This window comes from Neisseria flavescens (assembly GCF_005221285.1).
Taxonomy (GTDB): Bacteria; Pseudomonadota; Gammaproteobacteria; order Burkholderiales; family Neisseriaceae; genus Neisseria; species Neisseria flavescens.
In genome coordinates this window covers 399,197-456,235 of record NZ_CP039886.1, presented here as the reverse complement: position 1 = coordinate 456,235, position 57,039 = coordinate 399,197, and the positions used below count along the sequence as shown (strand labels likewise).

Here is a 57,039-nt window from a genome sequence, read left to right as displayed (position 1 = left end):
CCGAGTTTCGCCACGACAACCCCTGCCGCAGTATTGGCAAGGTGCATGGCTTCAGGCATCGTGCAGCCTGCCGCCAGCCCCAAGCCCATTCCGGCAATAACGGTGTCGCCTGCACCGGATACGTCGTAAACTTCTTGGGCGCGGGTGGGCTGGTAAATGGGTTCGCCTTCGCTGAACAAGGTCATGCCTTCTTCGCTTCGGGTCAGTAAAACGGCGGTCAAGTCGAGGTGGCGGCGCAGGTTTTGGGCTTTTTCGGTCAAATCATTTTCGTTTTTCCAACTGCCGACCACTTCTTTCAATTCGGCGCGGTTGGGCGTAATCAGTGTGGCGCCGGCGTATTTTTCGTAATCGTCGCCTTTGGGGTCGATTAATACAGTTTTGCCCGCGTGTTTCGCCCAATCGATCATATCGGAGATGTGCAACAGGCCGCCTTTGCCGTAGTCTGAAAAAATGATTGCGTCGTATTCGGGCAAGATTTCGCGGTATTTCCGCTTGATTTGCTCCAACACTTCGCGGTTGGGATGTTCTTCAAAATCAAGGCGGATAAGCTGCTGGTTGCGGGCGATGACGCGCAGTTTGACGGTGGTGGCGATTTGTTTGTCGCGCATCAGATAGGAGGTAACGCCGTCCTGCACCATCAGCGCGTCGAGCGCGTCGGCGGCTTCGTCGTCGCCGGTTACCGACAACAGCCCTGCCCTGCCGCCCAACGAAGCGATGTTGCGCGCGACGTTCGCCGCTCCGCCCGCCCGTTGGTCGATACGTCCGATTTTCGCCACCGGCACAGGTGCTTCGGGCGAAATTCGGGACACGTCGCCGAACCAATAGCGGTCGAGCATCACGTCGCCGACAACCAGGACTTTGGCTTGCGCGAAACGGGATTTGAGGGTTTCTTGTTGAAACTTGGCGGGCATTTTATGCACTCCAAAATAAGTTATTTTTTGTGTGTGAAAACTTCACTGTATTCTCAGTAATTATCTGACAAATTTACTGATTAATAATAAAATCCGGCTTTTTATTATTCTTCAAAGTCAAAAGGAGACCAATCGGTAACAGGTGAAAAGTAATCCTCTCCTTCTTTTTTCTCAAAAACACTGCCTATATCCGCCCAAAACAGCTCCCCAACATCTGCTTGATAATGAGTAAGCCGCGTCAAACTATGAAAGGAGAAGTTATCAGGGTTATTCGAGTATTCATCATCTTCTGTTCCGGAAAATACCCGCCATCCGCTATCAAATGGTAAATCCCCTTGATGTTCCCGATACATAAATTTAATAGGAAGCCCCTCTTCGACAATTTTATGCGACACAATCGCATACCATCCGACAGGGGTATCCTTTACAAGCAAATCATCTTCCGGAAAGGCATCATAATCAAAAATATTGCTCACATCTGAACCACATTGAGACATTGGATAAATTCCTTTCTAAGCTGAAATTTTCTGGTTATTTATCTACCGTATCAAAGTGAGGCAGTTTCTTTGAACAGCATCAAACTTGTTGATGTTTAAGCATTTGCCACGCGGTTCACTTCGCGCAATACGGCTACCGGATCGGCGGCTTGGGTAACGGGGCGGCCCATCACCAGATAAGTCGAACCTGCCGCCAAGGCTTCGGCCGGTGTCATAATGCGGCGTTGGTCGTCGTTGTTGCCGGCAACGTCCAAGCGGATGCCGGGCGTGACCAAGACAAAATCCTGCCCCAATTCGCGGCGCAGCGGCGCGGCTTCTTGGGCGGAACAGACCACGCCGTCCAAGCCCGAACTTTGCGCCAGTTTCGCCAAACGGATGACTTGTTCTTCAGGGGCGATGTTCAAACCGATTTCCGCCAAATCGCTTTGCTCCATACTGGTCAACACGGTTACGCCGATCAAGAGCGGCTTCGTGCCGTATCCGGCAACGGCTTCGGCGGCGGCTTCCATCATACGGCGGCCGCCTGAGGCATGCATATCGACCATCCACACGCCCATGTCGGCGGCAACTTTGCAGGCTTGCGCGACGGTGTGGGGAATATCGTGGTATTTCAAATCGAGGAAAAGTTTGAAACCTTGATTGATTAAGCTTTCCGCCAAATTGCGCCCGGTTGCGGTAAACAGCTCTTTGCCGATTTTGATTTGACACAATGTCGGGTCAAGATTGCGGACAAATCCGAGCGTGTCTTTTTCGTTGGCAAAATCAAGGGCGACGATGACGGGGGTGCGTTGTTGCGGAGTTTGGAAATCGGAGATCAAGGGATTCATAAGATGCCTGCGGATAAACGGTTATAGCTTCGATTTTAACAGCTTTTGTACACAAAAGGCCGTCTGAAAATATTTTTTCAGACGGCCTCATGATTTTACTTTGGCAAAACTTATTTGCCCAAACCTTTCAATACTTCTGCTTTCACGGCTTCTACTGCTTGGGTACCGTCGACTTTGATGTATTTAGGCGCGTGTTCACCTTCCAGTTTGCTGTAAAAATCGACCAGCACTTCGGTTTGCTCGTGGTAAACGGCAAGGCGTTTTTTCACGGTTTCTTCTTTGTCGTCGTCGCGCTGAATCAAATCTTCGCCGGTTACGTCGTCTTTGCCTTCGACCTTGGGCGGATTGTAGGTAACGTGGTAAGTACGGCCGGAAGCCAAATGCACGCGGCGGCCGCTCATGCGGTCGACAATCACGCTGTCGGGTACGTCGATTTCAACCACGGCATCCAAATCCACACCTGCTTCAACTATGGCTTCGGCTTGTGCCAATGTGCGTGGGAAACCGTCAAACAGGAAACCGTTTTTGCAGTCGTCTTGGGCAATGCGCTCTTTAACCATGCCGATGATGATGTCATCGCGTACCAAACCACCTTCATCAATGATTTTTTTTGCTTCCAAACCCAGCGGAGTGCCTGCTTTGATGGCAGCGCGGAGCATATCGCCGGTAGAGATTTGAGGAATGCCGAATGCAGCAGTGATGAATTGAGCCTGTGTGCCTTTGCCGGCGCCTGGTGCGCCCAACAATAATACTTTCATGATGAGTCCTTTTGGTTGACGGATTTAATGTTCAGATAATTTTACACGGCTTGTGTTTATCGTTCAAAACTTCAGACGGCCTCTTTCGGGCCGAAATGCTTCCATGCATCGTCGCGCATTTCGATAAACCATGAGTCTTCGGGGAATCGCTCTATCGCGTCTTTCAAAGTAGAAAGCAAGTTTTGCGATAAGGCTTTCGCCAAATATTCTTCCTCATTGGCTTCGGCTGCTTTGTCAGGCTGCTGCGCCAGACCGATTGCACGGGTTTGGTGGCCATGAGCCAAATAGTTGAGCGCAATGATTTTTTGTGCCCAAAGCTGCGGAATATCCGGATTGTCTTGCAGCAATACCGACAAAATCGATACGGCAACGGTCAAGCGTCCGCCGTTCATACGCAAGTCCAACGACTGGTTGGGCGGCAAAGTGCTGAGCATTTCTGCCATGCGGAACCAGAACTCGCCGCTGGCCTGCTCCGGCGCTTCTATTTTCAGCATGTCATAGTTGAATTCTTGCTCGTCTTCTCTTACCAGCTTCGCCACGTCGGCAAGCAATTTTTGTTCTTCACGGCTTAAATGAATGAAATCATTCATGTTTTTTCCTTTCAGACGGCCTTAAGATTTAAACGCAACACGTACTCTGTCCAAATCTTCCTGCGTATCCACACCGGCAGCAGGCGCTTCTTGGGTGATTTCAACAGCAATCGGATAACCGTGCCACAGGACGCGCAACTGTTCCAGCGATTCGATGGTTTCCAAAGGAGAAACATCCATTTCCGAATAGCGTTGTAGAAAGCCTGCACGATAGGCATAAATGCCGATATGGCGCAAAACGGCTGTTTCGGAAGGCAATTCGCGTTTTTCGGCACGCATCACATCACGCGGATAAGGAATCGGAGCGCGGCTGAAATAGATGGCGTTGCGGTTTTTATCGAGGATAACTTTGACGACATTGGGATTCATAAACTCGTCAAAATCGTGCAATTCGTGGGCGGCGGTTGCCATTTGTACATTGTTTTCAACCAAAACTTCGGCTGTACGGTTGATAAGCTCGGGATCGATTAAAGGTTCGTCGCCTTGTACGTTCACAACAATCAGATGCTGCGGCAGTTTCAGCGTATTGGCCGCTTCGGCAAGGCGCGTTGTACCGCTTTCATGTTGATTGGAAGTCATGACCACTTCGACACCATGCGCCTGACAGGCCGTCTGAATATCGGGATGGTCGGTGGCAACGACAACACGCACGGCCTTGCTTTTCGCCGCCTGCTCGGCGACGCGTACAACCATCGGTTTACCGTGAATATCGGCCAAAGCCTTTCCCGGCAGACGTGAAGAATCCAACCGCGCCGGAATCAATACGACAAATTCGGTCATGCTTTCAGTTCCTCTTCACTCAACGCTCGTGCTTCGTTTTCCAACATATAAGGGATGCCGTCACGAATCGGATAAGCCAGCTTCGCCTGACGGCTCCACAATTCCTGTTTATCTTGATGGTATTCGAGTTTGCCTTTGGTCACAGGACAAACGAGGATGTCTAAGAATTTTTTTTCCATGGGGGTTACTTTCGGGTTTGATGGTTTTAGCGAAACTCGTTTCGCTCGTTTTCAGACGACCTCAAGCGGCATTATTATTTCCGTGCCGGTTTTTGGGGTTGCGTTGAGCAGGCTGGGGCAGGATTTTTGCCGCTGCACATAATTTGCTGGATTTCTCGGACTAATTTTTCGTTTTGATTTGATTTTTCGTATTTTTCGGCAATGATGTTCATTGTCGGATTCATCGTTGCCTCAAGATAGCGCGGCATTTTATCGAGTATTGATTGACCTACCTCCGTGCCGTAAAAGCCAATCAACGCATCGACTTCTTCCTGAGTAAGAACTGTTTTTATGCCGTCCATAGTTGCTTTATGTAATTGGGCACGCACTTTCGGGGTATTGATTTCGGCAGCTATTTGATTTGCATGATTTTTCAAGGCTGCCTCCAACTGAGGACGCTTGTCCGCCGGCGCATCTTTCAAAAAATTCTGTATCTTCGGATTAGCAAGTATAAGGCCTCCAACCTTTTGGAAAGATTGATCCAACAGAGCGTCCATCCTCTGCACTTCAAACAGACGCTCCAGCGACGCATCGCTGGGTGTAGCGGCAAACGCATTGGCACACAAGGCCAAAGCAGCAAAAGGCAACAATAAAGTTTTCAATTTCATTTTTTCTACCTACTTAATAAATATCAATATTTTCAGACGGCCTGCACACTATTTGGCACATTCCGAAGAATGTTTATTGCCCTTGCACAAAATATCGCGCGTTTACGCCTTGAAAGCAGGCGTATATTTCTTGCTTGCGTTGATATAGTTGTTGCTCATTGTCTTTTCAACAATCTCATCATTCAATTTGTCGAAACGTTCCATCTTTTCAAAGGCAGACTTACCGGCTCCATGCTCAAACAATTTTGCCATGCTGTCCACGTCTGCTTGGCTCAGCACATTGTCAATATCTCCGCCATTCTGTCTGAGATGATTGATTTTTTTTTCAAAATACCCTTACCCCGAGGGGAAGAGAAAAAGCGGTTGAGTACATCGACTTCTTCTTGTGTAAATACTTTCTGTACGGCACGCTTTTCTTCATCTAGCCATTGTTTTTTTCAACTCTGGGCGGCTCAAATCGTCTTGCATGTTTTTTATATAACGACTGATGACTGCCTTCATCTGCGCTTTTTGAGCTTTGGGCGTCATCGTTAACAAGCGTTCATTGTCTTCTTTATTCACCATCTCCAAAGAACATTGCACTTTCTCGCTATAATTATTGCTTATCCCTTGAATCTCCAACCATTTCATTGCAGATTCATCACTTGGTTTAGCAGCCAGGCTTTGAGTAGATACAAATAAAGCTGCACAAGCGACCAACAAATATTTTAAGAACCTGTATTCACAAACAACTATTTGATAAATTTTAATATTTGTGAAATATACCCTAGTTTGACAAAATTTTCAGCAGATAAATTCGTCTGCTCAAAATCTTTTGCCAAACGTCGAGACCAACCTAACCATGCAAACGTTCGTTCTACAATCCAACGTTTGGGCAGAATATGCCAAGAAATATCTTGAATTTTCTTTGAAATCTCAACAGTTAAACCCAATTGCTCCGATACTTCGCGCTCAAATGTATTCCGATAACCTGCGTCTGCACAGAAACCTTTTAAACCAGGATAGGTCTCAAACGCTTTTTTTGCTGCAAAAATACCTGCTTTTGTGTCATGAATATTGGCTGCATGAACCACAACAGACAATAGGTTACCCAACGTATCAACAGCTATATGTCGCTTACGGCCTTTGATTTTTTTACCTCCGTCAAAACCTTTATCATGTGCGCCGGAAGCTGTTTTGACACTTTGCGAATCAATAATGGCATAAGTCGGCATCGCTTGTTTTTGATGGATTAAACGTTTTTTTGAACCAATGCCAAAAGAATCCTATCCCATAAGCCTGATTGGTTGGCTCTGCGATAGAAACTCCATACGGTCGGATAAGGTGGAAAATCATTGGGCAGCATACGCCATTGGCAACCTGTTTTGGTAATGTACAAAACGGCATTCACTCATTTACGTTTATCCCATTTGTAGTGGCGTAGCCGGTTAAAATGTGGCTCAATCGCTTGCCATTGGGCATCTGTTAAGTCTGTTGGGTAGGATTTCCTAGTCATAAAGATATTTTATCATTTTTGTGAATACAGGTTCTAAATTCATGATTTGCTCCTATCGCGTAGTTTGAAGATCATCTTTAAAACATCTGTAAAACATCTATAAGCATTTAGATTGAAACATTCGCGGATACAAACGCCGCTAAGTCCGGCTCAATTATCGCATAAACAGGCAAGACCCACACATGATTCAGGCCGTGGCCGTCTGAAAATTTGACCGCATCCTTTTCCGTGATAATCACCACATCTGCATTCGGTAAATCCGCGGCCGTAATATCTGCATGATCAGGCAAGGCAACGGTTTGTTTTAAAGCAATATTCATGCTTTGCAACGTATTAAAAAAACGCTCCGGCTTGGCGATACCGGCGACGGCGGCGACGGTTTGACTTCCCAAACCCGCCAAATCCAATTTTTCAGACGGCCTGTTCAAACGGTGAATCTGCCCTGTTTCAATATGGCTGGCAAACATATTTTCAGACGGCCTGAATGCCGTATCTGCTTGCCCCCCGCTGACGACGACCGCATCAACGGAAGCCAACCGAGACAAAGGTTCGCGCAAGCTGCCGTTGGGCAGTAAATCCAAATTGGTGCGACCAGTATCTGCCGCCGGGAATACGGCAATTTCCATATCGCGTTGCAAGGCATAATGTTGCAAGCCGTCGTCGGCCACAATCAATTCAAGCTCCGGATGCGCCGCAAGCAATGCCCTGCCTGCTTCTACACGGCTGCTGCCTACCGCCGTCGGCGCACCGGTTTGGCGAAACAGCAATAAAGGCTCGTCGCCTGCATCTGCCGCACTGCTGGCTGTATTCAATACATGAACCGCCTTGCTCTTGCGCCCGTAACCTCGGCTGATGATGCCGACCTTAACGCCCTTTTCCTGCAAACCCGACACCAGCGCGGCGACTATCGGCGTTTTCCCTGTTCCGCCTGCATGGATATTGCCGACCACCACCACAGGCACAGGCAATTTTTCGCTTTTCAGACGGCCTGAAACAAAATCATCACGCCGTTTCGCTGCAACTTTGGCAAACAGCTTGGACAATGGTTTTAACAGCAAAGACAAAAACGGATTGGGGGATTGCCAATGGCGTTCGATAATTTGGTGGAGTTTGGGCATACGCACGGCTTTTGAAGCGAAAATCAAACGATAATATAACACAAGCCCGCCCAGACAAGGCCGTCTGAACATGCGGCTTTGATAATATTAAAACAAAGGGCGCAAGTTTCATGAAAACGAATACAACGAATGGCTCTAAAACCCTTATAATTCAGCTTTCCCAAATTTTTCCTGTTTCGTGATGTCCGAACTTTTCGCGCCCTCCTCCATTTCCGTATCCGAACTCAACGCCATTGCCAAAGCCTTGCTGGAAGACCATCTTGCAGGCTTGTGGATTGCCGGTGAAGTATCCAACCTGACCCGTGCCGCCAGCGGACATTATTATTTCTCGCTCAAAGACAGCCGCGCGCAGGTGCGTTGCGCGATGTTTAAGGGTGCGGCCATGCGCTTGGCGAAGCCTTTGAAAGAAGGCGACCATATCGAAGTATCAGGAAAAATCAGCATTTATGAAGCGCGGGGCGAATTTCAAATTACCGTAAACGAGGTGCGGCTCAAAGGTTTGGGGCAGCTTTACGAAGCCTACGAGCGGTTGAAGGCGCAGTTGCAGGCGGAAGGCGCGTTTGCGTCGGAACGCAAAAAACCGTTGCCTGCCCGTCCGCAATGTATCGGCATCGTCACCAGTCTGGCAGCGGCGGCTTTGCGCGATGTCGTAACCACCTTAAACCGCCGCGCGCCCGAAATCCCCGTTATCGTTTATCCGACACCCGTTCAAGGCACAGGCAGCGAGTTGCAAATTGCCCAAGCGATTAAAACCGCATCGCAACGCGCCGAATGCGATGTACTGATTGTCTGTCGCGGCGGCGGCAGCATCGAAGATTTGTGGGCGTTTAACGAAGAACCGGTCGTGCGTGCCATCGAAGCCTGCGCGATTCCCTTCGTCAGCGGCGTGGGACACGAAACCGATTTCACGCTCGCCGATTTCGTCGCCGACGTGCGTGCGCCCACACCGACCGGCGCGGCAGAATTGGTCAGTCCCAACCGCCAAGAATCGTTACACCGCCTCGCCCAAGCGCAAGGCCGTCTGAAAACCGTTTTGGAACAACGCTATTTCGATGCCAGCCAAAAACTCGACTGGCTGGCGCGGCAAATCCGTCATCCGCGCCAAAAACTTGACGAGCAGCGTGCCTCAATCAGCAAGCTGGCGCAGATACTGTCTTACTCGATGACGCAAAACCTCCGCGCACATACCACCCGTTTTGAACGCCAAACCCAAACCCTGAAACATTGCCGTCCTGATGTTTCCGTTTACAAAAACAATATCACCCACTTTCAGACGGCCTTGTCGCATTCCTTCCGCCAGCTGCTTGCCCACCGCCGTCAAAGCCTGACCGCCCAAGCCGCATTGCTCGAAGCCGTATCGCCGCAGCATATTCTGGAACGCGGCTTCTCGGTCGTCAAAAACACTCGCGGACAAGTCATCCGCAATGCCGATACGTTGAAACAAGGTCAAAAACTGCACATCACTTTTGCCGACGGCGAAACCGACGTACGTGTGACCAAAGAGCAGGCACAAGGCGAGTTGTTTGACTGACAAAATAAAGGCCGTCTGAAACTTTATGCCGATAAAGTGAAACTATGTCTGCCTTTTAAAAATCCTTAACCTGCCAATGCGGTATAATGCCTCATCTGCACACGCAGCATATACGGAAACATTATGGACAACGCACAAAATACAGAAAATCCGATTCCACCACGCAACTCCATCCGCAAAAACAGCATTTACCTGCTGCCCAATTCCTTTACCATCGCCGCACTGTTTTGCGCGTTCTTCGCCATTACCCAGTCCATGCACGGACGTTATGAAACGGCGGCGATTGCAGTTTTCCTTTCCATGCTGCTCGACGGCATGGACGGACGCGTTGCCCGTTTGACCAACAGCCAGAGCGCGTTCGGCGAACAGCTCGACAGCCTTGCCGATATGGTCAGCTTCGGCGTAGCGCCTGCCCTGATTGCCTACAAATGGCAACTTTGGCAGTTTGGCAAAATCGGTTATTCCGTTGCCTTTATCTACTGCGCCTGCGCCGCCCTGCGTTTGGCACTATTCAACACGCTCATCGGCAAAGTCGATAAACGCTGGTTTATCGGCGTTCCAAGCCCGACCGCCGCTGCGTTGATTGTCGGCCTGATTTGGGTTAACCACAGCTTTGAACGCTTCCCCGGCGTACATTGGTGGGCATTGGGCATTACCCTGTTTGCCGGTATTTCCATGATTGTGCAGATTCCGTTTTGGAGCTTTAAAGAAATCAACGTCCGCCGCCAAGTGCCGTTTATGGGCATGGTGTTGGCCGTATTGATTTTGCTTTTGATTAATTGGGAACCTTCGCTCGTCCTCTTCTTGTTCTTCTTCGGTTACAGCCTGTCCGGTTATGTGATGGCAGTCATCCGTTGGTTTAAAAAACGCCACAAAACTCACAAACACGATAAGGCCGTCTGAAATGTGGTCTTGGGACATCATCCTTGCCCTGCTCGCCGTCGGCAGCGCGGCAGGCTTTATTGCCGGACTATTCGGCGTAGGCGGCGGCACGTTGATTGTTCCCGTTGTCTTATGGGCGTTGCAGCTGCAAGGCATAGGCGCTCACCCCTATGCCCAGCATCTCGCCATCGGCACTTCCTTTGCCGTCATGGTGTTTACCACCTTCTCCAGTATGTATGCCCAACATAAAAAGCATGCCATCGATTGGGCGACCGTCCGCCGGATGACGCCGGGCATGATACTCGGCGTACTCCTCGGCGCGGCAACGGCAAAATATATGCCGACGCTGGCTTTGCAGGTTTTCTTTATTGCATTTCTTGCCTTTATCGCACTCAAAACCCTACGCGATTCCAAGCCCAAACCTTCACGCACCCTGCCTGAACTCCCCGGTCTGACAGCCGTCGGCACGCTTTTTGGGGCGGCTTCAAGTTGGGTCGGTATCGGCGGCGGTTCGCTATCCGTTCCATTTCTGCTGTATTGCAACTTTCCGGCACACCGTGCCATCGGCACATCTTCAGGTCTGGCATGGCCGATTGCGATTGCCGGCACCATCGGCTATTTTGCCAACGGTTTGCATATTGCCAACCTGCCTGAAGGCACGGCAGGCTTTATCTATCTTCCGGCCGTAGCCATATTGAGCGTTGCCACCATCCTCTTTGCTCCGCTCGGCGTAAAAACGGCGCACAAGCTGCCCGCCCGAAAACTCAAAATCGCCTTCGGCATCATGTTGCTGCTGATTGCCGCCAAGATGGCTTGGAATTTAATACATTAATCTTTCTTGTGAAAAGGCCGTCTGAAAATCTTTCAGACGGCCTTTTTGATGGCAATAAAAATAAACTAAATAAATCCCCTTTACCTTACCCGATTTGCCCCATCGCAAATACGGCCAAGCGCCATATCGCCCATCCTGCCACCAACAATCCGGCGCACAAACGAACCATACGTTTCTGCAGAAAGGTTTTCAACTGCGCTGCAAATATGCCCATCGCGAGCAGGTTCGGCAAGGTCCCCAATGCAAACGCCAGCATATACAGCCCGCCGTGCAAGGCATTGCCGCTGCCCAAAGCATACAAAGACGCGCTGTACACCAAACCGCAAGGCAGCCAGCCCCAAAGCACGCCCACGCCGAAACAGGCAGGCACCGATTTAATCGGCAGCAATTTGTTTAACAAAGGATTCAGGCGTTTCCATATCGGTTTGCCGATGCCTTCGATTTTGGTTGCGGCAGTGGAAATACCGGCAAGATACAGACCGAGCAAAAGCAGTAAGACATTGGCAGCAATATACAAACCGTTTTGAACTGCGCGCGTATCGTCTAAGGAAATGCCGACCTGCCCGACCAAACCGACCAATAGGCCAATGACGACATAGCTGCTGATGCGCCCCAAGTTCAACAATACAATCAGCCCGATTCGGTTTAAATGGGGCGGCAGCTGCAAAGCAAATGCGCTGCTCAATCCGCCGCACATGCCGACACAATGCGTTCCGCCAAAAAAGCCGAGCAGAAAAAGAGTAAGAAATGTGATTTCTTGATTCATGGTTTTTAATGATTTAAACGAATGGATGAGGCCGTCTGAAACTTTTCAGACGGCCTTAAGAATGCAGGATAAGCTTTTCCGCCCACCCTCTTCAAGCTTTAGAAAAGCAATTAACTGCGTGCGCGTACGTCAAATGCCTGACGCAAACCTTCTCCGATCATGACCAGCAAAAGCAGCATCACCGTCAACGTAGCAACGGCAGACAGGCCGATCCACCACGCGTCCAAGTTGTCTTTGCCTTGCGCCAGCAACTCGCCCAAACTCGCCTGTGAGGCAGGTACGCCCAAGCCCAAGAAGTCCAAACTGGTCAGAGCGAGTACCGCACCGGAAATACGGAAAGGCAGGAAGGCCAATACCGGCGTCAAGCTGTTGGGCAGGATATGGCGCCACATGATTTCACGGTTGCCCACGCCCATCGCGCGCGCCGCCAAAACATAATCGGTCTGGCGGTTTTTCAAAAACTCGGCGCGGACATAGTCGGACAAGCCCATCCAGCCGAAAAGCGACAGCAACACCAGCAAAATCAACAGCCCCGGATTAAAGAACGAAGACAGGATAATCAAGAGGTACAGCTCCGGCATACCGCCCCAAACCTCGATAAAACGCTGCATCAGAAGGTCGGTTTTGCCGCCGAAATAACCCTGCACCGCGCCTGCAACCACGCCGATTACGGTAGTCACCACGGTCAACACCAAGGCAAACAGCATCGAATCACGGAAACCGTAAACCAAGCGCGCCAACAGGTCGCGGCCGCGGTCGTCCGTTCCCAAGATATGCCGTTCGGACGGTTTGGCCGGATCGGGTGCCGTATCAAAATCGTTCAAGGTATCGGCATCGTAAGGATTGGGCAGGTAAAGGGCAAAATTGCCGTCTGAAGTGATGTTGTGGCGGATAAGCGGATCCAGATAATCCGCAGGCGTATCGAAATCGCCGCCAAATGCGGTTTCGTGATATTCGTTTACCAAGGGGAAGAAATACTCGCCCTGATAGCGTATCCACAAAGGTTTGTCGTTGCTCCACAAAGGTGCAAGCAAAGTGACGACAAACAAAACGGCCAAAATCCGCAAAGCCAACCAACCGCGCTTATGCTGCTTAAAGGCTTGCCAAGTAGGGTTTGAAGTAGATTTTTTCTTTTTCATGGTTCGAAACATTCTTTAATAATGGATTGAAGATATTTTCAGACGGCCTTATTTCTGTCCGCCAAAGTGAATGCGCGGATCGACCCATGAATAAGAAATATCCGACACCAATTTAGCCAACAACCCCATCAGCGTGAACACATACAGCGTACCCATTACGACAGGATAATCACGTTTCATCACTGCCTCGTAAGACAGCAAGCCCAACCCGTCCAGCGAGAACAACGTTTCAATCAACAGGCTTCCGGTAAAGAATGCGCCGATAAATGCGGCCGGGAAACCGGTAATCAGAGGAATCATGGCGTTGCGGAAAATATGCTTCCACAGAATCTGCTTCTCAGGCAAGCCCTTGGCTCGCGCGGTATAAACATATTGACGGCGGATTTCTTCAAGGAACACGTTTTTCGTCAATACGGTCATCACCGCCAAGTTGCCTGCCACCGAAGCGGTAATCGGCAAAGCCATATGCCACAAATAATCTTTGACTTTACCTGCCCAAGAGAGCGTATCGAAATCGTCGCCGACCAAGCCGCCCTGCGGGAACCAGGCAAAAAAGCTGCCGCCGCCAAACAATACCAGCAACACCAAACCCAATACAAACGGCGGTACGGTATAGCCGACCAAAATAATCATACCCGTAATCGTATCGAATCGGCTGCCATCCCTGACCGCCTTGGCAATACCCAACGGAATACATATCAAATAAGTTAGGAAGAATGTCCACAAACCCAAACTCATCGATACCGGCATTTTCTCTTTCACCAGATCAAATACAGTTTGGTGATGGAAAAAGCTCTCACCCAAATCGAAACGGGCGAATTTCCATACCATATCCACAAATCGCGTTACAGGCGGCTTGTCGAAACCGTACAAAGCATTCAGCGCGGCCAAATCTTCCGCACTGATGCGGTTGCCGTTTTTAGCCAAAGTTCCGGGCATACTGCGTCCTGCTGTTTCGCCGCCAACCGCACCCTGCGTCAGCTGCTGAACCATCTGTTCCACCGGACCGCCGGGGACAAACTGAATGACGGCGAAGGTAATCGCCAAAATCCCCAACAACGTGGGAATCAAAAGGAGCAAACGATGAAAGATATAACGCCACATGGTAAAGTGTTCCTCTATTTTTTGATTTGAAGGCCGTCTGAAACCGCTGACTTCAGACGGCATATAGTAACGGATTAATAAGCGTTTGGCCGATGATTTACTTCTCCAACGCCTCTTGCAATTTCTTCTCAATCAAATCCGCGTCAAACGATTTGGCAATCAGCTCAAAGCGGGAATCGCGACGCCATGAAACTTGGTTTGCGCCCCATTGACCATCCACCCAGTTCAGCCATACCCATGTACCGAGTACTTGGAACACGCCTTTGGCGCGGACGAGGCCGTCTGTAAATTTAGGCAGGTCGTTAAAGAAATCGGTCAGTTTTTCGCCGTCGAAATCACGTCCGGCAGGGAAAGTGAAGCCTTGAGACTGGAAGCCCATGGTGTTGTCCGGCAGAGCTTTGAGGCGGTAGCGCGATTTTTCGACAACGGGAATATCAAGCCATTGGATGTCAAGTTGCGCATTTTGAACTTCAACCACTTTGGCTTTAGGCGGGAACAGCTTGGCCGCTTTATCGTGAAACTCAGCCAGCTGCTCGGGCGTGCACAAATCGGTTTTGCTGGCGACCAATACGTCGCAAATGCCGATTTGGTCTTTATACAAGGCTTGTTGCGCATAATCGGGATTAATGAATTGGCGCGGATCGACAACGGTAAAGACGGCGCCGATTTCCAGCATACTGTCAAGCGGCTTGGCTTTCAGTTCGTCGATAACGCTGGCGGCGTGCGCCAGACCGCTGGCTTCAATCATCAAGCGGTCGGGTTGGGCATCGCGCAGCATTTTTTGTACGGTTGTACCCATTTGTGCGCCGGCAGTACAACACAAACAACCGCCGGCGATTTCTGCCACGGGAATGCCGTTGTCGCTCAAGACAGCGCCGTCAATGCCGATTTCGCCAAATTCGTTGACGATGATGACCCATTTTTCATTCGGGTCTTTTTGCGCCATCAGACTTTTGAGGGCGGTGGTTTTGCCTGTTCCAAGGAAGCCTGAAATCAGGTGGGCTTTGGTCTTTTTTACTTCTGACATTTTCTACAAATTCCTGTTAAAACAACATGTTCTTCTTTTAATGAGAAACCGGTTTCGGCCACGCCTGCACGCAATGCCGCCCATTCTTGGCTCAAGGTCTGCTCGTCTGCCGTACCGCATTCGGTACAAACCAAAATAAACGCGCTGTGGTGCGCTTCGGCTTCTTCGTGGTCATGGCAATGGTCGTCGCACTCGTGCTGCGCGTGGCTGCATAGAATATAGCCGTTGACCGCCGCCACTTTGTGCAAAACGCCCTGCTCCGCCCAAAAATCAAGGGCGCGGTAGGCCGTCGGCGGCGCAACTGCGCCCTCGCTTTGCTGCTGCATCTGCGACAAGACGTTGTAGGCTTTAATCACACCGCTTTGTTTCAAAACAATATCAAGCACTTGCTCGCGCAATGCGGTTACCTGCACACCATCGCGCTGCGCTTGTTCTAAGATTTTTTGTTTGATTGCGTTCATAACTGAAACAGCCTTTCAGACGGCCTTGTTAATAAAAAATTACATTATAACGTGTTTGTTCAATTTCAGATAACAAAGAGGCCGTCTGAAATGTTCAGACGGCCTGATGCCGATTACTTAAACCAAGATTTAATTTTTCCAAACAAAGACATGCTTTGTTTTTCAAACGTTTCCTCCTTCACCAGAGCAGGCTCATCGCGGTAAACTTTCATACCTGCGAAGGTCTGGGCAACCGGCATGATTTCGATGGAATTGACGTTCATCCGCGCAGGACGCTGATAGAGCCATAAAGCGGTATCGGCAATATCTTGCGGCTGGATAAACTCGACATTCTCATAGACCTCGGCCGCACGCTGATCGTCGCCTTTGAAACGGACGTTGGAAAACTCGGTATCGCCGCACAAACCCGGTTCGATATTGGTAATGCGGATGTTTTTGTCTGCCAATTCGGCGCGCAGGTTCATACTGAATTGGCGCACAAAAGCCTTGGTCGCGCCATAGACATTACTGCCGGAATAAGCATAACTGCCGGCAATCGAACCCAAATTGATGATGTAGCCCTGTTTGCGCGCTACCATCTGCGGCAAAATCTGGCGGGTCAGAAAAGTCAGGCCGATGATATTGGTTTGAATCATGGTTTCCCAATCGCCAAAATCGGCTTTATCGGCGGAATCCAAACCTAAAGCCAAACCGGCGTTGTTGATCAGGCAATCGATTTCAGCTAAATGCTCGGGCAGGCTGTTCAAAGCGTTTTGAATCGACTCCGTACGCGAAACATCCATTTCCAAAGGGTAAAACTGCTCGCCCAATTCCTCTGCCAACTGCTGCAATTTGTCTTCGCGCCGTGCCGCGCCGATGACATGATAGCCTGCCGCAACAAAGGTGCGGCACATCGCCGCACCGAATCCTGCCGATGCTCCAGTAATCAAAATTGCCATATCGTTTCCTTTCTATACTCGTTTCAGACTTGGGTTTAAGGTATGATAACGCCTTATCAGACGGCCTGAGCGTTTGACCGACTGATTCTAAATTTAACGATAATCATATCATCACAATAGGACACACTCCATATGAAAACCCGTTTTATCCCAGTTGCCTTGGCAGCCGTGGTGCTTACCCTTTCCGCCTGCGGCGGCAGCGGTGCGCCTTCCCAGCCTAAAGGCCCTATTTCCGAAGACCGTACGGCCGCGTTCAAATCCATGATGCCTGAGTTTACCCGTATGGGCAAAATGGTCAAAGACGAAGAGCCTTACGACGTTGAAAAATTCAAACAAGCTGCAGCCACTTTTGCTGAAAACAGCAAAAAACCGTTCACCCTGTTTGAATCCGACCCTCAAGGCAACGGCCGCGCCCTGCCTGCCATCTGGACAGACACAGCCACATTCAAAGCCGAAGAAGAAAAATTCGTCGCAGCGGTTGAGAAACTCAACGCCGCCGCCCAAACCGGCAAACTGGAAGAAATCAAAGCTGCTTACGGTGAAACCGGTGCAACCTGCAAATCCTGCCACGACACATTCCGCGGTCCGGAATAAGGCTTAAAACAATAAAGGCCGTCTGAAATATCATTTTCAGACGGCCTTTTCTTCAAATGACTTCAAATCTTTCTATTCTATATTGACTTTATATTTTGCATTTCATGTTTTTTGGACTTCATTTTAAACCGACGGCTCAATTCACATATCGCAATCAAATTTTCTTCTTCCGGCTGTTTAAATCCAATTACTCCCTTCTTCTCGACCAACCAAATTCAAATTCAGGCCTGCTTTATCTTTTCAGCCAGATGAATCATATGCGGGTGGATTATCTCCTGAAACAAGAATCTGCTTTATTTTTTAACAAAAAAAACCATTATCAAAATATTTGTAAAGTTTAATAATATGTTATAAAGTAACGGCTTCGTTTCTGAGGTAACTATCATGAATCCGAATTTCAAATTAAATCTACTGACATTATCTTTACTGGCTATAACAAGTATCGCACACGCAGAAGACGAGGTTTCAACTCAAGAGCTTGATGAAATTCAAGTCAAAGGTAAATACATTGCCAAAGAGAAAAAAGTTTTTACCGAAGGCCAAGCCAAAAGTTCGCGTGAACGCGTTTATCAATCCAGCGAAAACATCGATGCCATCGTGCGGAGCATGCCCGGCGTTTTTACCCAACAAGACAAGGGATCGGGGGTATTGGCGGTCAATATCCGTGGCGATAGCGGTTTGGGACGCGTCAATACGATGGTTGACGGCGTCACCCAAACCTTCTATTCCACTTCTGCCGATGCCGGACGCAGCGGCAGCTCCTCGCAATTCGGTACGGCACTGGATCCCAATTTTATTGCCGGCGTGGATGTAACCAAAGGCAGTTTCACGGGTGCCAACGGCATCAATGCCTTATCCGGTACAGCCAATTTCCGTACTTTACGGGTAGACGATGTGGTACACGGAAACAATACCTTCGGCCTCTTGACCAAAGGATTGACCGGCACAAACAGCACCAAAAGCAATTTTATGGCAACCGGAGCGGTACAAAAATGGTTTGACAGCGGTGCGCGCCTTGGTGCGTTATATGGTTACAGCCACCGTAATGTCGAGCAAAACTATAAAGTAGGCGGCGGCGGTCAGCGTATCGGCAATTTTGGCGAGGAATATCTGGACCATAAAAAACAAGAATATTTTGAACGCAACTTATTAAAATTCGACCAAGGGCAAAATCGTTGGGTTCGCGACTTTTCCAAGCCCAATGCGGCTGGTAAAAGCTATTGGGACTACCCTTTCTCCAAAAAATATAACGATCCTGAAGTTTTGCAAAGAGATTATGTCGATGACTTGGAAAGAGGCTGGAAAGAGAATTTGGCACCGCAATGGGATCTGACACCTATCGACCCGACCAGCCTGCAACAACGCTCAAACAGCCATTTGGTCAAAGTGGAATACGAAAACGACAACAACAAGCTGGACCTTCAGCTTCGTACCATGAACAACCGCATCGGCAGCCGCAAAGTAGAAAACCGCAACTACCAAGCCAATTACAATTTAAACATTGGCGATTATGTCGATTTAAACGTATTGGCCGCCCATAATCTGGGAAAACAAAAATATCCGAAAAACTCACGTTTTTCGGGATGGGGGCTGCTTGATTATTTGGAAACCAAAAACACAGCCAATCTTTTGGATATCAACAACAGCTTTTCTTTCAAACTTCCCCAAAAAACAGATTTAAAAGCCACCGTCGGTTTCAATTTCTTTAAAAACCAATACAGTAAAAACCGCTTTCCGGAAGAGCTGAGCCTGTTTTACAACGGCCCGGATCAAGATGCCGGCCTGTACAGCTTTTTAGGCCGCTTCAAAGGCGACAAAGGATTATTTCCTCAAAAATCAACCATATTGCAACCTTCAGGCCAGCAAAAATTCAATACGTTCTATTTTGATACTTCCTTGAAAAAAGGCATTTATCAATTGAATTACAGCGCCAATATGGTCAACTACCGCTACAAGGGTGAATATACCGACTACTTCAATACCCCAGAAGACTTTAAAAAAGCATTTGGAGAAGATTCTGAAATTTATAAACAGCATTGCACGCCAAGCTGCGACCTTTACGAACCGGTTTATACCAAATCCGGTAAAAAGCATGCGGTAAACCATTCGGTGGCATTAAACATCAATGTTAATGATTACTTTATGCCGTTTATCAGCTATTCGCGTACGCATAGAATGCCGAATATTCAAGAAATGTATTTTTCACAAATCGGCGACTCGGGCGTCAATACCGCCCTTAAGCCGGAACAGGCCAATACTTACCAAATAGGCTTCAATACCTTCAAAAAAGGGATTTTCAAGCCGGACGATGTATTAGGTTTCAAACTGGTCGCCTATCGCAGCAGGATAAACAACTATATCCACAATGTTTATGGCAAATGGTGGGATTTGGATAAAGCACCCAGCTGGGTAACCAGTACCGGCCTGACATACTCTATCCAGCATCGAAACTATGCCAAACCTGTCCATAAAAATGGTTTGGAAGTGGAAATGAACTATGATTTCGGCCGCTTTTTTACAACCCTGTCTTACGCATATCAAAAAACCAACCAACCGACCAATTATAGCGATGCCAGCGAATCGCCCCGCAACTCTTCTAAAGAAGACCAAATCAAACAGGGCTACGGCTTAAGCAAAATTTCACGCCTACCCCGAGATTACGGTCGGTTTGAATTAGGGTCTCGATGGTTGGGCAACAAATTGACCGTCGGTGGTATTATGCGCTATTACGGCAAAAGTACACGGGCGACTACTGAGGAGGAATTTGTTGACGGTACAACCGGTGACAATACCTACTCTTCATGGAAAACGGGCGGAAGGGTGATCAAAAAAACAGAAAGCATCAACAGACAGCCGCTGATTTTTGATTTCTATGCCAATTATGAACCGAAGAAAAACCTGATCCTTCGTTTTGATATTCAAAATGCGTTCAATAAACGCTATGTCGATCCTTTGGATGCCGCAAATGATGCCGCAACCCAGCGCTATTTCAGCGTATTTGAAAGAAAAGGCGGTTTAGATGACGAAGAAGTCGAATGTGACAACGGTTTATGCAATGGCAAATATGGCGGCACAACGCGCTCCGTCTTGAACAACTACGCACGAGGCAGGACTTTGCTGTTTACCATCAGCTATAAGTTCTAAACCTATCTATCAGTATCTTAATACTGCACTGATTAAAAAGCCGGTAAACACAATGTTTGCCGGCTTTTTTCAATATATTCTCAAAATTTTCTTCATCTATACACAATAAAAAAACCTGCCCTTACGGGCAGGTTTTAATAATGACGGATTACAGGCCGCTCAGACGGGCAGTATCGTGTGCAATCATCAATTCTTCGTTGGTAGGAATCACAACAGCAACAGCTTTGCTGTCGGCAGTGGTAATTACACCGGCGTTACCAAAGCGGGCTTTCAGGTTGGCTTCTTGGTCGATGTGCAGACCAAGGAAGCCCAAGTAGCCCAATACGCGTTCGCGGATGATGTCGGAGTTTTCGCCGATGCCGCCGGTGAATACCAATGCGTCCAAACCGCCGGCTGCTACTGCCATGCTGCCGATGTATTTAGCCAAGCGGTAGATGAAAATTTCCAGAGCCAGTTTGGCACCTGCGTGGCCGTTGGCAGCTTCTTCTTCGATGGTACGGCAGTCGTTGGACAGACCGGAAATGCCGAGCAGGCCGGATTTTTTGTTCAGCATTTCGGTAATTTGGGAAATGGTCATATTGGCATTTTCAGCCAAGAAGCTGAAAACTGAAGGGTCGATATCGCCACTGCGGGTACCCATTACCAAGCCTTCCAGCGGAGTCAGGCCCATGCTGGTATCTTTACATTCGCCATTGGCGACTGCTGCGATAGATGCGCCGTTACCCAAGTGGGCAATGACCATGCGCAGGTCTTTTTTGTCTTTGCCGAGGAAGCGTGCAGTTTCGTCAGAAACGAAGCGGTAGCTGGTACCGTGCACCGTAGCGGCGCAAGCCGTATTTTTCATACAATTCATGTGGAACGGCATATTTGTAAGCGTGTTCAGGCATGGTTTGATGGAATGCGGTGTCAAATACAACAACGTTAGGCAGGCCTTTGAAAATGCTTTGTGCGGCACGCAGACCCAAAAGGTGTGCCGGGTTGTGCAGCGGAGCGAGCGGAATACATTTTTCGATGCCGGCGATGACTTCGTCGTCAACGAGGATGGATTCGCTGTACAACTCGCCGCCGCTCACAACGCGGTGGCCGATGGCGCCGATGCGGCTGTCGAGGCCGTGGGCTTTGAGTTCTTCCATCAGGGCTTCAACTGCGCCGGTGTGGTCGGGCTTGGCAGACAGATCGACTTTGTGTTTTTCGCCGTTGAATTTGAAGGTGATGTAGGCATCGGGCAGATTGAGTTTTTCGGCAAGGCAGCTCAGCAACACTTCGCCGCTGTCGTTATCCAATACGGCACCTTTGAGGGAAGAGCTACCGCAGTTCAAAACCAAGATTAATTTTTGTGTCATTTTATGCTCCTTGAGGTTTCAGACGGCATTTTTTGTCGGGACCTTACTGCTGCTCCGGCTATGTTGCACCCCTTGTGGGACGTAGTGGGTAGCGGTCTGAATAGATTAACAAAGTAAACGCCGTATTCTAACAAAAAATGTAATCGGCTGCTTGACTTAATATTTGATGTAAAATGGACGGAATTTTATTTTAGGCCGTCTGAAAAAAATGACGGCGGTTTTGAAGATTTCCCGATATGCATTATTTCAGTATCCACACTCAAGACGGCGAACACGCCGGATTTTTTATTATGTTGGCAGACGATGAATCACAAAATCCGCCGCAAAGCGGACGCTTCGCAATCAAGCTGCAAAGCGAAGATGCAGCCGAAGCGGCGGTATTGTCGCCTTTTGAGCAAACCGATATCCCGCAATACTGGCGCGTGGTTAAAGACCGTATCGAATTGTTTTTTGACGATAAAAATATCGGTGCGTTGCGCAACGAATACCTGACCATCAGCGGTAAAACCTTTATCCTGACCGATTTGACCGGAGCGATGTAATGGAAAGTATGTTTATCCTTGTCCCCATCAGCATTATTTTGGCCTTTATCATCGGCTGGTTTTTCTGGTGGTCGGGTAAAAACGGACAGTTTGACGACCTTGAAGGCCCTGCGCACCGCATTTTGATGGACGACGACTCCACTGAAAAACTGATCGAAAAAGACGAAGACAAAGAATCCAAACAATGAGCCTTAAAAAAAGACAATCTGAATTTCCACACGACCCGCCGTTTTGCGCCGCTCTTTGGGACGCAGTTTTTAGGCGCGTTTAACGATAATGTGTTCAAAACCGCATTATTCGTGATGATCAGTTTTTACGGTTTAGGCAAAAACAACTTTCTGCCGCCCAGCCAAATGCTGAACTTGGGCGCAATGCTGTTTATCCTGCCCTACTTCCTGTTTTCCGCGCTCTCAGGGCAGCTGAGCAACAAATTCGATAAAGCCGTTTTGGCACGCTGGATCAAGCTGTTGGAAATCATCATCATGGCAGTGGCGGCGTATGGCTTCTACATCCAATCCGCGCCTTTACTTTTAATCTGCCTGTTTTGCATGGGCACGCAATCAACCTTGTTCGGCCCGCTGAAATATGCCATTTTGCCCGATTACCTCAACGACAAAGAACTGATTATGGGCAACAGCCTGATTGAATCGGGTACGTTTATCGCCATTTTGCTCGGCCAAATTTTGGGCACCGCAGTCGCAGGTGTTCCGCCGTATATTGTTGGCGGTTTGGTGTTATTGGTCGCTATCGGCGGCACAATAACCAGCCTGTTTATGCCGTCTGTACCCGCTAAAATGCCGGACACAAAAATCGAATGGAACATCATCAAAGGCACAAATTCACTGATTCGTGAAGCGGCAGCCGATCGTCCCGTATTCACTTCCATCATTGGTATTTCATGGTTTTGGTTTGTCGGCTCGGTTTATACCACCCAACTGCCGACGTTCACGCAAATCCATTTGGGCGGCAACGATAATGTGTTCAACCTGATGTTGGCGCTGTTCTCCATCGGCATTGCCATCGGCTCGGTGTTATGCGCCAAACTCAGCCACGAGCGCCTGATTTTGGGCTTGGTTACCATCGGCACTCTGGGTCTAACCGTCTGTGGATTATTGCTGGTGTGGCTGACCCACGGCCAACGCTTTACCGAGTTAAACGGCATTATCTGGTTTTTATCGCAAGCTCAAGCGTATCCGATTATGCTGGTGATGTCGGCCATCGGCTTTTTCGGCGGCTTCTTCTCTGTACCGCTCTACACTTGGCTGCAAACCGCCAGCAGCGAAACCTTCCGCGCCCACGCTGTGGCTGCCAACAACATCATCAATGGTGTGTTTATGGTGTCGGCTGCCATTTTGAGCACGGTTTTGCTGATGTTGTTCGACAGCATTACGCTGCTGTATTTGATTGTTGCCGTGGGTAATCTTCCGTTAATTGTTTACCTCATCAAACGTGAACCGAAATTTATCGGTGATTTGACCGCTTTGTTGAAAACCAGCAAATAAGGCCGTCTAAAATGTATCCCCACCATGCACATTTTCACTGTTCAATCGCGTGGACAGCTTGTGCATAAATCAGATTACTGTCTGATTTAACATTAAAAAACACATCTGCCTAAATTTTAAGCACCACTTTACCATCAAACAAAATGCACATTTTCCCCAAACAAGCGTGTGCAAAGGCTGTGAATAAGTAATCTTAATGATTGATATTTCAAAGTAAAAATATATTTGATTAATTTTTAGGCAGCTTATTAAAGGCCGTCTGAAACCTTTTCAGACGGCCTGAGAGTATAATAACCACCTACCTTATAGTTCCCAAACGATATGATTTATCCATGGCATGAAACCCAATGGCAACAGCTCGCCGCCCATTGGCAAAACCGTCCCAACGCCTGGCTGTTTACCGGCAAAGAAAATACCGGCAAAACCGAGTTTGCCCGCTTTGTCGCGCAGGCATTGCTGTGCGAATCGCCCAAGTCCGGTCATGAACCCTGCGGCGAGTGTGCTTCGTGCCATTTGTTCAACCAAAACACCCATCCCGACTTTTACGAACTCACGCCGGAAATTCCCGAAGGCGAGGCAACGGGACGCAAACTCCTGCAAATCAAAATCGATGCCGTGCGCGATATTGTGGAAAACATTTACCTGACCGCTGTCCGAGGCGGCTTGCGCGTGGTATTGGTACATCCGGCTGAAAGCATGAACACTCAGGCGGCAAACGGTTTGTTGAAAGCTCTGGAAGAGCCGCCGCAACACGTCGTTTTCCTGCTCGTTACCCATACGCGCGACAAACTCCTGCCCACCATCAAAAGCCGTTGCCGCCAAATGGTGCTGCCTTCACCTACCCATGAGCAGGCTGCGGCATACCTGCGCCAACAGGGCGTGGAAAATGCCGAAGCCTTATTGGCATTCCACAGCGGTGCGCCTTTATTCACGCCGACTCCCGAATTGGACGCATTGCGTGAAGAGTTACTGACGCTGCTGGCTGCCCCGCGCCTGTTGGCCATACTCGACTACGCCGCCGCGTTCGACAAACAAAAGCAGCCGCTGGCCGTTTTCATCGACTGGCTGCAAAAGTGGCTGATGGATGTCGGCTTGGCACAACAAAGCATGGCGCCGCTTTATTATCCGCATCATGCCCAAACCCTGCTTCAGACGGCCTCTAAAACCGATTCACGCAAGCTGTTTGCCCTATTGGACCGTCTGAACGCGCTCAACCCTTACGGATACCATACCTTGAGTGTTAAAATGCAGCTTGAGTATCTGCTTATCGAATATTTGGATTTTTGGCAAAACAAACCCTAACAGGTAATAAATGATGAATAAAAAAGACATTCCGGCGAAGATGTTGGCCTTGCAACTCAAAGACCCCAATCTGCTGTACAACTGCTATATGCCGTTTTTAGAACACGGCGGACTGTTCGTACCGACCGATGACGTATTCTCCCTAGGCGAAGACATCCTCTTGGCCGTAGAAATCGCCGACTATCCCAAACGCTTCCTGCCCACCAAAGTCGTTTGGATCAATCCGGTGCACATTTCAGCCTACCGCCCCAAAGGCGTAGGCCTTGCATTCTCCGAACACGAAAGCTGCCTGCAGGCCAAAAACCTGATCGAAGCCGAGCTTGGCCCGCACCTGCACAGCGACCGCACTACTTTTACCCTGTAATACCATGTATTTAATCGATTCACATTGCCATCTCAACTTTGACGGCCTAAAAGACCGCCTGCCCGAAGTCTTTGCCAATATGGAAGCGCAAAGCGTCAAGCAGGCTCTTGCCATCAGCGTCAGCAAACAAAGTTTTGCCGAAGTCTTCGACATTGCTCAGGCAAACGACCACATCTACTGCACCATCGGCATACATCCCGACAGCCAAGAAGCGGAAGAATTTACCATTGCCGAAATGGTAGAAGCGGCCAAACATCCGAAAATCGTCGGTATCGGCGAAACCGGTTTGGACTATTACTGGTGCAAAGGCGATTTGTCATGGCAACATCAACGCTTTGCCGACCATATCCAAGCCGCCAACGAAAGCGGCCTGCCCGTTATCGTCCACACGCGCGATGCGGCCAAAGACACGTTGCGGATTTTGAAAGAATGTCACACCAACTCCGGCGTGATTCACTGCTTCTCTGAAGACGTCGCCTTTGCCAAAGCCGCTTTGGATTTGGGCATGTACATCTCCTTCTCCGGCATTGTGACGTTTAAAAACGCACCGCTGATACAGGAAGCCGCCAAATACGTCCCTGCCGATAGAATCTTGGTAGAAACCGATGCGCCCTTCCTCGCGCCGGTTCCCAAACGCGGCAAACAAAACGAGCCTTCCTACGTCCGCTATACGGCCGAGTTCTTAGCCAATCTGCGCGGCGAGAGCTTGGAAACATTGGCACAAAACACCAGCGACAACTTCTATCGCCTGTTTAACAAAGTACCCGATGGCCGTCTGAACAACGGCTAAGCCTAAAGCTTCTACCATCGGCTCTGCCTACCCGTCAGCCGGGTTCTGCCTCAAACTTAACGGTAAACTCGAAATGACCCGAGACAGTAACGCAATCGGCTTGCGCTATCTTCCGAACGGCAGACTTTTGAAGAATGGGAATATTCCCATCAACACAATAAATAAGTTTAAATTCAAAATATTGCTTTCCCAAGCCCAGCAAAGCGCAAGGCCGTCTGAAAGTATTTTCAGACGGCCTCTTGCTTATTTTACCGATAGGATGTAAAACCTATCCTTCGAAATAGACAGTTCATCGAAACCGTACATCAATCGACACAATATGGACACACACTCCGAAATGCACACCCACCCTAATTTTTACGCTATGCTGACTGCAGCCTGCCAAAAAAACGGTAAAGGCACAGTCATTTTCAACGACAAAGAAAAAATCAGCTATTCCTCCCTCAAACGCGAAGTAGAAACCGTCGCCGCCTATCTGCAACACGAAGGCGTACAATATGGCGACAGGGTTGCCCTTGTCGTTTCCAACTCTCCCGAATTTATTGCTGCCTATTTCGCCATTACTTCCATCGGCGCGGTAGCCGTCCCGCTCAACGTCTTTTTGAAAAGCGAAGAATTTTCCTACATCCTTAATGACTGCGGCGCACGCTTTATGTTCGCCTCCGCGCCGTTGGCCAAAGAACTCAAAAACATCAAAGCCAAAACCAAAGTCAATAAAATCATCTGGATTGGCGAAACCAAAGCCGCCAGTGGCGATGACAGCTATTTCGATGCCGCGCGTACATTCCCGGGCAAGCCGAATCTGAGCCGTCAGCCGTCAGCCAACGATTTGGCGCACATTATCTACACCTCCGGCACAACCGGCCACCCCAAAGGCGCATTAATCAGTTACAACAACCTGTTTTCCAACCTTTCGGGCATCGAACAAATTTTCCAAATTTCGCAAAAAGACCGCTTCGTCGTCTTCTTGCCCATGTTCCACAGCTTTACGTTGACCGCCATGGTTTTACTGCCGATATATCAAGCCTGCTCGATTATTTTGGTCAAATCCGTCTTCCCGTTCTCCAATGTGTTGAAACAGGTTTTGCTCAAACGCGCCACCATTTTCCTCGGCGTACCGGCTATTTACACTGCCATGAGCAAAGCCAAAATCCCTTGGTATTTCAGATGGTTCAACCGCGTCCGTCTGTTTATCAGCGGCGGCGCGCCTCTGGCCGGACAAACCATTGACGACTTCAAAGCCAAATTCCCACGCGCCAAATTGCTGGAAGGCTACGGCTTAAGCGAATGCTCGCCCGTTGTTGCCGTCAATACGTTTGAGCGCCAAAAAACCGCCAGCGTCGGCGTCGCCCTGCCCGGCCTGACCGTGAAAGCCGTCGATGACGAATTGATCGAAGTGCCGCGCGGCGAAGTGGGCGAACTCATCATCAAAGGCGGCTCGGTAATGCAGGGCTACCTCAATATGCCTGACGCCACAGATGAAACCATTGTCAACGGTTGGCTGAAAACCGGCGACTTCGTCACCATCGACGAAGACGGCTTCATCTTCATCGTCGACCGCAAAAAAGACCTGATTATCTCCAAAGGCCAAAACGTCTATCCGCGCGAAATCGAAGAAGCCATCTACAAACTCGAAGCCGTAGAAGCCACTGCCGTAATCGGCGTGAGGGACCAATACGCCGATGAAGAAATCATTGCCTTTATCCAACTCAAAGAAGGCATGAAACTGGAAGAAGCCGAAGTCCGCAGCCACCTGCGCGACCTGTTGGCAAACTTTAAAATCCCCAAACAAGTCATCTTCCAAGACGAGCTGCCGCGCAATGCCACCGGCAAAGTGTTAAAACGCAAACTCAAAGAACAGTTTCAAGACTAAACCACTGTTTCAGACGGCCCCTTGATTCATGCAGGCCGTCTGAAAACCTGTCATCAACAAACTTTTCAGACGGCCACGACCATGACGACACCTATACTCGAAATCGAAAACCTAAACGGCTCCTTTCCGAGCAAGCAAGTCCTGCACGATATCAACCTGACCTTGCAACCCGGCCGCAAGCTGGCATTGGTCGGCGAGAGCGGCAGCGGCAAAACCGTATTGTCGCAAGGCATTATGCGCCTCAATCCGATGGTTACCTTTGAAGGCAGTCTGAAATATTGCGGAACCGATCTGCTGACCCAGCCTGAACGCGCCCTACAAAAACTGCGCGGCCGTGAAATCGGCATGGTGTTTCAAGAACCCATGACTGCCCTCAACCCCGTCATGCGCGTCGGCGAACAAATCGCCGAAGTCCTGTCCCTGCATTTGGGTTTGGATAAAAAACAGGCATGGGTGCGCGCTATCGAACTCCTGGACGAAACCGGCATCCACCAGCCCGAGCAAAAAGCCCAGGCCTACCCTTTCCAACTTTCCGGCGGCCAACGCCAACGCGCCATGATTGCCATGGCCGTATCAGCCCAGCCCAAGCTCCTGATTGCCGACGAACCAACCACCGCTTTGGACGTTGCCGTTCAAGCCCAAATCCTCGACCTGCTCTCACGCCTGCAGGAAGAACACGGCATGACCATGCTCTACATTACGCACGACTTGAACCTTGTGCGCCGTTTTGCCGACGATGTCGCCGTTATGCGTAATGGCCGTATCCTCGAAACCGGCAAAGCAACCGAAGTCTTCGCCAATCCGCAGCACGAATACACCAAAATGTTGCTCAACGCCGGCACAACACGCCGCGTGGCTCCTTTGCCTGAAAACCCTGCCACTGTACTCAAGGCCGAACAAATCGCCTTCTCCGTCAAAGAATCAGACGGCTGGTTTAAAAAACGCGACAAAACCATTCTCAACCCCGTTTCTTTCGATATCAAATCGGGGGAAACATTGGGCATCATCGGCGAAAGCGGCAGCGGCAAAACTACATTAGCCAAAGCCGTTATGCACCTTATCGACTCCGAAGGCAGCCTGAACATCAACGGCGAGCCATGGAAACGCGAATTGAGACGCGAAATCCAAATGGTGTTCCAAGACCCGTTCGGCGCATTCAATCCACGCATGAACGTCTTTGATACCGTTTCCGAAGCCTTGCGCGTACACGAACCTGAAATGCCACGCGAAGAAATGCGCCACCGTGTCGAAGAAGTCCTCAAACAAGTCGGCCTGCCCGAAGATGCACTCGAACGCTATCCGCACGCCTTCTCCGGCGGCCAGCGCCAACGCCTCGCCATCGCCCGCGCCATCATCGTCCGTCCGAAAATCCTCGTTTTGGACGAACCAACCAGCGCACTTGATGTCCAATGGCAACAACAAATCCTTGAATTGCTCAGCAGCCTGCAAAAAGAATACGGCCTCGCCTTCATCATCATCAGCCACGACCTCGCTGTGATCCGCGCCATTTCCCACCGCGTGATGGTGTTGAAAGATGGCAAAGTTGTTGAAGAAGGCGAATGCGAAAACGTATTTGCCAATCCAAGCAGCGACTATACGCGCCATTTGATTGCACACTCCGGCCACATGGTTCAAGAGGCCGTCTGAATCTTTAAGGATTACGATAGGCACATTTCAAAAAAACTATTACCTAGTGGCGGCACTTGAAATTTTCCCTGTCTGCCACTATTCTGAACAACATATTTATTAATCCCGATTTAAAAGGAAACAAACATGAGCAGCGAATTGATTATCCACGCCAGCGATGCCAGCTTCGAACAAGACGTTTTGAAATCCGATGTACCTGTACTGCTGGACTTCTGGGCACCATGGTGCGGCCCTTGCAAAATGATTGCCCCAATCCTGGACGACATCGCCTCCGAATTCCAAGGCCGTCTGAAAGTCGTTAAAATCAACATCGACGACAATGAAGCCACTCCTGCCAAATTCGGCGTTCGCGGCATCCCTACCCTGATGGTGTTCAAAAACGGCGAAAACGTTGCCACTAAAGTCGGTGCATTGGCTAAAGGTCAACTGACTGCATTCGTTGAAGCTTCTATCGCCTAAGGCTTTAAGCATATAAAAAGGCCGTCTGAAACTTGTTTTCAGACGGCCTTTTTTGTATTCATTAAGCAGCCAATGGTTTCAAAGTCAGGCTGATATTTTCAGCTTTCACTTTAAACAGCAAATCAATATTCGGATGCTTACCTGGATTGGCTTCGGCATCGGCAACATGTTCGGCAAACCATGTTAGGCCGCGTTCTGCCGCCGCTGCGTCCAGCTTGCCGTCAAACTCTTGCGCCAAAGCATGGTAAAGCTTGAGCGAGCCTTGTTTGCCGGGCGCATTGGGAATGTGATGAACCACTTTGCCCTCTTTATCGAGAATATCCAAGCCGCTCAAATGGTCGATGGCAGGCATGGTGGCCAGATTATCTTGGAAGCTCATGATTGTCCTTTCTGATGTGGGTTTTAAAGCAAACCATATAACAAGGCCGTCTGAAAGTTGATGTTTGGCACTTTTCAGACGGCCTTAAACATTTCAATTAACGTGTACCGAAAATCTTATCGCCGGCATCGCCCAAGCCTGGGATGATGTAGCCGTGTTCGTTCAAGTGGCTGTCGAGCGCGGCAGTGTAGATGGTTACATCAGGATGCGCGTCATTGACGGCTTTCACGCCTTCCGGAGCGGCAACCAATACCAATGCTTTGATATTGCTGCAACCTTTGGCTTTCAGCAAGTCGATGGTCGCAACCATAGAGCCGCCGGTTGCCAACATCGGGTCGATAATCAGGGCTGGACGCTCGGCCATGCTGTCAACGAATTTCTCAAAGTAAGAAACCGGTTTCAGCGTTTCTTCATCGCGCTGCAAGCCGACAACGCTGATTTTAGCGGTAGGAATCAGGTCAAGTACGCCGTCGAGCATACCCAAACCGGCACGCAAAATAGGGACAACGGTCAAGGTTTTGCCTTTGATACGGTCGCCTTCGATAGAACCACACCAACCGTCAATGATGTATTTTTCGGTTTCAAAGTCGCGGCTGGCTTCGTATGCCATCAGGCGTGCCAGCTCGGTAGTGAGCGTGCGGAATTTGTAGGTGCTGCATTCTGCCTCGCGCATCAAAGTCAGTTTATGGCGGACGAGGGGATGATTGATGACGGTAACGTTCATTTTTTGTATTTCCATGTTTCGTTAACGGAGTGAATTATACTTTTTTTCACGAATGGCGGAAAGGGTATGTTTCGTGCGAAAGGCCGTCTGAATCAGGGTTTCAGACGGCCTTTGTCAACAATTTTACATTACGGAATATTGTAGATGATTAAGCTTTCAGCAATTCTTGCAGTTCGCCGGCTTCGTACATTTCCATCAAAATGTCAGAACCGCCGACAAATTCGCCGTTGACGTACAGTTGAGGAATGGTCGGCCAGTCGCTGTATTCTTTAATGCCTTGGCGTACTGCATCGTTTTCCAATACGTTTACAGTCACATAGTCGGTGCAACCTGCCGCATTCAGGATTTGTACGGCACGGGAAGAGAAGCCGCATTGTGGGAACTGCTTCGTGCCTTTCATGAACAATACGACGCGGTGGGTGGTTACGACTTCTTTGATTTGATCGTGGATAGAGGACATGTGTGTTCCTTTTACTAAATCGGTTGTTCGGGGAAAATCAAATTTCCCGCCATTATACGCAAATTGATGGAATTGAGGGTACGTTTCTCAACATCGGATCTGACCGTTGCCGTTGATATAGAATTTGGTCGAAGTCAGCGCTTCCAAACCCATCGGGCCGCGGGCGTGCATTTTTTGGGTGGAAATACCGATTTCCGCGCCCAATCCGAAAACAAAACCGTCGGTAAACCGCGTGGACGCATTGACATAAACCGCCGCCGCATCAATGCTTTCTTGGAAAAACTCGGCATGGGCAATGCTTTGGGTCACAATCGCTTCCGAGTGATGCGTCGTGTGGCCGTTAATCCAATCGACGGCTTCTTCCACTGTTTTCACTGTTTTGACCGACATAATATAGTCAAGAAACTCAGTGCTGTAATCTTCCTCGGTTGCCAAAACAGCATTTTTAAACATACGCAATGCTTCCTGATCAGCTCTAAAAACCTGTATTCACAAAATGATAAAATATCTTTATGACTGGAAAATCCTACCCAACAGACTTAACAGATGCCCAATGGCAAGCGATTGAGCCGCATTTTAACCGGCTACGCCACTACAAATGGGATAAACGTGAATTAGTGAATGCCGTTTTGTACATTACCAAAACAGGTTGCCAATGGCGTATGCTGCCCAATGATTTTCCACCTTATCCAACCGTATGGAGTTTCTATCGCAGAGCCAACCAATCAGGCTTATGGGATAGGATTCTTTCGGCATTGGTTCAAAAAAACGTTTAATCCATCAAAAACAAGCGATGCCGACTTATGCCATTATTGATTCGCAAAGTGTCAAAACAGCTTCCGGCGCACATGATAAAGGTTTTGACGGAGGTAAAAAAATCAAAGGCCGTAAGCGACATATAGCTGTTGATACGTTGGGTAACCTATTGTCTGTTGTGGTTCATGCAGCCAATATCCATGACACAAAAGCAGGTATTTTTTGTAGCAAAAAAAGCGTTTGAGACCTATCCTGGTTTAAAAGGTTTCTGTGCAGACGCAGGTTATCGGAATACATTTGAGCGCGAAGTATCGGAGCAATTGGGTTTAACTGTTGAGATTTCAAAGAAAATTCAAGATATTTCTTGGCATATTCTGCCCAAACGTTGGATTGTAGAACGAACGTTTGCATGGTTGGGTTGGTCTCGACGTTTGGCAAAAGATTTTGAGCAGACGAATTTATCTGCTGAAAATTTTGTCAAACTAGGGTATATTTCACAAATATTAAAATTTATCAAATAGTTGTTTGTGAATACAGGTTCTGATTTCATGCGGCATTATTTCAGCCAAACGTATCCACATCATAACTGCGAAGCAATAAAAAATACAGACAAAATTAAAAAAACGCCTCCTTTTAAAACCGTATTTTCAGCCTTTATCCGAATCCGTTAACAACAAAACAAAAGGCCGTCTGAAACCCTATTTCAGGTTTCAGACGGCCTTTTACCGATTATTGAGAACATGGCCTGCAAAGATAAATACAGACCGTTCTCTATAAATGCTTATTGGTGTTCAGAAATAATTTTCAGCATTTGCGCCAATACTTTAGGATTGGCCGCAACGATGTCGCCGCTTTCCAACCAGCCTTCATCACCGGACATATCGGTAACGATACCGCCTGCTTCTTGAACAATCAATGCACCGGCGGCAATATCCCAAGGCTTGAGGTTGAACTCGAAGAAACCGTCCAAACGGCCGGCCGCAACGGCACACAAATCCAAAGAAGCCGCGCCTTCGCGACGGCCGCCGGCGGTTTTTGCCAAGAAATCTTTCAAAATCGCCAGATACTTGTCCATCATGCTTTGATCGACAACAGGGAAGCCTGTACCGATCAGGCAGCGGTTCAATTCGATGCGGTTGGAAACGCGGATACGACGGTCGTTGAGCAACGCGCCTTTGCCGCGGGAAGCCATATATACGTCGTTGCGCTCAGGTGCGTACACCAAAGCTTCTTGCAACACGCCTTTGTGCAGGAGTGCCATAGAGATGGCGTATTGAGGATGGCCGTGGAGGAAGTTGGTTGTGCCGTCGAGCGGATCGATAATCCATTCGTACTCGGCGGTGGCTTTACCGTGGGAGCCGCCTTCTTCGCAAGTGATTTTGTGATGCGGATAGGCTTCTTTGAGCGCTTCCACCAAAATCATCTCGGAGCTGCGGTCAACATCGGAAACGAAGTCGTTGAATGCTTTGCTGTCTACTTTGACGGCATCCAGATTGCCGGCGGCGCGAATCATCATTTGCCCTGCTTTACGGGCGGCTTTGAAAGCGGTATTTAAAAACGGATTCATGGTTTTCTTCCTAATTCAGGTAAAATACGCCCTAATGCGCCGAACAAGGCACACAAGAGGCTGTTAATCGTTTCCGATGCTGTTAAAGAACATTTCAGACGGCATGGAAAAAGGCCGTCTGAAAACAAAAAGATGGCGCATTATACCTGATTCCCGTACAAACAGAAAACAAAACATGACTTCCGAAAAACCCGCCCTGCCCGCTTATCTGGACAACATCCGCATCATCCTCACGCGTACCAGCCATCCCGCCAATATCGGCTCCGCCGCGCGCGCCATGAAAACAATGGGCCTGCACAAATTGACCATCGTCGCCCCAAATCTGATGGCAACGCCGATGACGGAAAACCCGCCCGTTTTCAATCCCGATGACGTGCAAAGTTTTGCACTGCCTGAAGAAAGTTTCATCCTCGCTTCCGGCGCGGCGGACGTTTTGGAAAATGCCACCATTGCCGCTTCTTTGGACAAAGCCCTTGCCGACACCACTATCGCCTGCGCCCTGACCAGCCGCCGCCGCGAAATCACTGCGCCGCTGCAAACGCCGCGCGATTTGGTACCCGAATTACTACAGGCCGCCAACCGCGGCGAGAAAGTGGCGCTGGTTTTCGGCAACGAAACTTTCGGCTTGAGCATCGAAGAAGTCCAAGCCTGCAACCGACTGATGACCATCAACGGCAATCCCGACTATTTCTCGCTCAACCTCGCCCAAGCCGTGCAGGTCGTGTGCTACGAAATCTTCAGCCAAACCGATTCGCCCATGACCCATCTGCAACAGGAAGACCACGCCGCGACCCACGAACAAATCAAAGGCATGGTCGCCCATATGGAAAGCGTGATGAACGACATCGGCTTTTTCAACCGCCGCAACGGAGAACGCCTGATGCGCCGTATGCAAAGCCTGTTCGGACGCGCCAACACGCAAACCGAAGACATCGACATCCTGCGCGGTTTTTTCAATACCGTCAGCCACCGTATCCATAAAAAAGACTGATTAAGGCCGTCTGAAAACATTTCCAGACTTTCAGACGGCATGACTGATATTCGGATAAGCATGAATTACGCCCTAGACGCATTATGGTGGAAACTCACCAGCCAACCCGTCCGCGACCTTGCCTCGCTGCTGACTGCGCCGCCTTTGTGGCAAAGCGGTTGCGAATTGAGCGTGCGCGAACTACTGGGGGAACACGGTTTCCGCTACCTTTTGGCATTGGATGCCGATCCCACGCCGCTGAAGGATTACCTCGCCCGATGCGCCCCGTTCGGCCACCGTCTCGGCATTTATGCCGAAGAGCTGCTGGCTTTCTGGTTTGCCAACGCACCGCACGCCAAGCTGCACGCATACAACCTGCCCGTTTTTTCAGGCAGCCAAACTTTGGGGGCTGCGGATTTTGTCGTTTCCCTCAACCAACAGCCCTACCATATCGAGCTGGCGTGTAAATACTACGGCGGAGACCAAGTGCAAAACCTGCACGGCCTCAATCCTAAAGATACGCTGACGGACAAAGCCGCCAAACTGGTGCAGCAATCCAAACTGCTGCATACGCCGCAAGGCAAAGCGACCTTAGCGACACAAGGCCAGCCGGAAAATCCGCTCCCTGCATCCATCGTGCGCGGCATCGGATTTTTCCCACACGGTTTCCATGCTTTTGAGCCGCCGCTTAATCCATACGGTTGGCGCGGCGTCTATATTCAAGATTGGGCGGAATACGGGTTTGAACGCCGAGAAGTGCGCTACCACCTGCTCGACCGTATGGCCTACCTCGCGCCTGCGCGTGTTGCCGAAACCGAAGCATTAAACGAAACCGAAATCCGCCATATCGATCAAGGCTTGATTGCTGTTTTGGAATGTCGGCCGGACGGCTTTTGGCACGAAATCGAACGCATCATGAAGGCCGTCTGAAACCCTTTCCCAACTTTAAGAGAACCCATTGCATTATGAACGCCGCACAACTCGACCATACCGCCAAAGTTTTGGCTGAAATGCTGACTTTCAAACAGCCTTCCGATGCCGTCCTCACCGCCTATTTCCGCGAACACAAAAAGCTCGGCCGCCAAGACCGCCATGAAATCGCCGAAACCGCCTTTGCCGCGCTGAGACACTATCAAAAAATCAGCACTGCCCTGCGCCGTCCGCACGCGCAACCGCGCAAAGCCGCACTTGCCGCACTGGTTCTCGGCAGAAGCACCAATATCAGCCAAATCAAAGACCTGCCTGATGAAGAAGAAACAAAGTTCCTCGGCAATTTGAAAGCCCGTAAAACCGAGTTTTCAGACGGCCTGAATACCGCCGCAGAATTGCCGCAATGGCTGGTGGAACAACTGCAACAGCATTGGAGCGAAGAAGAAATCCTCGCCTTCGGCCGCAGCATCAACCAACCTGCCCCGCTCGACATCCGCGTCAATACCTTGAAAGGCAAACGAGATAAAGTGCTACCTCTGTTGCAAGCCGAAAGTACCGATGCAGAAGCCACGCCTTATTCGCCTTGGGGCATCCGCCTGAAAAATAAAATTGCGCTTAACAAACACGAGTTGTTTTTAGACGGCACGCTGGAAGTCCAAGACGAAGGCAGCCAGCTGCTTGCCTTATTGGTGGGTGCAAAACGCGGCGAAATCATTGTCGATTTCTGCGCCGGCGCAGGCGGTAAAACCTTGGCTGTCGGCGCGCAAATGGCGAACAAAGGCAGAATCTACGCCTTCGACATCGCCGAAAAACGCCTTGCCAACCTCAAACCGCGCATGACCCGCGCCGGACTGACCAATATCCACCCCGAACGCATCAGCAGCGAACACGATACCCGTATCGCCCGACTGGCAGGCAAAGCCGACCGTGTGTTGGTGGACGCGCCCTGCTCCGGTTTGGGCACGCTGCGCCGCAATCCCGACCTCAAATACCGCCAATCCGCCGAGACCGTAGCCAACCTTTTGGAACAGCAGCACAGCATCCTCGATGCCGCCTCCAAACTGGTGAAACCGCAAGGCAGGCTGGTTTACGCCACCTGCAGCGTGTTGCCGGAAGAAAACGAGTTGCAGGTCGAACGTTTCCTGTCCGAACATCCCGAATTTGAACTCGTCAACTGCGCCGAACTTCTGCAAAGCCTAAAGGTCGATTTGGATACCGGCAAATACCTGCGTCTCAACTCCGGAGAACACCAAACCGACGGCTTCTTTGCCGCTGTATTGCAACGTAAGGATTAAGGTTGAAAAAAGGCCGTCTGAAAATCTGAACTGGCCCCCAAATCTTGGACACTCATAAAAGCCTATTCAGGCACTCTGTGTAAGCCGGGTTCTGTATGCGACAGGACTCAGCTTTTTCAATTTCAAACTGCAACGCTCGCGGTTGTAGTAATCCATATAGTCATCTATCTGTTTCATCAATTCATCCACCGTCAATTCCCCTGCACGGTAGAAACACTCCGTCTTCAGCACCGCAAAGAAGCTTTCCATCGGTGCATTGTCCCAACAATTCGCCTTTCGCGACATGCTTTGAACCATGAAATACTCCGCAAGCAATTCCCTATACCCCGCCGTACGGTACAGCACACCTTGGTCGGAATGAAGCATCGTTCCTTTATCAGTCAGCCGGGGTGCCGCTTTTTCGAGCATTTCCTTCACCATTTCACTGTCGGCTCTGCGGCTCATGGCGTAGGCGATGATTTCGCGGTTGAACAGGTCCAAGATCGGCGAGAGGTACAGTTTGCCGTCCTTTCCTTTGAGTTCGGTCACGTCGGTCAGCCATTTTTCGTTGGGCTTTCGGGCTTTGAACCGGCGTTTGAGGAGGTGTTCCGATATTTCGCCCATGGCGGGATGGCGGTAGGCTTTTTTTGCCCGTATGAGGGCTTTCAGTCCTAGCTGCCTCATCAGCCGCGCCACTTTTTTGCGGTTCCAACCTAATGCTGCTGCAATGCGCCTTTGCCCGTAGCGTCCTTTATGCCGTTCGTAGATTTCGGCGATAAGGGCTTTGTCGGCTTCATTGGGGTCGGGTCGGTCCTGATGATGGTAGTAAAAGCTGCTTTTGGGCAGGTTTGCGATGTGCAGCAGGTATTTGAGCGGGTGTTGCGCCCTCAGTGTTTGGACGGTTTGGCTTTGTCCTTTTCGGTCTGTTTTTTGCTGAGGGCTTTTAACTCCTTTAGGTAGGCAACCTTTGCGCGCATATAGCACAACTCTTCGATAAGCTCTGCCTGTGTTTTTTCGTGGTCGGGTTTGTCGGCGATGAAGGGGTTTTTGCGGTGTTGGGGCATGGTTTTGGATTGGGGATGTTCGAGTGCGCCGATGCCGCCTTCTTGATAGGCGCGTATCCATCGTCGCAGGTTGGTTCGGGAAATGCCGTAGTGGTCTGCGGTACGCTGTTGACTGCGTATGTGCAGGTAGTGGAGTACGGCTTGGTATTTGAAGTGTAATGTATATTTGCCCATAAAAAAACTGCACCTTGTGAGTTGGAGGGGGGGGTGTCCAACTTTTGGGGTGCAGTTCAATCCTTTCAGACGGCCTTTTTGATAGATTTTTTACATTAAAATCATTAAATACGATAGTCGCGCTCTGCAATAATATACTTTAAGGCATGTATCTCGACCTTTTATCAGAATATTGTGAAAAGCTGGAAAAAATGCTTTATGCTTTGTAAATGTATGTGTTCTCGTTCAAAATTCGCCCGGTCATGCCTCAGGCGATACCCGATACAGACAACGATAATATATAAATCATTTGGTTAAAAATCATGTCGCATATTTATTCTTCACCCACAAAGCCCCGTTTATTGTCATCGGCCATTGCCGTCGCCTGCTGTCTGTTGCCGTTTCAGACGGCCTCTGCATACAGCCTGCAAGACATCCTCAGGGACGCTTTAATCAGCGACCCGATTGTGCGTGAAGCCAAAGCCACTCAAGAAGCAGCACAAAGCACGACCAAAGCCACGCGCGCACGCCATTATCCTGTCGTTACCCTGACCGGTACGAAAGTGCTGGCGCAACACAATAAATACAACAGCAACGACATGGATGACGGTATCGGCGTGCGCGGCAGCGTGAACATCTACTCATGGGGTGCGATTGAAGCCGCCGTCCGCCGCGACCGCAGCCGCGAAGAATACTATCAACACAAATACACCGAAAGCCAAGAGCAGCTGGGCAGCGATATCGGCCGCCTCTACCTGAGCGCATTGCGTGCAAAAGAAACCCTGATCCTCAACGAACAGACTTTGGCACGCCACAACAACCTCTTAAAAGACTTGGACACCATCGTCAAATATGATGCAGGCCGCCGTTCCGAGCTGATTGAAGCGCGCGTGCGCCAACTGCAAGTGGCAAACATCATTGCCCAACAACGCCGCACCATGGATTTGGCACTGAGCCGCCTGTCCCGCTATACCTCGCGCCAGCTGACTGCCAACGATTTGGAAGATCCGTTTAAAAACGACACGGCGAAATCCATCAGCGAACGTTTCAACAACCCCAACCGCAACAACAATCCGTCCTATCAGGCACAATTGGCCGAACGCGACAGCGTCCGTGCCGATTTGGACGCTTCCAAAGCCTAATGCCTGCCTGCCCTCAATTTGGAAGGCAGTGCGACGCGCAACACCAGACAGCTTTATTTAAACGTTGCATGAAATGTGTTGGATATTGCTGCAAGACACAATGTAGAACGCAATGCCAAATCATTGATCGCCGCAGAAGCCAAGTCTGAACAAATCCTGCGCGACATGAACGAACGCGTTCAAACATCCGCCATCGATATGCAGGAAAGCGAACAGCGTACCGCGCTGACGGCGCAACACATCGCCGCCCAAAAAGAAGTCATCAAAGTGTACGAATTGCAGTTTAAAATCGCCCGACGTACGCTGACCGACGTTTTGAGCGCATACAGCGAGTTATCTTCCATCGAACAGGATTACGTTGCCGCCCGCAACGATTTCCGCGATGCGGCGCTCGACTATTTAAATACCCAGGCCAAAATCTCCGCTTGGGTCGGTTTGGTACAAAAATAAAGCCATATCCGCTGGTTAAACCAAAAACATTACGCGAAAAAATATGAAAGCCATCATTGAACACATCGTTTTAGTGACCCGCCTTTTGGGTGCGCCCATATCCGAAGCCGCTTTGTCCGCCGAAGTCGTGCGCGACAAAAAGCTCAAGGTCAACTATCACTCACTGGTCGAAGTCCTGCGCAGCCACGGATTTGAAACACCTTATCCAAACGCAATCTGGAAGACATCCCCTCGCTCGCCGTGCCGGTTATGATTATCCTGCACAACGAAGAAGTAGCGGTCATCACCCAAATCGAAGGCTCCGGCCAAGAGCGCAAATACCATATCCTCCAGGTTGACGGTTTGGAACAAGAACTCAGCCATGAGCAGCTCTCCAGCCTGTATTTGGGCTACTGCTGGTTTATCAAACCCCAAATGGCTACCGATATGCGCTCGGAGTTGCCTGAATACCATCTGCCCAAAGCATGGTTTTGGAAAGTCATTTGGCGTTTCCGCAGCTACTACTACCAAGTCATCTTGGCCACCATCATCAACTTCCTTGCGCTCGTCAGCTCCCTGTATGTGATGAACGTGTACGACCGCGTGATTCCCAACCAAGCCTATGAAACCTTGTGGGTATTGAGCATCGGCGTGGTCTTGGCGATTTTATTTGAATTTGCCACCAAGATGATTCGCGGCCACTTGACCGATATTGCCGGTAAAAAAGTCGATTTGATCATCAGCTCCGCCCTGTTCCGCCGCGTGATGGCATTGCGTCTGGCAGACCGTCCAGCTTCTTCCGGTTCATACGCCAGCAACCTGCGCGAATTTGAAGCCGTGCGCGAGTTCATGACCAGTGCCAGCTTGTTGACTATTGTCGACTTGCCTTTCCTGTTGCTGTTTATCTTCGTGATTTCCATGGTCGGCGGCAAATGGTGACCCACCGTCCGCAAGTGCTGCAAATCGTCAACCGAATTATTGTGATGGACAATGGTAAAGTCGTGATGGACGGCCCGCGTGATCTGGTATTGCAAAAACTCATGCAAAACAAACAGGCCAAAGAAGCCAACGTCAAACAACAACAGCAACAAGCTGCTGCAGTCAAACAGCAGCAACAACAAGCTGCCGCCACCCCTCAATCGGCAGCACAATAAAGCAAAAGGCCGTCTGAAACCTACTTACTCTTTCAGACGGCCTGCCCTAATGGTTAAAATCCACCAAACACAATAAAGATACACGATTATGAGCCGCAAAAACAACGTCAAATCTAAAGGTCTCGACCTCATCAGCGACCTCAATGCCGCCCTTCAAAAAGAAAAACACAGTGGCCAGTTTATTGTCATCATCCTGTTTTCATTCTCATGATTGTCTTCGTTATTTGGGCTTACAACAGCCCTGTCGAAGAAGTTACCCGTGGCAATGGCAATATCATTCCCAGCAGCCGTGAGCAAGTAATCCAAAGCCTGGATTCCGGCATCGTAACCGAAATCATGGTTAAAGAAGGCGACATGGTCGAGAAAGATCAGATTCTGATGAAACTCGACGACACGCGCAGCTCCGCCGTTTTACGTGAAAGCGAAGCCAAAGTCGAAAACCTCGAAGCGACCGTTGCCCGTCTTAAAGCCGAAGCCTACGGCACCAAGCTCTCCTTCTCTGACAGCGTGGGCTCTGAGCTTCGCCGTCGCAAAATTGCCGCCTACAAAGCACGCCGTCAAGCCATGACCGATGCCGTCAGCGGCCTCTCCCAAAGCAAGGCCGCGCTTGACCGCGAAATTGCCATTACTGCACCTATGGTTGCCGAAGGCGTGGTTTCCGAAGTCGAACTTTTAAGAATGCGCCGCGATTCCGCAGACTTGGCCACCCAAATCTCCGAACGCCACAACCGCTACAAAGCCGATGCCAACAACGAACTCTTGCAAGCCGAATCCGAGCTGGCGCAATCCAAAGAAAACGTTGCCATGCGTGCCGACCCGGTTGAACGCTCGCAAATCCGCGCGCCTATGCGCGGCATCGTCAAAGGCATAAAAGTCACCACCATCGGCGGCGTTGTGAACGCAGGCGAAGACATCATGCAAATCGTCCCGGTTGACGACAAACTGCTGGTCGAAGCCTACATCCGCCCGCAAGACATCGCCTTTATCCGCACAGGCCAACCTGCATTGGTTAAAGTCAGCGCCTACGACTACTCCATCTACGGCGGTTTGGAAGGCAAAGTTACCCTCGTCGGCGCCGATACCGTCAGCAACTCTATGCAAAACCGTGCCAACGACTTGAAACTTGACCCGAACCAAGTTTATTACCGTGTTCTCGTCCAAACCGAAAACAACTCACTGAAAGACAAAAACGGCAAACCTATGCCGATTATTCCGGGCATGGTTGCAACGGTGGACATCAAAACCGGTGAAAAAAACCATCTTCCAATACCTGATCAAACCGATTACGCGTATGAAACAAGCGTTGAGCGAACGCTAATCGATAAAACGATAAAAGGCCGTCTGAAAGTTTTCAGACGGCCTTTGGTTTATGTTTTAAATGCCTGTTTATCCGGCAAATAAATTATTTCTCCTTAAAAATAGCTCCGACAAACGTCCTTTTCGGATTGCCGCGCTCAACTTGATAGAGTTGCGCGTGCTGCTCCTGCGCAAAATTTCCTGCCTGTCCGGCATGATGCTCCGCCAGTTTTTGCGCCAATAACATTACCGCCAATTTTTTATTGGCATGCTGGCTGCGTTCGCTCTCGACCCGCACGGAAATGCCGCTTTCTTTATGGGTGGCGCGGACGGCGCTTTCGGTTTTATTGACGTGTTGCCCACCCTTGCCGCCCGAACGGCAGGTTTGAAACTCGATTCCGTTTTCAGACGGCATTTCATACCTCTGCGGCATATCGGGCAAGCGGAAAACACCTATATACCAATTTTTGCGCGGATGTTTCGGACGGATAGGGCTGGGGCATATCCATTGGAGTGTCCCCTGCCAAGTTTGCGCTAAGCTTTCGGTTTTCTGACCTTCCAACTTGAGCGTTGCCGACAAAATGCCGTGCTTATCGGCGGTTTCGGTAACAAGTTCGGCATCAATGCCTTTGACTTGGGCTTCGGCAAGCAGCTTGCCCAAAACGAAACGGGCAAATATACGGCACTCTGCCGGCCCTTGCGCGGTGGAAATTTGTAGATAAATCACTGGTGTATGCTGTTTCATCTTTACGCTCCACACTCGCCGCCGGTTTTATAAGTCAAAACAGGCTTGAACCGCGCGACCAATTCAATCAAACCAGCGTTTTTCATAGCGGCAATAACGCTGTCGATGCTTTTATAAGCCTGCGGCGCTTCTTCAAAAATCAGGGCCTTATCCTGACAAACGACTACGCTGCCAAATTCGGTCCGGCGCAGGCTGTCGGCAGTATATTTGTGCGACAGTCTGCCTTTGCATTCGCCGCGCTGCCATTTCCGACCTGCGCCGTGAGCCAAGGTATTCAACGAAATTTGGCAATTTTCGGCAGGTTGAACCAGATAGCTGTAATCGCCGCGCGAGCCGGGTATCATGACCAAGCCTTTATCGGTGGGCGTTGCGCCTTTTCGGTGCAACCAACCGGTTGTGCCGTCAATCTCAGTTTGTTCCAAAAAATTATGATGGACATCGAGCAGGCATGTTCCTTCTGCGCTCCAACGGTCGAGCATTCTGGCCGCAATCAAACGGCGGTTAAGGCCGGCAAACTCCAAGGCTGCTTGGTGTTCGGCAAGGTAGGCTGCCGCCGCTTCGCCCTCTTCCGCCAAACCTTGATGCCCAAAGGCGGCAATATGGCGTTGCAAAATCTGCTGGCCCAATCCGCGCGAACCGCTATGTACTAACAGTTGCAGATGGTTTTCATCAAAATCGGGCGGAAGCAGGTCGGCGCGATAAACGGTATCAACGGTTTGCAACTCGGCAAAATGGTTGCCACCGCCAATCGTACCCACGGCAAGGCCGTCTGAAAATTGGCTCATATCGACAGCGTCGCCTAATAAATCGACCTGTTCGTCTTTATCTAGCGGCGTATCGATATTGCCCAGCTGTTTGGCGAGTTTGGCCGGTTTGAGTTTGGTTGCGCGCAAATTGGTCTGCCAAAACGCCATACCGCAACCGATGTCGTTCCCAATCAAGGCAGGATAAAAATGACGTTCACTGAAAAATGCCGCGCCAACCGGATAACCGCGCCCTGCGTGTAAATCCGGCATTCCGGCAACGCGTAGCATATGCGGTAATCGGGCGGTGGTTTCAAGCTGTGCGACAGCGTTGCCTTCAATCCATGTATTTGAATCGGCAATAATTTGAATATGATGGGGATAATTGCCCATGTGTTTATGCTTTCTTTAAAACGGATAGAAACCGTCAACAGATGACAATAGGTATCCACCGTCTGCGAAATGTTCAGACGGCCTGGTTTCTAGCCGATAATCGTAGGGAAAGCAGCCCGAAGCGGGCGACATGGAATGCGAAAAGCGTTATCCGAAAGTCAGACCGACGCTTGGGCTGCAAAGAATGTGATTGAGCGGATTGAAGTATTGCATGTCATGGCTTGCTCCTTTCTTTGCATGAAAATATTAAAAACGTTCGGATTATATAAGGTTCATTTCCAATCATGCAAATTTACTGACATCAATCTGCCAATAATGTTGCATAAATGGCAACTATTGAGAACATGATTTAGGCCGTCTGAAAACTTTTCAGACGGCCTTTGATGCCCAATAATCCTTACAAAACAACGGTCGGATAAGAGCCGACAACTTTCACGAAGGAAGCGCGTTCACCCAAAAGCTGCAAGGCTTTTTGGACATTTTCATCGCTTTGATGGCCTTCGATGTCGATGAAGAACAGGTATTCCCACAAAACCGATTTGCTTGGGCGGCTTTCAAATTTGGTCATGGAAATGCCCAACTCGGTGAAGGGTTGCAACAAGGAAGTAACGGCACCGGCACGGTTGGGCGCGGATACGACCAAAGAGGTTTTGTCGTTGCCGCTGCGGCCGGTTTCTTGATGACCCATCACCAAGAAGCGCGTGGTGTTATTCGGTTCGTCTTCGATGCACTCGGCGGCACAGCTCAACTGATAAATTTCTGCGGCGATACGTCCGGCAATGGCGGCCACATTCGGGCTGTCAGATTCGGCAACCAAACGCGCTGCTTCTGCATTGCTGGCTACGGCGATACGCTCGGCATTGGGCAGGTTGCGACCGAGCCAGTCGTTGCATTGTGCCAAGGCTTGGGCATGGGCGAAAACTTTGGTAATGCCGCCGATTTCATGGCTGTCTTTACGCAACAGGTTGTGATGAATGCGGACAACCACTTCGCCGCAGGCTTTCAACGCAGTTACGGCCAACAAGTCCAAAGTGCGCCCCACCGAGCCCTCGGTCGAATTTTCTACCGGCGCCACCAAATAATCGGCTTGGCGCGTTTCAACTTGTTTAAAGCAGTTGTCGATGGTGGCACACGCCATGGTGTGTGCGGCGTGGCCGAAATGTTTGATGGCGGCTTGCTGGGTAAATGTCCCCTTCGGGCCCAAATAAGCAATCGTCAGCGGACGCTCCACTGCCAAACATTCGCTCATAATCTCGCGAAACAGCCGGGTGACCGATTCATCCGGCAAAGGGCCGCGGTTCAAATCCTGAATCCGGCGCAAAACGGCCACTTCCCGCTCAGGACGGTACACCGCGCCTGTCCCTTTCAATTCGCCGATAGCATGCGCATGACCGGCGCGCTCGTTGAGCAAACGGAGGATTTCCGCATCGATGCTGTCGATGGCATTGCGGTGCGGCAATAATTGTTCGTCTATGGATAAAGGCATAAGCTGTCTCGCAATTTTGTGGGGGATATTTTTATTTTAACATTAAAGGCCGTCTGAATTCCGTTTTCAGACGGCCTCAACACTATCTTTATCTAACTTTATCGTCTATCAGGTTTGCAAACGCCGCCAATTCCATCATAATTAAGCCTTTTGAACGACAAGGCCTATTCCATGCACTCAAACGGACTGTACACCCGTTTTCTGCCCGATGAAGAAGCAACCCTGAAACTGGGTGAAGAATGGAGCAAGCAGCTTTCCGCTCCGCTGACCATCTATCTTGAAGGCGGGCTGGGTGCAGGCAAAACCACGCTGACACGCGGGATTTTGCGCGGACTGGGACATACGGGCGCAGTCAAAAGCCCGACTTACACCATTGTCGAATCTTATCCGCTGGATACATTTATCCTCCACCATTTCGACCTCTACCGCTTTACCATGCCCGAGGAATGGGAAGATGCCGGTTTGGACGAATTGTTTGCGCCTGACAGCGTCTGCCTCATCGAATGGCCGCAGCAAGGTGGGGAATTCACGCCTCCGGCAGACATTACCATTACATTGATGTACACCGATAAGGGCAGAACTTGCACCTTTTCCGCCCACACAAACCAAGGCCGAAAAAGTTTAAAATCATGGTCAAATTAACTAGAAGACACATTCTCCGTCAAGGCACAGGACTATTTCTCACCCTCACGCCCGTTGGTGCCGCATTGGCCAAACCGGCCTCTCCTGCGCAATTCCTTGCCGTCCGCATTTGGCCGGCGAACGCCTACACACGCGTTACACTTGAGAGCAACCACTCGATGAAATACCAACATTTTATGTTGGACAACCCCAGCCGGTTGGTCGTGGATATTCAAGGAGCGGAAATCAACAGCGTCCTGCAAGGCATTTCCAGCAAAGTGCTGTCTAACGACCCATTTATCCGCAGCATTCGCGCCGGTCAAAATACGCCCAGCACCGTGCGTATCGTCATCGACCTCAAGCAAAGCACCCATCCGCAAGTCTTTGCACTCGCACCCGTCGGCAACTTCAAAAACCGCTTGGTTATCGACCTTTATCCACACGGCGCAGATGCCAACGACCCGATGATGGCCTTGCTCAACGGCAATATTCCCAAACAACGTCCGAATACCAATATCGCATACGACACCCCTGCCCCTAAAAGCAATCGCGGCAGCGGCGGCAACCGCCGCCCTGTGATTATGATCGATCCCGGTCATGGCGGTGAAGACCCCGGCGCAATCAGCCCGAGCGGCCTCAAAGAGAAAAACGTCGTACTCTCCATCGCCCGCGAAACCAAAAAACGCCTCGAAGCCTTGGGTTACAACGTATTCATGACGCGCAACGAAGACATCTTTATCCCATTGGGCGTACGCGTTGCCAAAGGCCGTGCGCGCAATGCCGACGTATTCGTATCCATCCACGCCGATGCCTTTACCAGCCCGTCCGCTCGCGGTACCGGCGTGTACATGCTCAATACCAAAGGCGCGACCAGCTCGGCGGCAAAATTCCTTGCCCAAACCCAAAACAACGCCGACGCCATCGGCGGCGTACAATCCAGCGGCAACCGCAACGTCGACAACACGATTTTGGACATGACCCAAACCGCGACCCTGCGCGACAGCCGCAAGCTCGGCCATTCCGTCTTGACCGAATTGGGCAAACTCAACCAACTGCACAAAGGCCGCGTTGACGAGGCCAACTTCGCCGTCCTCCGCGCGCCGGATGTTCCGTCCATTTTGGTGGAAACCGCCTTCCTCTCCAACCCTACCGAAGAGCGGTTGCTCGGCAGCGAGTCCTTCCGCCAACAATGCGCCCAAGCCATTACCACCGGTATTCAAAAATACATCAATACCGCCGTTTTACGACGCGGTTAATGGCTTGATGAAACAAAGGCCGTCTGAAAATTTTTCAGACGGCCTTATCTTTTCAAGCAATCTATTGGCATGAACAATACAGCAAAATGGGAGAATGGCGACAAAATAACAATTGAGCCAAACCCTGTCAATCTTTGCTATTACATGTTCTACACTCATATGCGTGCTATTTATTGTTGGTACCTGATTTACCAAATGCCGGCTGTAATTGATCAGCAAGATCGTCTTCAATCAATTGCAGCACATCAGCGGGAAGTGTATCAGCATATTGATGAATCATTATTTTATATTGGCCTTGATACCATTGATTTAAATGCAATGCATAGGTACTTTTATGCCCGAAGCCCAAATGCTGTGCCAATCTATTCCGAATACTGTGGCGTGAAGACCCTACGTATAGAACCTGACTTGGGCGATTTAATTTTGCGCAGGCATGTGTTTTAAGTAAGCGAAAATTTTGAAATTGCTGAAAAGTTGTATTAATGTCGCCTTCAATCTGTTGGATAACATAAATAAAGCATCCATGACTGGGCAATTGTTCCAACGTTGTAAATTCAAAGGTACGGTCAGGTACAAGCTTTTTTGCTTGTATACAATGTTCAATTAATCGGTCAAGATAACGCATATTAACCGCACTTCCCTACCGCAGCCGGATAGACAGATACCTTCGTCTGCGTCAATGCAAACAGGTTTTCCAACTGCATTTGCGCCTGACGGTTGGCATGTTCCAAAATTTCAGCCTTACATGCGCTTTGCAATACCTGTCGTTTTGCCTCTTCCTGTACCGTCTTAAATACCGACTTATCCATAGGCAGCAAATTAAACGAGCCGGTCTGAATATCGTACACTTCGATATTTTCCAAATCCACGCTCAAGATTTCCACCGCCGGCAGGCTGATCAATACCTTCTCGTCCACAATATTGACATTGTCCGCGCCTAACTTGTCCAAATCCAAACCGGCCAACACCTTGCCGCGCACAATAAAAATACCGCTTTGCGAATCCTGCCACAGCCTGCGCCAATCCCCTTTTTTCTCCGTACGGATAATCGTATCGATATAAAATGCCGTACTTTCCAAGCGGTTCATCTGCTTAATCTGCATCAAAACCCCCTCACGGGACAAAACCTGATGTTCTTCGTTCTGACCATGCAGGGCATAAAACCAGCCGCCCGCAGCCGTCAGCGCACACAACACCAGCACGACCAATCCGCGCCCAAGTATTTTCATTTCAAACATCCCCCGTTAAAATAATCATCAAAACATTCCCCATATTCTCCCAAAACCGTCAATTTCAAGCCATACCCAGGCTATCTGAAACATTAAAACTTATTACTAAAAAGTAATAAAAAATCTCAACAAACAAAGTTTGCCTTTTGGTAAAGACAAGACTACAATCCATTACACACAATTCAATTTCATCTCATCATGAATACCACCGACCTGCGCCGCCACAACCTGCGGCAATGGATAACACAACATCACAACGGCCAGCAGACCAAGTTTGCCCAAGCCATCGCCATCAACCAAGGCGAGCTGTCCGCCCTGCTGAAAAACAAATCTTTCGGCGAGAAAAAAGCCCGAAAAATCGAGCAGGCAGCCAATATGCCTGACATGTGGCTGGATCAAGACCACCAAGACCGCCACGCCCCCACCATCAGCCAAGAAAGAAATACCATGTCCCACATCTCCACCATCCCCGAAATCCTAGCAGACATCAAAGCCGGCAAAATGGTCATCATCACCGATGCCGAAGACCGAGAAAACGAAGGCGACTTGCTGATGGCCGCCCAATTCGTTACCCCCGAAGCCATCAACTTCATGATCAAAAATGCACGCGGCCTGGTCTGCCTGCCGATGGACGGCGAAATGGTCGAAAAACTCGGCCTGCCCATGATGACCCAGAAAAACGGCGCACAATACGGCACCAACTTTACCGTCTCCATCGAAGCCGCCCACGGCATTACCACCGGCATTTCCGCCGCCGACCGCGCCCTGACCATTCAAACCGCCGTTTCCCCATCCGCTAAGCCAAAAGACATCGTCCAACCCGGCCACATCTTCCCACTGCGCGCCCAAAAAGGCGGCGTACTCGTCCGCGCCGGACACACAGAAGCCGGCGTTGACCTCGCACAAATGAACGGCCTGATTCCCGCCGCCGTCATCTGCGAAATCATCAACGACGACGGCACCATGGCGCGTATGTCCGAACTGATGAAGTTTGCCGAAGAACACAACCTCAAAATCGGCACCATTACCGACCTCATCGAATACCGCAGCCGTACCGAAAGCCTGCTCGAAGACATGGGCAACGCACCCGTACAAACCCCGTGGGGCGAGTTCCAACAACACGTTTACGTCGACAAACTCTCCGGCGAAACCCACCTTGCCCTTGTCAAAGGCACACCAACAGCCGACGAAGAAACCCTCGTCCGCGTCCACGAACCCTTCAGCGTCATGGACTTCATCCAAGCCAACCCGCGCCATTCATGGTCATTGCCCAAAGCCCTTGAGCGCATCCAACAAGCCGAAAGCGGCGTAGTCATCCTCCTGCACCGCACCGAAGACGGTGCCACCCTGCTCGACCGCACCCTGCCCAAAGGCGCAAACCAAGCCTACAAATGGGACAGCAAAAGCTACGGCATAGGCGCACAAATTCTCGCCGGCCTCAACGTCAAAAAACTGCGCGTCCTCGGGCAGCCCTCATCTTTCACGGGTCTGACCGGTTTCGGTTTGGAAGTTGTCGGTTTTGAAGAAGTTGAAAAATAATCTTGCTTGATTGATTCTCAAAGCAAACCAAACAAAATGCCGTCTGAAAGCCTTTCAGACGGCATTTTGAGTTTGTTATCCAATTCAAAAACAGCGAATATAAAAAAGCCGATACATCTTCCCGGTGTATCGGCTTTCGCTATCAGCTCAACGCTTAATTTTTGCTGGGTAATTCTTTTTCGCTCAATGGTTTGATGTACCAAATATCGCGACAGTAATCGGCGATGGAGCGGTCGGATGAGAAGAAGCCCATGTTGGCGATGTTGATCAAGGCTGATTTGCGCCATGCGGATACGTTGCGGTAGTGTTCGTCCGCTTTGTATTGCGTGTCGATGTAGCTGCGGAAATCCGCCATCAGCTGATAGAAGTCGCCGTATGGTTGCAACACGTCGTTGTAGCGGTTTGGCTCTTCCGGAGAAAAAGTGCCTTGGCTGATTTGGTTGACGACGCGGCGCAGGTCGCTGTCTCGCTCGATATAGCTCAACGGGTCGTAACCGTTGCGGCGGATTTCTTCGACTTGTTCTACGGTGTTACCGAAAATATAGCAGTTGTCCGCGCCGACTTTTTCCAAAATCTCAACGTTCGCGCCGTCCAGCGTACCCATACAGATTGCGCCGTTGAGGGCAAATTTCATGTTACTGGTACCGGATGCTTCCGTACCTGCCAGTGAGATTTGTTCGTGCAAATCGGCGGCAGGAATGATGATTTGGGCAAGGCTGACGCTGTAGTTCGGGATGTAAACGACTTTAATCAGGTCGCGGATACGGGTGTCGTTGTTGATGACTTTGGCAACGTCGTTAATCAGTCGGATGATTTTCTTCGCCATGTAATAGGCGGATGCGGCTTTACCGGCAAAGATGAACACACGCGGCTGCCAATCGAAATCCGGGTTCTCCAGGATTTTGTTGTAGCGGTCGACGATGTGCATCACGTTCAATGCTTGACGTTTGTACTCGTGGATACGTTTGATTTGGATGTCGAAAAGTGCATCGGTATTAACTTTAATGCCCAGCTCGGTTTCGATGTATTTGGCAAGGCGCTCTTTGGCGGCTTTTTTCACTTCGCCGAATTCTGCCTGTACGGAGGCATCGTCCACTTTGTCGTTGAGCTTGGTCAGGTTGTCTAGATGCAAACGCCAGTCTTCGTCGCCCAGATGTTTGTCCAAGAATTTGGTCAAGCCCGGGTTGGCGATGTTAATCCAGCGGCGCGGGGTTACGCCGTTGGTTACGTTGGTAAAGCGTTCTGGGAATACTTTGGCAAAGTCGGCAAAGATGGATGTGGTCATCAAATCGGAGTGGATTTTGGCCACGCCGTTGACTTTGTGCGAACCGATGACCGCCAGCCATGCCATGCGGACGCGACGGCCGTGGGTTTCGTCAATGATGGATACGCGGCGGACAAAGTCGTCGTCGAAGTTGCCGATGGCGCGTAAGGCATTGAGGAAGTAGGCGTTGATTTCAAAGATGATGTCCAAATGGCGCGGCAGCAGACGGCCCATCAGGTCAACCTGCCAAGTTTCCAAGGCTTCACTCATCAATGTGTGGTTGGTGTAAGAGAAAATCTTACAGCACATATTCCATGCTTCAGTCCATGCGATGCCCTCTTCGTCAATCAGGATACGCATCAATTCAGGAATGGCGAGCACCGGATGGGTGTCGTTCAAGTGGATGGCGACCTCGTCGGCCAAAGTGCGGATGCTTGGGAAACGGCATTTGTGACGTGCAACGATGTCTTGAACGGAAGCGGAAACCAAGAAATATTCTTGTTTCAAGCGCAATTCACGGCCAGATTCTGTGGAGTCGTTCGGATACAGGACGCGTGAGATGTTTTCGTCGCTGTTTTGTGCGCGAACGGCAGAGGCATAGTCGCCTCGGTTGAAGTCGGCAAGGTCAAACAGGTTGCCTGCGTGTGCAGTCCACAAGCGCAATGGGTTGGCACATTCGCCGCCATAGCCAGGAATGATTTCATCGTATGCCCAAGCGGAAATTTCTTCGCTCGGCTGCCATTCTTTTTTGTCGCCCAAGTTCAACACTTGACCGCCGAAACGGACGGAATATTGTTTGTTCGGACGGGCAAACTGCCACGCCAAATCTTGGTCCAGCCACAAATCGGGTTTTTCAACTTGTTGACCATCCACGATTTCTTGTTTGAACATGCCGTATTGGTAACGGATGCCGTAGCCCATAGCAGGAATGCGCAGGGTTGCCAAAGAGTCGAGGAAGCAGGCGGCCAGACGGCCCAAACCGCCATTACCCAAACCCGGATCTTCTTCTTGTTCGCAGACATCGGCAAATTCTTTGCCCAGTTGCTTGAAGGCTTCTTCAAATTCGGCGTAAACGCCTTCGTTAATCAGCGCGTTGACAAACGAACGGCCGAGCAGGAATTCCATGGACAGGTAATAAACCATGCGTTTGCTGTTGTCGATGTGGGCGCGGCGTGTTTTGAGGAAATCTTCCGCAATCAGGTCACGCGCGGCAAGCATGGCGGCGTTGAGCCATTGGTGTGAAGTTGCTTCCTTCGGATCTACGCCCAAGATGAAAATCAACTTGTAAACGATGGATTTACGGATGGTTTCGGCGTCCGGTTTAGGCATTACATAATCGTAACCGGAGATGGGGAGTTTTTTCTTAGCCATGGAAGCCTTTCTCTAGCGTGAGGCACTGGACAACGCGCCTGATGGTTTTATTAAAAACAACAAAACTCGGTTTTCAGACGGCCTAACAACGGCAACAGGCCGTCTGAAAGGAATGATGCGTAGGTTTATTACAAACCAAGGGGATTATAGCGGAAAGATTTAAAAGAAGGATATCTTTTTCTTTATAAAACATTTAATTAACAATTAAACCATTAATCATCTTATCGGCATTTTCGATTTATACCACAAAGCCAAAATGAACAAATACCAACAAAATATCAAAGAGTTAATTAAATAATAGTTTGATTATCATTTACTTTATTTTATGTAAAATCCAAATACCCATGTGCTTAACAACACATTTTCCTGGTTCTTCGTAATTTAATTTCTCTGATGGTACGCAAGAAATCTCCCAATTACCTTGAGGCAGATTAAATAACTGACGACTACGTTTGGCATTTACCAACAGTAGCCACTCGTCGTCTAAAACAATCTGAATCGCCTTACTGCCCCTGTTGTGCCAACAATATTCGGTCATCGGGCTGCTATCGGCATTGAGCCATTGCACACGCTCTTTTTCCCACCAGCAATCATCTGTCAGCAGCTTGATTTGATTGCGGACGCGTATCAGTTCTTGAGTGTAACTTTGCAATACATGGGACTCATTTTGCCAATCCAACCATGTAATCGGATTATCTTGGCAGTAGCTGTTGTTGTTGCCTTGCTGACTATTGCCGAACTCATCGCCTGCCAAAAGCATGGGCGTACCGTTGGATAAAAATAAGGAGGCAAGCAACGCTTTGGAAGTGTATTCGCGGTTGAGTAAAATCTCTTCATCATCAGTTTCGCCTTCTACGCCGTGGTTGTAGCTGATGTTTTCATTATGCCCGTCGCGGTTGTTTTCGCCGTTGGCTTCGTTGTGCTTCTCGTTGTAGCTGACCAAATCGCGCAGAGTGAAGCCGTCGTGTGCGGTGATAAAGTTGATGCTGGCAGACGGATGGCGTCCGCTGTGGTTGAAAATATCGGACGACCCCGCCAAGCGTTCGGCAAATGCGCCTAAATTGCCGCTTTCCCACGACCAAAACGCGCGCATATCATCGCGGAAACGGCCGTTCCATTCGGCAAAAGGTTGCGGGAAATTGCCCAAGTGATAGCCGCCCTCGCCGATGTCCCATGCTTCGACAATCAGCTTCAAACCAGCTAAAACCGGGTCTTGATACAGGACTTGGAAAAAACGGCCGTACGATTGGAAATCGGGTTCGCGTCCCAATACGGTTCCCAAATCGAAACGGAAGCCGTCGATATGAAACTCTTCCGCCCAATAGCGCAAGCTGTCTGCCGCCCAACGGGTAACATCGCGACGGACAATATTGAGCGTATTGCCGCAACCCGACCAGTTCTCATAGCTGCCGTAAGGGGTGTGCCAATACCATAAAGTGTTGTCGATACCGCGCTGACACAGCATCGGGCCTTTGTCGTCCTGCTCTGCCGTGTGGTTGTACACGACATCCAAAATCACTTCCAAACCTGCCTGATGCAGGGCTTTGACCGCCTGTTTCAGCTCTGCCGCTGCACGCTCGGAATTATCGGCATAAGACGGCTCGACGGCAAAATGAGAGTAAGTGTTGTAGCCCCAATAATTGCTCAAGCCCATCTGCTGAAGATGGTATTCGTCCAGATGATAATGAATCGGCAGCAGCTCGACCGTTGTCACCCCCAATTCTTGCAAATAGGCCAAAACCCGTTTATCACTCAAGGCTTTATAAGTGCCTGCGTACTTCAAATCGGGGAATTGCTTGGTAAACCCTTTGACATGGGCTTCATAAATAACGGTTTTGCCCCACGGTATTTCCGGTCTGCAATCTTTGGCCCAATTAAATCGGCTGCGTCCGATCACGACGCTTTTCGGCGCAACAGCGGCGTTGTCGCGTTCATCTTCCGGTCTGAACCATGCCATTTCTTCAGCGGTACGGTAGCTTGGTTTGCCGTCAATTTTTTTGGAATACGGGTCAATCAGTAATTTGTTGGGATTAAAACATGAGCCGTATTCTGCGTTTTCACGTCCATACACGCGAAAACCGTATCGCTGCCCTGCCTTAACATCCGGCACAAATCCGTAAAATACCGAACCGCGCCGCGAAGGCATCTCCAAACGGGTTTCTTTATCTTTATCAAACAGACACAATTCGACCTTTTCGGCATTGATGGAAAACAAGGTGAAATTCGCGCCCTTGCTTGTCAGGGTCGCGCCCATGGGATAAGGCTTGCCTTCCTCAATATGCCATGATTTGGCAGTCATAAAATGATTCCTTGGTATGTATTTGGTTTTGTGTCCAATATAAGGCCGTCTGAAAATCTTTCAGACGGCCTTGAGTCATATTGATGTCACTATCTTTTAATTTTCAGCTGATTAGGCAGGCATGATGCCCACCCTCAAAGTTGATTTACGCTTCGTCTTTGACCGCCGCCTGATACAGGTAAACGGTTGCCAACGGCGGTACGGTAACAGACAGGGAATTTGGTTTGCCATGCGACCAAACTTCTTCTGTCTCCACCGTTGCGCCGGCAGAAACGCCGCTGCCTTTGTAATGCAGGCCGTCTGAATTGAGGATTTCGCGGTATCCGCCGGCAGAATTTACGCCGAAGCGGTAGCCTTCGCGCACCACAGGCGTGAAGTTGCTGATGACGATAACACGGTTTCCTTCGCGGTCGCGTCGCTCGAAGACGAATACGGAATTGTCGCCGTCATCGGCAACCAGCCACTCAAAGCCTTCAGGCCATTGGTCTAATTGGTAAAGCGGCGCGGTGTCTTTATAGACATGGTTCAACTCGCGCACAAAGTCTTGTACGCCTTTGTGCCAGCCGCCCTCTTGCTCCAGCAGGAACCAATCCAGTCCTTCGTTGTAGTTCCACTCGCGGCCTTGTGCAAACTCGTTGCCCATAAACAACAGTTTTTTGCCGGGGAAGCCGTACATAAAGCCGTAGTAGGCACGCAAGTTGGCAAATTGTTGCCAGCAGTCGCCGGGCATACGTCCGAGCAGCGAGCGTTTGCCGTGCACGACTTCATCGTGTGAAAGCGGCAGGACAAAGTTTTCGCTGTACTGGTACATCATGCCGAAGGTCATTTTGTTGTGGTGATATTTGCGGTTGATGGGGTCTTCCATCATGTAACGCAAAGTATCGTTCATCCAGCCCATATTCCATTTGAAGCTGAAGTTCAAACCTTCTTGGCGGGTCACATTGGCAAATGATGTCGATTCTTCGGCGATTTCAGTCGCCGCCGGAACTTCCTCTTTCAACATGGTGTTGGTATCGCGCAGGAAAGCGATGGCTTCAAGGTTTTCATGACCGCCGTATTGGTTCGGAATCCACTCTCCGTCTTTGCGCGAGTAGTTGCGGTAAATCATCGAAGCAACCGCATCAACGCGGATACCGTCAAACCCGAAACGCTCTATCCAATACAGGGCGTTGCCTTGCAGGAAGTTTTTCACTTCGTTTCTGCCGAAGTTGTAAATCAGGGTATTCCAGTCTTGGTGGTAGCCTTCGCGCGGGTCGGCGTGTTCGTAAAGCGCAGTACCGTCAAACTTGGCCAGGCCGTGATCGTCGGTCGGGAAATGGCCGACCACCCAGTCGAGGATAACGCTGATGCCCTCGTCGTGCGCTGCTTTAATCAATGCGCGCAATTCTTCCGGCGAACCGAAACGGCTGGTCGGCGCATACAAACCGGTTGCCTGATAGCCCCATGAGCCGTCAAACGGATATTCGGAAACAGGCAGGAACTCGATATGGGTAAAGCCCATGTCTTTGACGTATGCCACTAACTCTTTGGCCAACTCTTCATAAGTCAGCCAGAAATTGTTTTCCGGATTGCGTTTCCAAGAACCCAAATGCACTTCATAAATGCTGATCGGCGCGTCAATAGCGTTGGCACGGGCGCGGAAAGCAGGTTCTTCCACTTCGTCAGGCAAGCCGCGCACGATAGATGCCGTGGTTGGGCGCAGTTCCGCACCGAAAGCATACGGGTCGGCTTTTTCGCGAACATCGCCGTTGGC

At 49.9% G+C, this 57,039-nt stretch carries 57 protein-coding genes and 6 pseudogenes (2 of these 63 only partly in view); 27 read left to right on the top strand and 36 right to left on the bottom strand.

The window, feature by feature from the left end:
- From hldA to lpxK, 14 genes and pseudogenes are all read right to left on the bottom strand, one after another.
- Positions 1-911 carry the 5' portion of an ADP-heptose synthase gene (hldA, locus tag FAH67_RS02430; protein WP_003679535.1) on the bottom strand. The gene continues 52 nt to the left of window position 1, outside the view, so 911 of the gene's 963 nt are visible here — the first part of the coding sequence; it begins with the start codon at positions 909-911; the stop codon falls past the left edge of the window.
- Positions 912-1,015: 104 nt separating this feature from the next.
- On the bottom strand, positions 1,016-1,408 hold the full coding sequence (locus FAH67_RS02425; RefSeq protein WP_003679533.1) for a DUF2185 domain-containing protein: 393 nt from the start codon (positions 1,406-1,408) through the stop codon (positions 1,016-1,018).
- Between the two features lie 95 nt (positions 1,409-1,503).
- Positions 1,504-2,235 (bottom strand): orotidine-5'-phosphate decarboxylase, encoded by a 732-nt coding sequence (gene pyrF / locus FAH67_RS02420; protein WP_003679531.1) that lies wholly within the window; start codon positions 2,233-2,235, stop codon positions 1,504-1,506.
- Between the two features lie 110 nt (positions 2,236-2,345).
- Positions 2,346-2,993, bottom strand: a complete 648-nt coding sequence (gene adk, locus FAH67_RS02415) for an adenylate kinase (RefSeq protein WP_003679530.1) — start codon at positions 2,991-2,993, stop codon at positions 2,346-2,348.
- A 71-nt stretch (positions 2,994-3,064) separates the two neighbouring features.
- Positions 3,065-3,583, bottom strand: a complete 519-nt coding sequence (locus FAH67_RS02410) for a hypothetical protein (protein ID WP_003679528.1) — start codon at positions 3,581-3,583, stop codon at positions 3,065-3,067.
- A gap of 21 nt (positions 3,584-3,604) precedes the next feature.
- On the bottom strand, positions 3,605-4,363 hold the full coding sequence (gene kdsB, locus FAH67_RS02405; RefSeq protein ID WP_003679526.1) for a 3-deoxy-manno-octulosonate cytidylyltransferase: 759 nt from the start codon (positions 4,361-4,363) through the stop codon (positions 3,605-3,607).
- Positions 4,360-4,542, bottom strand: a complete 183-nt coding sequence (locus FAH67_RS02400; protein ID WP_003679524.1) for a Trm112 family protein — start codon at positions 4,540-4,542, stop codon at positions 4,360-4,362. The genes kdsB and FAH67_RS02400 overlap by 4 nt, the downstream gene beginning before the upstream one ends.
- Before the next feature lie 74 nt (positions 4,543-4,616).
- Positions 4,617-5,189 (bottom strand): DUF2059 domain-containing protein, encoded by a 573-nt coding sequence (locus FAH67_RS02395; RefSeq protein WP_003679523.1) that lies wholly within the window; start codon positions 5,187-5,189, stop codon positions 4,617-4,619.
- 102 nt (positions 5,190-5,291) lie between these two features.
- Positions 5,292-5,441 (bottom strand): hypothetical protein, encoded by a 150-nt coding sequence (locus tag FAH67_RS12010; protein WP_232500793.1) that lies wholly within the window; start codon positions 5,439-5,441, stop codon positions 5,292-5,294.
- Positions 5,442-5,461: 20 nt separating this feature from the next.
- Positions 5,462-5,539, bottom strand: a pseudogene (locus FAH67_RS12005) (hypothetical protein); the annotation flags it as partial.
- Between the two features lie 67 nt (positions 5,540-5,606).
- Positions 5,607-5,888, bottom strand: coding sequence for a hypothetical protein (locus tag FAH67_RS12000; protein WP_244284781.1), 282 nt, complete (start codon positions 5,886-5,888; stop codon positions 5,607-5,609).
- Between the two features lie 32 nt (positions 5,889-5,920).
- On the bottom strand, positions 5,921-6,403 hold the full coding sequence (locus tag FAH67_RS11740; RefSeq protein ID WP_112890680.1) for an IS5 family transposase: 483 nt from the start codon (positions 6,401-6,403) through the stop codon (positions 5,921-5,923).
- A gap of 17 nt (positions 6,404-6,420) precedes the next feature.
- Positions 6,421-6,579, bottom strand: a complete 159-nt coding sequence (locus FAH67_RS11735) for a transposase (protein ID WP_112890726.1) — start codon at positions 6,577-6,579, stop codon at positions 6,421-6,423.
- A 212-nt stretch (positions 6,580-6,791) separates the two neighbouring features.
- A complete protein-coding gene (lpxK, locus tag FAH67_RS02375; protein ID WP_003680957.1) occupies positions 6,792-7,802 on the bottom strand; it encodes a tetraacyldisaccharide 4'-kinase in 1,011 nt (336 codons plus the stop codon).
- A gap of 181 nt (positions 7,803-7,983) precedes the next feature.
- Between lpxK and xseA the strand changes: the two genes are divergently transcribed.
- From xseA to FAH67_RS02360, 3 genes are all read left to right on the top strand, one after another.
- Complete coding sequence (gene xseA, locus FAH67_RS02370) at positions 7,984-9,333, top strand: exodeoxyribonuclease VII large subunit (RefSeq protein WP_003680955.1); 1,350 nt, start codon at positions 7,984-7,986, stop codon at positions 9,331-9,333.
- Between the two features lie 123 nt (positions 9,334-9,456).
- A complete protein-coding gene (gene pssA, locus FAH67_RS02365; protein ID WP_003680954.1) occupies positions 9,457-10,236 on the top strand; it encodes a CDP-diacylglycerol--serine O-phosphatidyltransferase in 780 nt (259 codons plus the stop codon).
- A 1-nt stretch (position 10,237) separates the two neighbouring features.
- Positions 10,238-11,047 (top strand): sulfite exporter TauE/SafE family protein, encoded by an 810-nt coding sequence (locus tag FAH67_RS02360; RefSeq protein WP_003680953.1) that lies wholly within the window; start codon positions 10,238-10,240, stop codon positions 11,045-11,047.
- A gap of 85 nt (positions 11,048-11,132) precedes the next feature.
- Here FAH67_RS02360 and FAH67_RS02355 read toward each other — a convergent pair whose 3' ends face one another.
- The 6 genes from FAH67_RS02355 to FAH67_RS02330 form a co-directional block, all read right to left on the bottom strand.
- The gene (locus tag FAH67_RS02355; RefSeq protein ID WP_003680951.1) at positions 11,133-11,813 is read right to left on the bottom strand and encodes a sulfite exporter TauE/SafE family protein; all 681 of its coding nucleotides are present in this window, start codon (positions 11,811-11,813) and stop codon (positions 11,133-11,135) included.
- 110 nt (positions 11,814-11,923) lie between these two features.
- Positions 11,924-12,964 carry an ABC transporter permease gene (locus tag FAH67_RS02350; RefSeq protein WP_003680950.1) on the bottom strand — a complete coding sequence of 347 codons (1,041 nt, stop codon included), beginning with the start codon at positions 12,962-12,964 and terminating at the stop codon, positions 11,924-11,926.
- A gap of 36 nt (positions 12,965-13,000) precedes the next feature.
- Positions 13,001-14,056 carry an ABC transporter permease subunit gene (locus tag FAH67_RS02345; RefSeq protein WP_112890725.1) on the bottom strand — a complete coding sequence of 352 codons (1,056 nt, stop codon included), beginning with the start codon at positions 14,054-14,056 and terminating at the stop codon, positions 13,001-13,003.
- Between the two features lie 97 nt (positions 14,057-14,153).
- A complete protein-coding gene (locus FAH67_RS02340; RefSeq protein ID WP_003681447.1) occupies positions 14,154-15,083 on the bottom strand; it encodes a CobW family GTP-binding protein in 930 nt (309 codons plus the stop codon).
- Positions 15,071-15,544 carry a Fur family transcriptional regulator gene (locus FAH67_RS02335; RefSeq protein ID WP_003681449.1) on the bottom strand — a complete coding sequence of 158 codons (474 nt, stop codon included), beginning with the start codon at positions 15,542-15,544 and terminating at the stop codon, positions 15,071-15,073. Before FAH67_RS02335 ends, FAH67_RS02340 begins: the two co-directional genes overlap by 13 nt.
- A 113-nt stretch (positions 15,545-15,657) precedes the next feature.
- Entirely contained in the window at positions 15,658-16,482 is an 825-nt protein-coding gene (locus FAH67_RS02330; RefSeq protein ID WP_003681451.1) for an SDR family oxidoreductase, read from the bottom strand.
- A 132-nt stretch (positions 16,483-16,614) separates the two neighbouring features.
- Here FAH67_RS02330 and FAH67_RS02325 point away from each other — a divergent pair, with 132 nt between their 5' ends.
- The gene (locus FAH67_RS02325; RefSeq protein WP_003681452.1) at positions 16,615-17,076 is read left to right on the top strand and encodes a c-type cytochrome; all 462 of its coding nucleotides are present in this window, start codon (positions 16,615-16,617) and stop codon (positions 17,074-17,076) included.
- 384 nt (positions 17,077-17,460) lie between these two features.
- Entirely contained in the window at positions 17,461-20,220 is a 2,760-nt protein-coding gene (locus FAH67_RS02320; RefSeq protein WP_003681456.1) for a TonB-dependent receptor domain-containing protein, read from the top strand.
- Positions 20,221-20,368: 148 nt separating this feature from the next.
- Here FAH67_RS02320 and FAH67_RS02315 read toward each other — a convergent pair.
- Positions 20,369-21,563 (bottom strand): annotated as a pseudogene (locus FAH67_RS02315) (acetate kinase).
- A gap of 236 nt (positions 21,564-21,799) precedes the next feature.
- Between FAH67_RS02315 and FAH67_RS02310 the strand changes: the two are divergent.
- From FAH67_RS02310 to trxA, 9 genes are all read left to right on the top strand, one after another.
- Entirely contained in the window at positions 21,800-22,105 is a 306-nt protein-coding gene (locus FAH67_RS02310; protein ID WP_003681461.1) for an HLGFF motif protein, read from the top strand.
- Complete coding sequence (ccoS, locus tag FAH67_RS02305; RefSeq protein WP_003681462.1) at positions 22,105-22,293, top strand: cbb3-type cytochrome oxidase assembly protein CcoS; 189 nt, start codon at positions 22,105-22,107, stop codon at positions 22,291-22,293. Before FAH67_RS02310 ends, ccoS begins: the two co-directional genes overlap by 1 nt.
- Positions 22,294-22,407: 114 nt before the next feature.
- Complete coding sequence (locus FAH67_RS02300) at positions 22,408-23,607, top strand: MFS transporter (RefSeq protein WP_003681464.1); 1,200 nt, start codon at positions 22,408-22,410, stop codon at positions 23,605-23,607.
- Between the two features lie 321 nt (positions 23,608-23,928).
- The gene (locus tag FAH67_RS02295) at positions 23,929-24,909 is read left to right on the top strand and encodes a DNA polymerase III subunit delta' (RefSeq protein WP_039864229.1); all 981 of its coding nucleotides are present in this window, start codon (positions 23,929-23,931) and stop codon (positions 24,907-24,909) included.
- A gap of 10 nt (positions 24,910-24,919) precedes the next feature.
- Complete coding sequence (locus FAH67_RS02290) at positions 24,920-25,273, top strand: PilZ domain-containing protein (RefSeq protein WP_003681469.1); 354 nt, start codon at positions 24,920-24,922, stop codon at positions 25,271-25,273.
- A gap of 4 nt (positions 25,274-25,277) precedes the next feature.
- Positions 25,278-26,063, top strand: a complete 786-nt coding sequence (locus FAH67_RS02285) for a TatD family hydrolase (protein WP_003681471.1) — start codon at positions 25,278-25,280, stop codon at positions 26,061-26,063.
- A 319-nt stretch (positions 26,064-26,382) separates the two neighbouring features.
- Positions 26,383-27,936, top strand: a complete 1,554-nt coding sequence (locus tag FAH67_RS02280) for a fatty acid--CoA ligase (RefSeq protein WP_003681475.1) — start codon at positions 26,383-26,385, stop codon at positions 27,934-27,936.
- An 81-nt stretch (positions 27,937-28,017) separates the two neighbouring features.
- Complete coding sequence (locus FAH67_RS02275) at positions 28,018-29,583, top strand: ABC transporter ATP-binding protein (protein WP_003681477.1); 1,566 nt, start codon at positions 28,018-28,020, stop codon at positions 29,581-29,583.
- Between the two features lie 126 nt (positions 29,584-29,709).
- Positions 29,710-30,042: a thioredoxin TrxA gene (gene trxA, locus FAH67_RS02270; protein WP_003681479.1), complete on the top strand. Its 333-nt coding sequence runs from the start codon at positions 29,710-29,712 to the stop codon at positions 30,040-30,042.
- A 61-nt stretch (positions 30,043-30,103) separates the two neighbouring features.
- Here the strand turns inward: trxA and FAH67_RS02265 are convergent, their stop codons facing one another.
- From FAH67_RS02265 to FAH67_RS02250, 4 genes and pseudogenes are all read right to left on the bottom strand, one after another.
- A complete protein-coding gene (locus tag FAH67_RS02265; protein ID WP_003681614.1) occupies positions 30,104-30,421 on the bottom strand; it encodes a DUF2322 family protein in 318 nt (105 codons plus the stop codon).
- A 97-nt stretch (positions 30,422-30,518) separates the two neighbouring features.
- Positions 30,519-31,145, bottom strand: coding sequence for a uracil phosphoribosyltransferase (upp, locus tag FAH67_RS02260; RefSeq protein WP_039864255.1), 627 nt, complete (start codon positions 31,143-31,145; stop codon positions 30,519-30,521).
- Positions 31,146-31,293: 148 nt separating this feature from the next.
- Entirely contained in the window at positions 31,294-31,605 is a 312-nt protein-coding gene (gene grxD / locus FAH67_RS02255; protein WP_003681608.1) for a Grx4 family monothiol glutaredoxin, read from the bottom strand.
- Positions 31,606-31,692: 87 nt separating this feature from the next.
- Positions 31,693-32,085: pseudogene (locus FAH67_RS02250) on the bottom strand (aldehyde dehydrogenase family protein); the annotation flags it as partial.
- 32 nt (positions 32,086-32,117) lie between these two features.
- Between FAH67_RS02250 and FAH67_RS11730 the strand changes: the two are divergent.
- The 3 genes from FAH67_RS11730 to FAH67_RS11720 are packed head-to-tail and all read left to right on the top strand — an operon-like array spanning position 32,118 to position 32,882.
- Complete coding sequence (locus FAH67_RS11730; protein WP_112890679.1) at positions 32,118-32,381, top strand: transposase; 264 nt, start codon at positions 32,118-32,120, stop codon at positions 32,379-32,381.
- A gap of 17 nt (positions 32,382-32,398) precedes the next feature.
- Complete coding sequence (locus FAH67_RS11725) at positions 32,399-32,605, top strand: transposase (protein WP_112890721.1); 207 nt, start codon at positions 32,399-32,401, stop codon at positions 32,603-32,605.
- Positions 32,562-32,882 carry a transposase gene (locus FAH67_RS11720; RefSeq protein WP_208648188.1) on the top strand — a complete coding sequence of 107 codons (321 nt, stop codon included), beginning with the start codon at positions 32,562-32,564 and terminating at the stop codon, positions 32,880-32,882. Before FAH67_RS11725 ends, FAH67_RS11720 begins: the two co-directional genes overlap by 44 nt.
- A gap of 260 nt (positions 32,883-33,142) precedes the next feature.
- On the opposite strand, the gene FAH67_RS02230 is transcribed toward FAH67_RS11720, so the two are convergent.
- Positions 33,143-33,928, bottom strand: a complete 786-nt coding sequence (locus tag FAH67_RS02230; protein ID WP_003681056.1) for an inositol monophosphatase family protein — start codon at positions 33,926-33,928, stop codon at positions 33,143-33,145.
- A 175-nt stretch (positions 33,929-34,103) separates the two neighbouring features.
- Between FAH67_RS02230 and FAH67_RS02225 the strand changes: the two genes are divergently transcribed.
- Genes FAH67_RS02225 through FAH67_RS02215 form a run of 3 tightly spaced genes read left to right on the top strand, consistent with a single transcriptional unit; the run spans position 34,104 to position 37,123 of the window.
- Entirely contained in the window at positions 34,104-34,919 is an 816-nt protein-coding gene (locus FAH67_RS02225; RefSeq protein ID WP_039864144.1) for an RNA methyltransferase, read from the top strand.
- A gap of 60 nt (positions 34,920-34,979) precedes the next feature.
- Positions 34,980-35,828 (top strand): DUF1853 family protein, encoded by an 849-nt coding sequence (locus FAH67_RS02220; protein ID WP_172459147.1) that lies wholly within the window; start codon positions 34,980-34,982, stop codon positions 35,826-35,828.
- A 35-nt stretch (positions 35,829-35,863) separates the two neighbouring features.
- Complete coding sequence (locus FAH67_RS02215; protein WP_003681052.1) at positions 35,864-37,123, top strand: RsmB/NOP family class I SAM-dependent RNA methyltransferase; 1,260 nt, start codon at positions 35,864-35,866, stop codon at positions 37,121-37,123.
- 66 nt (positions 37,124-37,189) lie between these two features.
- On the opposite strand, the gene FAH67_RS02210 is transcribed toward FAH67_RS02215, so the two are convergent.
- On the bottom strand, positions 37,190-38,086 hold the full coding sequence (locus tag FAH67_RS02210) for an IS3 family transposase (RefSeq protein ID WP_112890689.1): 897 nt from the start codon (positions 38,084-38,086) through the stop codon (positions 37,190-37,192).
- Entirely contained in the window at positions 37,990-38,340 is a 351-nt protein-coding gene (locus tag FAH67_RS02205) for a helix-turn-helix domain-containing protein (protein WP_112890705.1), read from the bottom strand. The genes FAH67_RS02210 and FAH67_RS02205 overlap by 97 nt, the downstream gene beginning before the upstream one ends.
- A gap of 302 nt (positions 38,341-38,642) precedes the next feature.
- Here FAH67_RS02205 and FAH67_RS02200 point away from each other — a divergent pair.
- From FAH67_RS02200 to FAH67_RS02185, 4 genes and pseudogenes are all read left to right on the top strand, one after another.
- Positions 38,643-39,911: pseudogene (locus FAH67_RS02200) on the top strand (TolC family protein).
- A 43-nt stretch (positions 39,912-39,954) separates the two neighbouring features.
- A pseudogene (locus FAH67_RS02195) lies at positions 39,955-40,823 on the top strand (type I secretion system permease/ATPase); the annotation flags it as partial.
- Positions 40,823-41,044 carry a hypothetical protein gene (locus FAH67_RS12380; RefSeq protein ID WP_003681063.1) on the top strand — a complete coding sequence of 74 codons (222 nt, stop codon included), beginning with the start codon at positions 40,823-40,825 and terminating at the stop codon, positions 41,042-41,044. The pseudogene FAH67_RS02195 and the gene FAH67_RS12380, both read left to right, overlap by 1 nt.
- Positions 41,045-41,132: 88 nt before the next feature.
- A pseudogene (locus tag FAH67_RS02185) lies at positions 41,133-42,362 on the top strand (HlyD family type I secretion periplasmic adaptor subunit).
- Positions 42,363-42,446: 84 nt separating this feature from the next.
- On the opposite strand, the gene prfH reads toward FAH67_RS02185, so the two are convergent.
- The 3 genes from prfH to pheA form a co-directional block, all read right to left on the bottom strand.
- On the bottom strand, positions 42,447-43,067 hold the full coding sequence (gene prfH, locus FAH67_RS02180) for a peptide chain release factor H (RefSeq protein WP_039864154.1): 621 nt from the start codon (positions 43,065-43,067) through the stop codon (positions 42,447-42,449).
- 20 nt (positions 43,068-43,087) lie between these two features.
- Complete coding sequence (locus tag FAH67_RS02175) at positions 43,088-44,221, bottom strand: RNA ligase RtcB family protein (protein ID WP_003681068.1); 1,134 nt, start codon at positions 44,219-44,221, stop codon at positions 43,088-43,090.
- 397 nt (positions 44,222-44,618) lie between these two features.
- Positions 44,619-45,707: a prephenate dehydratase gene (gene pheA / locus FAH67_RS02170; protein WP_003681071.1), complete on the bottom strand. Its 1,089-nt coding sequence runs from the start codon at positions 45,705-45,707 to the stop codon at positions 44,619-44,621.
- A 171-nt stretch (positions 45,708-45,878) separates the two neighbouring features.
- Here pheA and tsaE point away from each other — a divergent pair, with 171 nt between their 5' ends.
- Together tsaE and FAH67_RS02160 are read left to right on the top strand one after the other, a co-directional pair.
- On the top strand, positions 45,879-46,349 hold the full coding sequence (gene tsaE, locus FAH67_RS02165; RefSeq protein WP_003681072.1) for a tRNA (adenosine(37)-N6)-threonylcarbamoyltransferase complex ATPase subunit type 1 TsaE: 471 nt from the start codon (positions 45,879-45,881) through the stop codon (positions 46,347-46,349).
- Complete coding sequence (locus tag FAH67_RS02160) at positions 46,337-47,584, top strand: N-acetylmuramoyl-L-alanine amidase (protein ID WP_112890708.1); 1,248 nt, start codon at positions 46,337-46,339, stop codon at positions 47,582-47,584. Before tsaE ends, FAH67_RS02160 begins: the two co-directional genes overlap by 13 nt.
- A gap of 166 nt (positions 47,585-47,750) precedes the next feature.
- On the opposite strand, the gene FAH67_RS02155 is transcribed toward FAH67_RS02160, so the two are convergent.
- Together FAH67_RS02155 and FAH67_RS02150 are read right to left on the bottom strand one after the other, a co-directional pair.
- Positions 47,751-48,209 (bottom strand): hypothetical protein, encoded by a 459-nt coding sequence (locus tag FAH67_RS02155; RefSeq protein ID WP_003681075.1) that lies wholly within the window; start codon positions 48,207-48,209, stop codon positions 47,751-47,753.
- Between the two features lies 1 nt (position 48,210).
- Positions 48,211-48,822: a DUF4230 domain-containing protein gene (locus FAH67_RS02150; protein ID WP_003681076.1), complete on the bottom strand. Its 612-nt coding sequence runs from the start codon at positions 48,820-48,822 to the stop codon at positions 48,211-48,213.
- Between the two features lie 189 nt (positions 48,823-49,011).
- Between FAH67_RS02150 and ribBA the strand changes: the two genes are divergently transcribed.
- Positions 49,012-50,352, top strand: a complete 1,341-nt coding sequence (gene ribBA / locus FAH67_RS02145) for a bifunctional 3,4-dihydroxy-2-butanone-4-phosphate synthase/GTP cyclohydrolase II (protein WP_003681077.1) — start codon at positions 49,012-49,014, stop codon at positions 50,350-50,352.
- A gap of 154 nt (positions 50,353-50,506) precedes the next feature.
- Here ribBA and FAH67_RS02140 read toward each other — a convergent pair whose 3' ends face one another.
- The 3 genes from FAH67_RS02140 to glgB all read right to left on the bottom strand — a co-directional run.
- A complete protein-coding gene (locus tag FAH67_RS02140) occupies positions 50,507-52,987 on the bottom strand; it encodes a glycogen/starch/alpha-glucan phosphorylase (RefSeq protein ID WP_003681078.1) in 2,481 nt (826 codons plus the stop codon).
- Between the two features lie 313 nt (positions 52,988-53,300).
- Positions 53,301-55,286, bottom strand: a complete 1,986-nt coding sequence (gene glgX, locus FAH67_RS02135; RefSeq protein WP_003681079.1) for a glycogen debranching protein GlgX — start codon at positions 55,284-55,286, stop codon at positions 53,301-53,303.
- A 145-nt stretch (positions 55,287-55,431) separates the two neighbouring features.
- Positions 55,432-57,039, bottom strand: the end of a protein-coding gene (gene glgB, locus FAH67_RS02130; protein ID WP_003681080.1) for a 1,4-alpha-glucan branching protein GlgB. Its footprint extends 2,679 nt past the window's final position; only the last 1,608 of its 4,287 coding nucleotides appear in the window; the start codon falls outside the window, past its right edge; its stop codon occupies positions 55,432-55,434.

Bases quoted from the DNA above. Each gene is read 5' to 3' on its own strand.
- FAH67_RS02425 (WP_003679533.1), bottom strand. From the start codon at position 1,408: ATGTCTCAATGTGGTTCAGATGTGAGCAATATTTTTGATTATGATGCC.
- pyrF (WP_003679531.1), bottom strand. From the start codon at position 2,235: ATGAATCCCTTGATCTCCGATTTCCAAACTCCGCAACAACGCACCCCC.
- adk (WP_003679530.1), bottom strand. From the start codon at position 2,993: ATGAAAGTATTATTGTTGGGCGCACCAGGCGCCGGCAAAGGCACACAG.
- FAH67_RS02410 (WP_003679528.1), bottom strand. From the start codon at position 3,583: ATGAATGATTTCATTCATTTAAGCCGTGAAGAACAAAAATTGCTTGCC.
- kdsB (WP_003679526.1), bottom strand. From the start codon at position 4,363: ATGACCGAATTTGTCGTATTGATTCCGGCGCGGTTGGATTCTTCACGT.
- FAH67_RS02400 (WP_003679524.1), bottom strand. From the start codon at position 4,542: ATGGAAAAAAAATTCTTAGACATCCTCGTTTGTCCTGTGACCAAAGGC.
- FAH67_RS02395 (WP_003679523.1), bottom strand. From the start codon at position 5,189: ATGAAATTGAAAACTTTATTGTTGCCTTTTGCTGCTTTGGCCTTGTGT.
- FAH67_RS12010 (WP_232500793.1), bottom strand. From the start codon at position 5,441: ATGGCAAAATTGTTTGAGCATGGAGCCGGTAAGTCTGCCTTTGAAAAG.
- FAH67_RS11740 (WP_112890680.1), bottom strand. From the start codon at position 6,403: ATGCCGACTTATGCCATTATTGATTCGCAAAGTGTCAAAACAGCTTCC.
- lpxK (WP_003680957.1), bottom strand. From the start codon at position 7,802: ATGCCCAAACTCCACCAAATTATCGAACGCCATTGGCAATCCCCCAAT.
- xseA (WP_003680955.1), top strand. From the start codon at position 7,984: ATGTCCGAACTTTTCGCGCCCTCCTCCATTTCCGTATCCGAACTCAAC.
- pssA (WP_003680954.1), top strand. From the start codon at position 9,457: ATGGACAACGCACAAAATACAGAAAATCCGATTCCACCACGCAACTCC.
- FAH67_RS02360 (WP_003680953.1), top strand. From the start codon at position 10,238: ATGTGGTCTTGGGACATCATCCTTGCCCTGCTCGCCGTCGGCAGCGCG.
- FAH67_RS02355 (WP_003680951.1), bottom strand. From the start codon at position 11,813: ATGAATCAAGAAATCACATTTCTTACTCTTTTTCTGCTCGGCTTTTTT.
- FAH67_RS02350 (WP_003680950.1), bottom strand. From the start codon at position 12,964: ATGTTTCGAACCATGAAAAAGAAAAAATCTACTTCAAACCCTACTTGG.
- FAH67_RS02345 (WP_112890725.1), bottom strand. From the start codon at position 14,056: ATGTGGCGTTATATCTTTCATCGTTTGCTCCTTTTGATTCCCACGTTG.
- FAH67_RS02340 (WP_003681447.1), bottom strand. From the start codon at position 15,083: ATGTCAGAAGTAAAAAAGACCAAAGCCCACCTGATTTCAGGCTTCCTT.
- FAH67_RS02335 (WP_003681449.1), bottom strand. From the start codon at position 15,544: ATGAACGCAATCAAACAAAAAATCTTAGAACAAGCGCAGCGCGATGGT.
- FAH67_RS02330 (WP_003681451.1), bottom strand. From the start codon at position 16,482: ATGGCAATTTTGATTACTGGAGCATCGGCAGGATTCGGTGCGGCGATG.
- FAH67_RS02325 (WP_003681452.1), top strand. From the start codon at position 16,615: ATGAAAACCCGTTTTATCCCAGTTGCCTTGGCAGCCGTGGTGCTTACC.
- FAH67_RS02320 (WP_003681456.1), top strand. From the start codon at position 17,461: ATGAATCCGAATTTCAAATTAAATCTACTGACATTATCTTTACTGGCT.
- FAH67_RS02310 (WP_003681461.1), top strand. From the start codon at position 21,800: ATGCATTATTTCAGTATCCACACTCAAGACGGCGAACACGCCGGATTT.
- ccoS (WP_003681462.1), top strand. From the start codon at position 22,105: ATGGAAAGTATGTTTATCCTTGTCCCCATCAGCATTATTTTGGCCTTT.
- FAH67_RS02300 (WP_003681464.1), top strand. From the start codon at position 22,408: ATGATCAGTTTTTACGGTTTAGGCAAAAACAACTTTCTGCCGCCCAGC.
- FAH67_RS02295 (WP_039864229.1), top strand. From the start codon at position 23,929: ATGATTTATCCATGGCATGAAACCCAATGGCAACAGCTCGCCGCCCAT.
- FAH67_RS02290 (WP_003681469.1), top strand. From the start codon at position 24,920: ATGATGAATAAAAAAGACATTCCGGCGAAGATGTTGGCCTTGCAACTC.
- FAH67_RS02285 (WP_003681471.1), top strand. From the start codon at position 25,278: ATGTATTTAATCGATTCACATTGCCATCTCAACTTTGACGGCCTAAAA.
- FAH67_RS02280 (WP_003681475.1), top strand. From the start codon at position 26,383: ATGGACACACACTCCGAAATGCACACCCACCCTAATTTTTACGCTATG.
- FAH67_RS02275 (WP_003681477.1), top strand. From the start codon at position 28,018: ATGACGACACCTATACTCGAAATCGAAAACCTAAACGGCTCCTTTCCG.
- trxA (WP_003681479.1), top strand. From the start codon at position 29,710: ATGAGCAGCGAATTGATTATCCACGCCAGCGATGCCAGCTTCGAACAA.
- FAH67_RS02265 (WP_003681614.1), bottom strand. From the start codon at position 30,421: ATGAGCTTCCAAGATAATCTGGCCACCATGCCTGCCATCGACCATTTG.
- upp (WP_039864255.1), bottom strand. From the start codon at position 31,145: ATGAACGTTACCGTCATCAATCATCCCCTCGTCCGCCATAAACTGACT.
- grxD (WP_003681608.1), bottom strand. From the start codon at position 31,605: ATGTCCTCTATCCACGATCAAATCAAAGAAGTCGTAACCACCCACCGC.
- FAH67_RS11730 (WP_112890679.1), top strand. From the start codon at position 32,118: ATGACTGGAAAATCCTACCCAACAGACTTAACAGATGCCCAATGGCAA.
- FAH67_RS11725 (WP_112890721.1), top strand. From the start codon at position 32,399: ATGCCGACTTATGCCATTATTGATTCGCAAAGTGTCAAAACAGCTTCC.
- FAH67_RS11720 (WP_208648188.1), top strand. From the start codon at position 32,562: ATGACACAAAAGCAGGTATTTTTTGTAGCAAAAAAAGCGTTTGAGACC.
- FAH67_RS02230 (WP_003681056.1), bottom strand. From the start codon at position 33,928: ATGAATCCGTTTTTAAATACCGCTTTCAAAGCCGCCCGTAAAGCAGGG.
- FAH67_RS02225 (WP_039864144.1), top strand. From the start codon at position 34,104: ATGACTTCCGAAAAACCCGCCCTGCCCGCTTATCTGGACAACATCCGC.
- FAH67_RS02220 (WP_172459147.1), top strand. From the start codon at position 34,980: ATGAATTACGCCCTAGACGCATTATGGTGGAAACTCACCAGCCAACCC.
- FAH67_RS02215 (WP_003681052.1), top strand. From the start codon at position 35,864: ATGAACGCCGCACAACTCGACCATACCGCCAAAGTTTTGGCTGAAATG.
- FAH67_RS02205 (WP_112890705.1), bottom strand. From the start codon at position 38,340: ATGGGCAAATATACATTACACTTCAAATACCAAGCCGTACTCCACTAC.
- FAH67_RS12380 (WP_003681063.1), top strand. From the start codon at position 40,823: ATGGTGACCCACCGTCCGCAAGTGCTGCAAATCGTCAACCGAATTATT.
- FAH67_RS02175 (WP_003681068.1), bottom strand. From the start codon at position 44,221: ATGGGCAATTATCCCCATCATATTCAAATTATTGCCGATTCAAATACA.
- pheA (WP_003681071.1), bottom strand. From the start codon at position 45,707: ATGCCTTTATCCATAGACGAACAATTATTGCCGCACCGCAATGCCATC.
- tsaE (WP_003681072.1), top strand. From the start codon at position 45,879: ATGCACTCAAACGGACTGTACACCCGTTTTCTGCCCGATGAAGAAGCA.
- FAH67_RS02160 (WP_112890708.1), top strand. From the start codon at position 46,337: ATGGTCAAATTAACTAGAAGACACATTCTCCGTCAAGGCACAGGACTA.
- FAH67_RS02155 (WP_003681075.1), bottom strand. From the start codon at position 48,209: ATGCGTTATCTTGACCGATTAATTGAACATTGTATACAAGCAAAAAAG.
- FAH67_RS02150 (WP_003681076.1), bottom strand. From the start codon at position 48,822: ATGTTTGAAATGAAAATACTTGGGCGCGGATTGGTCGTGCTGGTGTTG.
- ribBA (WP_003681077.1), top strand. From the start codon at position 49,012: ATGAATACCACCGACCTGCGCCGCCACAACCTGCGGCAATGGATAACA.
- FAH67_RS02140 (WP_003681078.1), bottom strand. From the start codon at position 52,987: ATGGCTAAGAAAAAACTCCCCATCTCCGGTTACGATTATGTAATGCCT.
- glgX (WP_003681079.1), bottom strand. From the start codon at position 55,286: ATGACTGCCAAATCATGGCATATTGAGGAAGGCAAGCCTTATCCCATG.